Here is a 57671-nt window from a genome sequence, read left to right as displayed (position 1 = left end):
TGGAGACGCGATATTATCTAAATTTCCCATTTTGGAAAGCAAGCGTTATTCTCTCTCCGTAGCCGATGGTGTTGGTGGTGAGTTACGTTCAGTAGCCATGATAAAGGTCAAAAAAGATGATAAGGAATTTTACTTTGCCGCTACCCATTTAGATCATTTACAGATAGAAGACAACCGCATTTTGCAGGCCAATCAACTTAAACAAATTGTAACTGATTTAAACAAGCCCCTAATTTTGGCTGGCGATTTTAATGCCAAGCCTGAGAGCCAAACCCTAACCATTGTAAAAAGCTACATGACTTTGGGCTGCAGGCAGCAATGTGCATTTACCTATCCTTCTGGCGGCGGCTCGTATGGTGCACCCGACAAAACGATTGATTATATTATGTACAGCCCTACCGATAAATTTACGATTAACAATTATAATGCTATTCCTTATTTGCCCAACTCGGATCATGCACCTGTAGTGGCTACTATTGAAGTTAAATAAACCCCCGCAATAAATCTATGTTATTAGATGCTGACCTGTAAAGCTACGCAGTAAAATGAATTCAGCAGGGCGATTAATTTTTACACCAACAGAACGCCAATCTTTACCGTCACCCTGAATTTATTTCAGGGTCTTGCACTATTCAGTTAGATGCTTGACGTGGTTTTTATGTCGGTAGAGCGTGATTGTTTATGATTGTCTCATTGCTATAAATCCATCAATTCTTGAAATCTCTCTACAAAAAGCCCTACGTGGTAACCATCTGCCAGTCCGTGATGCACATGAACCGAGATAGGCATCGTTCTTATTTCTCCATTAATGGTCATCTTACCAAACGATATTTTAGGGCAACTATCGGGAAAAGAAAAACTGCGGGCATGAGAAAGCGATGTAAAATCTAACCAGGGCAAAGCCGAACAATGGATCACGTTCTCGCCCGAGGCCGAAGGCAGCAGACCGGTAGCCGCTTTTACCTGTTCGGTTTCTTCTAAAGCCTTATGGTAAAAAAGTTCTTCATCGGTACTGTAATCCATATAAGCAAAGCCAAAAGTGCCATTAGCACGGGCTATGGTAGGTGAAGCGTTAACCTGATCAAAAAGGTAAACTTCCTGATCTATGATCCGGTAACGAAAGTTTTCTATTTCGTTGGCGGCCTTTAAAGCTCTGTACAAATAATACAGGAAAAACGAACGTCCTGTGGCTTTAGCTTTTTGGTAAGCTATGGTGCAGTCTATGGTAACGGTAACGCCAAAAAAAGGTTCTTCAAATTGAGAGAAAAAACGAAAATGTTCTTTCCTGATCCATTGCTCTATGTTAACGAGTGTTTTCATGCTTAATCTAAATGTTGTAAAATGGCGTCTATGCTTTTAAGTTCTATAAACTGCCTGTGTTCTATATTGATGTCGTGCTGTTCGTGTATCCAGGTAATATGATATGGGATATGTGCCGCATAAGCGCCCAATTCCAGTACTGGCAGCACATCCGATTTGATGGAATTACCTAACATGAGAAAATTTTCTGCCTTACAGTCGAGATGTTTCAAAAGCTTACGGTAATCAGCAACCTGTTTATCGCTCATGATTTCTATATGATGAAAATAATGTTCCAGTCCCGATTTTTTAAGTTTGCGCTCCTGGTCAAGCAAATCGCCTTTAGTTGCCACTACCAGCCTGTATTTATCTTTTAATCTGCTTAAAGTTTCATGCACACCGGGCAGCAGCTCAAGTGGTTTTTGCAGCATTTCCTTTCCTAAAGCTATGGCTTTATTAACCAAGCTTATCGGAGCAGTATGATTCGAAGCACGATCAATGGTTTCGATCATGCTCAGCATAAATCCCTTTATGCCATAACCATACAATTGCAGATTATCCATTTCGGTTTTGAACAACTCTTTTAAAACACTGTGCTGCGGCAGGTAATCTTCAAGCAATGCGCAAAACTGGTTCTCGGCCTCCCTGAAATAAGGTTCGTTTATCCATAGAGTATCATCGGCATCAAAGGCAATGGTTTTTACCTGGTTTCTCATTTAAATTTGTAATTTTCTACCTGCAAAAATCGGCAGTTTCAATTTCTTAACAAAGGACATTTGTCCCGAAAACTTATGTTGCGCACCAATTCTAATTTTCTGGCTTATGCCGAACAGCTTTATAACCAACAGGCAAACAAAGCTGATATTGTATTAAAGTCTTTTGCCAAAGGCGAAAGGCTATTGACCCAGCATGAAAAACCCACTAAAATTATGCTGATCAAAGAAGGCGTTACCAAATGCTTTTTTACCGAAACAAACGATAAGGAATTTATTGTTGAATTTTTGGGTAAAGGCGAAATTATGGGAGAGATTGAACTAATCAGAGGTGGCGATTGTTTATGCAGCATAGATGCTTTAACCGATGTAAGTGTGTATGCTTTTGCACTGCCTTTTTTCAATGAATTGCTTAAAAAAGATCTTGCTCTAAATCATTTGCTGCTCAAGGCCTTTGCCGGCCGCATTATTGATACAGCGAGCCGGGCCTCTTACCAGCAACTGCATACTACCGAACATAGTCTGGCTAAGCTATTAGATTTACAGTCTAAGCAGGATATGGCGATTTCCAAAGAGGATATGGCGGCTTATCTGGGTATTTCCTTAAGAAACCTGAACAGGGCTTTGAAGAAGCTGTAAGTTTCTGGATCATGTGTTGGGGTTTGCTTGTTCGTTATGCCAATGATCAATCGTTATGTTGAACCATTCATCCTCGTCATGCTGAACTCGTTTCAGTATCTTTCTCCCGGCTATGTAGCCCCTGAAATGAATTCAGGGTGACGTACAAAGTTTGAAGCAACGGTAAAACAAACGTCATGCTGAACCTCCCGAAATATCGGGGCAAGCTGTTTCAGCATCTTTATAACAGAATTTGAATGGCTTGAAAAGCCGGAATGAAAACGAAATCAATACTTCTCAAAACGCTCCCAAAAACCATCTACAGGTAAAGGTGCAAATATGCTTACAGGCTCTTTCTTTACGGGATGCAAAAACTCTAGCTTACGGGCATGCAAACAAATACTACCTTTACGACTGGCCCTCGGGTAACCGTATTTATTATCGCCAACTATTGGGCAGCCCATGGTTGAAAGCTGTACCCGTATTTGATGCGATCTACCTGTAACCGGATTTACTTTTAACAGGTAATAGCCATCTAATTCTGTTAATTGCTGGTAACTGAGTTCGCAATACTGGCTTCCGGGCACTTCACTATCATAAGCTTTTACCACATTTTTTTGCGGGTTTTTAATCAGCCAGTTTATCAATTTGGCCGCAGCTTTAGCAGGCTTTTTACGCACTACCGCAAAATAGGTTTTGGTAACCTCACGGTTTTTAAATGCCGCGTTCATGCGGTCTAAAGCTTTACTGGTTTTAGCAAATAAAATTACACCACTAACAGGACGATCCAAACGGTGTACCACGCCCAAAAACGCCGCCCCTGGCTTATTGTATTTTTGGGCAAGATAATCTTTAACCATTTCATCTAACGGTTTATCACCGGTTTCATCTACCTGCACAATATCACCTGCTCTTTTATTTACTGCTATTAAATGGTTGTCTTCGTATAATATATCCTTATCGGTAACGGGCATGCTTATTTTGTAGTGTTTGTTGTTAAATAAACCTGATAGCAGCGTACACGAGCCCAGCTAGCGGCGAGTAAAGCGGATAGCAGGACTGTACTGAGCGATACAGGTTTTACGCTGTTTTCTTAAACCGAAAAGTATTAATATTGTTCTTTCTCGTTAGGAAAATCAACTGCTTTTACATCGCGGATGTAATTTTGGGCTGCGCCCTTGATCCCTTCGTACAAATCTAAGTACTGACGTAAAAAACGTGGTCTGAAGCCTTTGGTAAGCCCTATCATATCGTTCACTACAAGCACCTGTCCATCGCACTGCGGCCCTGCCCCAATACCTATGGTAGGTATTTGTATAGATCGGGTTACTTCTCCTGCTAATTTTGCCGGTATTTTTTCTAACACAACACCAAAACAACCTGCTTCTTGCAAAGCAAGTACATCTGTTTTTAGCTTTTCAGCTTCTGCCTCGTCTTTTGCTCTTACGGTGTAAGTGCCAAATTTATAGATAGATTGCGGTGTTAAGCCCAAATGCCCCAATACCGGTATGCCAGCCGCAACAATACGCTGTACCGATTCTACCACTTCTGTGCCACCCTCTAACTTAACGCCGTGCGCTCCCGATTCTTTCATGATCCGTATGGCCGATTTAAGCGCTTCTTTTGAATCGCTTTGGTATGAGCCGAAAGGCAGATCTACTACCACAAATGCTCTGTTGGCCCCTCTTACCACCGCTTGCGCATGATAGATCATCTGATCTAGGGTAATAGGTAAGGTAGTTTCATGGCCCGCCATTACGTTAGAAGCAGAATCGCCAACCAAAAGTACATCTAGGCCTGCATCATCTAAAATGGTAGCCATAGAATAGTCGTAAGCAGTTAACATGGCTATTTTTTCGCCACGCTGCTTCATTTCCTGCAGTATATGCGTAGTAACACGCTTTACTTCTTTATGTACCGACATGTGTTTTGTTTTATGTTTACAAAGGTAAACTTTTGCTTTTGTAAATGTACGTTTTATTAATTTGTTACAAACCAGAGGTCTTTGTTAAAAAAAATAAAAAACTGATTTTTTTTCTTCGAAAAAATGTACTTTTGTGCTCTGAAATGAATGAGTTCGATCAGAAAGTTCAGGCTACTTTAACACAAGAGGAAATTACGATAAGGCCTCATTCTTTATTTTCTTTTTTCACCCACAATTTTTATTGTTTTTTAAATGACTAACTACGCAAAATTACCTGCAATTTTGTTACTGGCCGATGGCACGGTTTTTTACGGAAAAGCAGCCGGAAAAATTGGTACCACAACGGGAGAAATTTGTTTTAACACCGGTATGACTGGCTATCAGGAGGTTTTTACCGACCCTTCTTACTTTGGACAGATCTTAGTAGCTACCAATGCGCATATTGGTAACTACGGCATACATAAAGATGAGGTTGAATCTGATTCGATAAAAATTGCTGGACTGGTATGTAAGAACTACAACATACAGTATTCCAGAAAAGAAGCGGCCGAGTCTATCCAGGATTATTTTCAAAATGAAAATATTGTGGGCATTTCTGATATAGACACCCGGGCTTTGGTTCGTCATATAAGAGATAAAGGTGCGATGAACGCTATTATTTCTTCTGAAATTACCGATTTGCAGGAGCTGAAGAACAAGCTTGATGAAGTGCCGCCAATGAGTGGATTGGAGCTTTCTTCTGTAGTATCTACCAAAGAACCTTATTATTATGGCAACCCTGAAGCTCCTATCAAAGTGGCTGCTTTAGATCTGGGTATTAAAAAGAATATTTTACGCAACTTTGATGACAGAGGTGTATATGTAAAAGTTTTCCCTGCCAAAACTTCTTTTGAAGAAATGGAAAAATGGGGTGCAGATGGCTATTTTATTTCTAACGGCCCTGGCGATCCAGCAGCCATGCCTTATGGTATTGAAACCGTTAAAGCTGTTTTGGCTGCCAACAAACCTATGTTTGGTATTTGCTTAGGTCACCAGTTATTGGCAGAAGCTAACGGTATTGGTACCATGAAAATGTTTAACGGACACCGTGGCTTAAACCATCCGGTAAAAAACATCATTAAAAACCATTGTGAGGTAACTTCACAAAACCATGGTTTTGGTGTAATTCCTGAGGAAGTTAAAAACTCTGATAAAGTAGAAATCACGCATATTAATCTTAACGACGATTCTATAGAAGGGATAAGAGTGAAAGGGAAAAAAGCATTTTCAGTACAATATCACCCTGAAAGTTCTCCGGGCCCACATGATTCGCGTTATCTTTTCGATGATTTTATCGCAATGATTAAAGGAGAGTTGGTTTGGTAATCCCAAACCAACTTTTTTTATGAGCAGGTTATTCTTGCTCTTTTAAATAAGCGGTTGGTGTTAAACCGGTTGTTTTTTTAAATGCCCGGTAAAACGCTGCCTTAGAACCAAAGCCGCAATTGTACCCCACAGCTTCTATAGTAATATTGACATGTTCTAAGCTCAACAACTCTGTTTTTGCTTTTTCTATACGTGCGGTATTGATCAATTCAAAAAAACTTTTCCTGAAATAGCGGTTAATGGCTTCTGATAAGATATAAGGGGGGATATTCAAAGCATCAGCCATTTGTTTGAGACTTAAATCTTCATCGTACAATAAAGGGTTCTGAGCCAGAAAATCTTCAATTTGCTGTCCTAAACGATCTATATTTTCACTGGTTTGAAAAGAATTTTGATATTTATGCCTTTCTGTGACCGCTTTTGGCTGAGGGTCTGGCACCAGACTATTGTTAAACAACACTGAAGTGTTTAACGATTTAAGGACAATAATAAAGTAGATTAACGTACTGAAGTAGCCCAATATCAAACTGCTTTGGCTTACGTTTGCATAATATAAAGTAAAAGGTACTAGTAAGAATGAGAATATCAGTAAAGCAATAACAATATCCCTGAACCATTTTAATCTGAGCTCTTCTGCCTTAGCATAAGTCTGGTTTATCTTTTTAAGGTAACGGTTGATCACATTTATACTGGCTAACAGATATACGGTAAAACATAGCAGCATGCCACACAATAAAAGCACATTTATAGTGGTATAACGTTTTGCTTCTGACGTTCCAGTATAATAATAATCAGCAAGGTTCTCTCCTCTTTTAGAAAACAGCAACATTAAAAGATGTACAACTGCCGGCAAAACAATAAGGAGATGAAATATATCTTTTTTAACCAGTGGTTGCGCAGTTAAAGCACGGGTATAAAAATAAAATAACGGGCCCAATGCGCTTAGAATAATACCACATAAAGGATCAAAAAATGGCATGTAACTTAACCAACCTACCTGTAACAACACGTGTTGCACATGTATAAATGAAAAGCAGAAAAGAAAAAGCGCCAAAAACCGATTGGCCGTATGGTTATTTCTTTTTACTGCCAAAACCACAGCAAAAAACCATAAATGCGCCCAGCAGAATAAGGATAGGTAGAATGAAAATGACGGAGATACGTTGTTATACATCTATTCTGGTTATTGAGTTTAAAAGTACAAAAGTTTATGTTCACTTTTTCATGTATCACTTTATAAAATGAGCCTTTTTTACATCTGCAGGCTTATACTTTTGATTTCATAAAACCGATTTAAAACAAAAAAACATGAAAAAATTATTAATCCTGAGTTGTACATGTGCGTTACTTTTTACCCTTTCATGCAAAAAGAAAAAAGATAACGTTGAGGAAAAATATGTATGTACCTCTTGCTCGCAAACTCCTGAAGGTGTAGCTGCCAATGACAATAGCAGCAAAGGCATTTACAAAGGCGTAATTATTGGTTCATCGGGAACCATTAAGTTTGACATAGCCAATACGAGTAGTAATTCTATTACAGCAAGCATGGTTATTGATGGCACAAAGGTTACTTTAACTTCTACAGTAGCTTGGACCGCCGGACAGCTTTATGTAGCGCCATTTAAAGGCACTTTAAACGGACAGGAAGTCTCTGTTACTTTTTCTGTTAGCGCTTCAGGAACCGGAGCTACTATTGTTGCAGCAAACATTCCCGGGCATGCCAATGCCATATTCAGCATAGCCAAAGAAACCTCTACCGCATTGGTAAAATGCTTTGAAGGTACTTACCAAACCTCTACCAATAAAAAAGGAACATTCAACATCATTGTTTCTACTTTATTAAAGGGTTGGACAGGTAAGGCAAGAGAAGATGGCACACAATCTACCGAAGATATATCGGGCACTTATGTAAATGATGTTTTAATCGATGCATCTGGAGCTACCATAGCCCCTATTAACGGCGATGAGTTTTCGGGTTCTTTTAAAGACAGGAGCAATACCACCATTACCGTAAAAGGGAAAAGGACTTTGTAAGAAGCCTTTATACAGATAGAACAGATTCATAAATCAATTAAAGTCATGAAAACAAAAACCCTTTTTAAAATCTTTCTGGTAGCCGTATTAATGGTTACATGCAAATTGGCTACCGCACAGATTTACCTTACAGGTAGTTCTGATAGCGCTTTTGAATTTCCAAATGGCCCATCAGAATGGTCTAAGCCGGTATTATTAAAATTAACTTCTGAAAAGTTTGAAAAGAAAGGTCTGGAAGGTGTTGCTCTTGAATTCAAGATCAAAGTAACCAAAAAAGCCTCATCTAAACTTGCTCCCTGCAAATATGAAGTCGAGGTAAAAAATCTATCAGATAAACAAGGAATATCTTTCGAAGCCAGAAATGACTATACCGATCCGTCTAACAAATACATTTACCACAAAGTAAAACTTAAAGCAGGCGAAACCGCAACTTTTGATATTGCCTATTGGCGTTTGGGCTGGGACGTGAAAACCATGGAAGGCTGTACCACCTGCAGCTGGAACTTTGTTTTTGTAGAAGTTAAACCGAATTGATAAAAATGAAACCCAACTATTTTATAGCTATATTATCCTGTCTTATCATTGCTACAAAGATACAAGCTCAGGTAATTACCGATAAACCGGCCTTTGTTAAAAACTTGACGCAGGTATTTCATCATCGCAATAGTGGTTTCGACTCGCTGGTGCTGCAAGGTGTAAAGGAGGTCGGCAGTCCCGCTTCAAAGTTAAAGCTGCCCAAGGTTGATGAAACCTATATCTATAATAAAACCTACCATGCGGGTTTTGCTTTTAAAAATAAGGCGCAAGCCGAAGCCTTTATAAAAGAAGTTCAAGGACTGATTAGCGAAGCGGCCATCGTTTATGATGCCAAGGCATATTTTGTGCCTAACCCTGACACGCCAGAGTACCTGCAATTTCATATCGGCAATAGCGAGGGCTTTTATACCCAGCCCGATGAGATTGAACTTTTTGACAGAAGTTACCAGAAAATAGAACGCCCGTTTGTAGTTTATTTACGTTTTAACGGCAAAGAGCCTACTTTTTCATACTACGTTACGGCGGGTAAACGCATTGTAAACGCCGAAATCAGCAACTTGGTAAAAGATGTGGTGCTGGGAAAAGACAGTTTAATGGTACAGCTAAAGGGCAAAAAAATACCTGGCAAAATAGTTAGTTATGAAAGCAAGCGCACTTTAAAAGGCTACAAAGCCACTGTTTACCAATATAACGATTATGGTGGCACACAAAATATACTGCAATTGATAAAAAACTGGACGGGCAAAAAAGATGAGGAAGTTTTTATGAAAGCCGATACACTTATGCAAAATCTTAAAGCCGCTCTGCCTGCCACTTACTGCTACTTAATGGATACCAAGGAGCAAAAAGTTATCTTTTATCCGCAGCCCTTTAGCAATATAACAGCCAATGCCAAGTTGGAAATTGGCTATGGCCGCAATGCCAATGGGAAAAATGCTTACTATGTGCTGCTCAATTTATACAGGTTTATAGAACCCAAAGACCTTGAAACAAACACTACCTCAACAACCACTACTGCCAAGCCTCCAAAATTATATCCTTTTAAAGGCGAAAATGGCAAATACGGTTATAAAAACGATAAAAATGAAATTGTGGTACAACCACAATATGACGAAGCTGCCTCTTTTAACGAAGAACGCGGACAGGTAATGTTAAACAGCCGTTACGGCTATGTAAATATCAATGGTAAAGAAGTTGTTCCTACAAAATATGATTATGCAGGTCTTTTCTTTTTCGGTGGCGTAAGCAAAGTGAAACTAAACGGCAAGTGGGGCATTATTAATAAAGACGGCAAAGAACTGGTACAACCCAAATACGATGATATAGACAATGGAGGGGGGCAAAACAACGATGTCAGCCGAAACAAGTTTATAAAGGTAAGATTGAACAATAAATATGGTTTTATAGATAGTGCGGGGCATGAAGTTTTACCTCTAAAATATGATAAAGCCAATATTATAGCCCCGTTTAGAGCAATAGTTACTGCAGATGGCAAAACAGCACTTATTGATCAGACCGGAAAATCGCTCACCCCACTAATTTACGACGATATTTATTATGATATATGGGAAAAAACCTTACGCCCCAAACTGGGCAACAAATTAGGATTGATGGATTTTAACGGCAAGTTGTTGATACCAGTAGCCTATCATAATGTAAAGGGCTTTTCTGAGAATTTAGCAATGGTAGTGAACGATGATAAACACGGCTTTGTAGATAAAACCGGTAAATTGGCAATACCCTTAATATACGAGGGTGCATCCAAATTTTCGGATGGCTTGGCTAGCGTGCGCAAAAATGGCAAATGGGGATATATAGACAAAACAGGAAAAATGGTTATTCCATGTCAGTATAATTACGTTACGGATTTTAAATACGGCAGAGCCGAAGTAAAAAAAGATGACAAAGAATTCTATATAGATAAAACAGGGAAAGAAATTAAATTATAAAGTATGAAACCGATCATCTTTTTCATTTTAATGAATCTAATAACATGCGTAGCCCAAGCACAAACAGCTTTTAAAGATACCAACGGCAAATACGGATTAAAAGACGATACCGGAAAAATAATTATTGCTGGAAAATATAATGATATAGAAGCCTTTGCCAATGATTTGGCCGCTGTAAGCTTAAATGGTAAATGGGGGTTCATAGACTCAACAGGAAAAGAAATCATTGCGATTAAGTATAACAAAGTTGATTTTTTCATGAATGGTTTGGCCATCGTAAGTTTAAATGGCCATCGTATTTATATAGATAAGACGGGTAAAGAAGTTGTAAAACCTGTCAAAGCCTATGATGAGATGTACACTTTTACAGAAGGCATGGCCGTGGTAGAATCTAATGGCAAATATGGTTTTATAAACAAAGCTGGTAAAGAGGTTATCTCGCTCAAATACCGTTTTGCACTACCTTTTACCAATGGCCTGGCTGCTGTAGCATTGAATGGTAAATGGGGCTTTATCAACAAAATGGGAAAAGTGATCATCCCGATCAAGTATGATGATGCATCTTCTTTTGATCCCGAAACCCATTGGGCTTATGTGACGCTAAATGGTAAAGAGTTTTATATCGACAAAACTGGTAAAGAAATACAATAATGGCAAACACGACCAAATTCTCTAAAGTTACCGGAAAAATAACCTTCGGCTTTTTCATAACCGCCGTAGTCGGCCTTTCTACCTACGAACTGCTCAGAAGCACTTCTTTAAGAGAAGGTCATTTTCGTAATTGGGTTTTTGTTTGCTCTTTGTATTGCGTAATGCTATGTATTCTTAGCTTGGCAATCTTCCTTATATCATTAATGATAAACAAGATACAACAGAAAGGTATAAAAACAGAATAAGTCAAGATCGATAAAATATATGTACATGAAAACAATTCTTCTCTTCTCTTTTTGCTGTAGTCTCTTTCTAAATGTACAGGCGCAAAACCTGCAATCTTTTAAAGGAGCTAACCGCAAATACGGCTATAAGAACAGTAAGGGTGATACAGTAATACAAGCACAGTACGATATTGCTTACAAATTTTCTGAAGGGTTGGCTGCTGTAGAACTGGACAATCAATGTGGTTACATAGATCCCACTGGCAAATTGGTCATTCCATACCGGTTTGGTAGTGCAGGCAATTTCTCGCAGGGTTTTGCATCAGTAGAGCTTAACGGTAAGTGGGGCTTTATCAATAAAGCCGGTAAAAATGTAATCCCCTATCAATATGAGATGGCCGGCGAATTTCATGAAGGCCTGGCCGCAGTGGTATTACAGAATAAGTATGGTTTTATCAACAAAGCAGGCAAGATTATTATCCCCTGCAAATATGATTATGTATTTGATTTTGTGGCGGGAAAAGCGGCCGTAGAATTAGGTAAACGTAAATTTTATATTGGTAAAACAGGTTCAAAAATCAAATAGTCCATGCAAAAAATACTCTTTAAACAAGCCATTGTATCGCTGGGCATTTCAATGTCAATCTTATCTTTATTTATATTCTTTCACAATCAGCCTTACACACCGGAATTCTTTTACTTGTTATCTGCATTGCCTTTTATCTTAAGTATCATTTACCTATTGGTTTACCCCTCAAGAATAAAAAAGATGTATCTGAACACTGTTCTCATTCCATTTTTTGTGCTTTATTTTACGTTCATGCTTTATTTTTTAAACCTGTTTGGCAATCTTGGTTTTTTAGCCATACTCATCTTTCCAACTGGTATGGTCATTATACTTCTTCTATTCGTAATCAGACTCTACAGATACAAAAACAATTTCAGATAATTAAATGGTCAAACCCGGTCAGTCAATTTAGAACGGTTGTATTTCTCCCTATATTCCAAAGGCGACATTCCTGTATTCTTTCTAAATACCTCTCTAAAAGCTTTCGCATCTGTATAACCCACATCGTACATTACTTCATGCACCGTTTTGCGATTGGTTTCAAAAGCCTTTTTAGCGGCTTCAATTTTTACCCTTTGCGCATATTCAAGAGGTGTATTACCTGTTGCTTTGATAAATCTCCTGTCAAAGTTACGCCTACTAACCGCAAAGGCTGATGATAATGCTTCAACAGAGATTCTTTCCTGCAAATGTGTTTCGATATGCAATTGCGCCCGTTCCACCATTTCATCGCCATGTAGTTTCTGTCCCGTAAAAATGGCAAATTCAGATTGGCAATTCCTGTCCATTTCAATTTGAAAAACCTTAGCACAGAAAACAGCAGTTGATCTATCGTAATATTTCTCTATTAAATAAATAATCAGGTTTAGAAAAGAATATGCTCCTCCGTTAGTGTAGATACCATTTTCATCGGTAATCAAATGATCTGTTTGTAAATTTACCAGAGGAAACATCTTCCTGAAATGATCTGCAGCAGCCCAATGCGTAGAGCAACTTTTATAATCCAGTAAGCCCGATGAAGCCAATAAAAATGCACCTGTGCATATACTGGCTATTTCTGCCCCATTTTTATACTGATCTTTAATCCAGCCTACAAGTACATTATTTTGCGCTAAAGCCTGATCATAATCATGGTTTAATGAAGGGATAATAATGAGGTTAGTTTTCTCAATTGCTGAGATATTTACATGTGGTTTTACGGCAAATAAACCTTCATAGTAATCTACCTGCTGCGAAATGCCTGCTACTTCAATTTTATACAGTTCTTCTTTGCCTGTACTTTTCCAATAGGTATTAGCTCGCATAAACAACTTATACGCACCTACAATGCTACTTAAATTATTTCCTTCGCCATTTGGCACTACTATGGTAATACGTTTCATTGTTCTTTTTTCACAAAAATAAAAAGATATGTAGTCCAAATCAACCCGTCATAAAGTCTTATTTACACATCTACAAATTTGTTTTTAGACAGCATCTTTGTTAAGTAAATATTTTAATCCATTGTTAAATAACTGAGATATGACAGCTATTCTCCACAAATTATCCATAAATGCCCCTGTAGAAAAGGTATATGAGGCTATTACTACGCAAAAAGGTTTGTCTGGTTGGTGGGCTAAACAAACCACAGCCAAACCTGAATTAAACTTTATCAATACCTTTACTTTCGGCAACAGCCTTACAGAAATGAAAATCATTCAGCTTGTTCCCAATAAAAAAGTTGAATGGTTATGTATCAACGCTAATGAGGAATGGATGAACACGCACATTTCATTTGATCTGGAAGAGAAAAATGAAAAAACCATTGTACGTTTTTCTCATACGGATTGGCAAGCGGCCACAGATTTTTTTGCCGATTGCAATTTCAATTGGGCAAAATTTTTGTACAGTTTAAGGCTATTATGTGAAACAGGTTCGGGAAATCCGGTTTAAATAAATAGGAATCATGGAAAACAAGAATTACACAGCAAGCTTTCTGGTAAATCAGGGTACAAGCACTGTTTTTAACGCCATCAAAAACTTTAGAGCTTGGTGGTCTGAAGACATAGAAGGAAACACAGATCAGCTCAATGAAACATTTTTCTACCATTACAAAGATGTTCATCTATGTAAACTGAAACTTGTTGAAATGATACCCGATCAAAAATTGGTTTACCTTGTATTGGATAACCAATTCAACTTTATTGATGATAAAACCGAATGGGTAAACACTAAACTTATTTTTAATATTGATAAAGAAGGCGAACGGACAAAAGTGGTTTTCACGCATGAAGGACTTACACCTGCTGAAGCCTGTTATGAAATCTGCAATGAAGCCTGGAGTAATTATATCAACAATAGTTTGTTTAAATTGATTACCACAGGTAAAGGCTTACCCAATCCAAAGGAAAAAGAAGGTTTTAATGCAGAAATTGTCAAAAAATGGCAATTGGGATAACCTATCCTTCATCCCAATAAATGGTTATTATTTCATCAATTTTATTTAACCGGTGTTATTCACCGGTTATTTTCTGCATTTGGCTGGATTTTTAAGGACATTAACTTAAAAATTCATTTTCTTTTCATGCAAAGCTTCTTACTTTTACAGGTATGAAAAATAACCGTGCTATAATTAGCGTAAAAAATCTGGTTAAAAACTATGATGCTTTTGAGGCTGTAAAAGGTATCAGTTTTGAAGTTTATGAGCATGAGATCTTTGGCTTATTAGGTCCCAATGGTGCAGGCAAAACCACCACGCTCGAAATCATTGAGACTTTACGGGAAAAAACTTCAGGAGAAATCTTAGTTGACAATATGGATGTTGACAAAGATGCCAGTGCCATAAAACGCGTTATAGGCGTACAGCTACAAGCCGCAGGCTATTATCCTAATCTTAATCTTACTGAACTTTTAGAACTTTTTGCTGGCCTGTATAACGTCAATATTGATCCGGCAGAAATGCTGGCCAAGGTAAACTTACAAGATAAGGCCAAAGCCAAATACAAAGAACTCTCAGGCGGACAGAAACAACGATTTTCTATTGCCACTACCTTAATCAATTCGCCAAAGGTTATTTTTTTAGATGAGCCTACTACAGGATTAGATCCGCAGGCCCGTCGTAATTTATGGGATCTTATTATTGAGATACGCAACAATGGCACTACCGTTGTAATTACTACGCACTACATGGATGAAGCAGAACAGCTCTGCGACAGGGTAGCTTTTGTAGAAGCGGGTGAGATCATTGCTTTAGATACACCTGATAATTTAATAGACAATCTGGTTGCCAGTGGGTTTGAACGCAAAAAAGAAGTGAAGAAAGCTAATCTGGAAGATGTTTTTATCAACTTAACCGGCCGTGCATGGCGTGATAATTAATCCTTAAAAATCAAAAGACTAAAAAGAATGCAACAAAAATACAACCATACCAAAGCAACCTTAGCATTGGCTAAAGCCAGTTTTCGTTCTATAACCCGCAGCCCTTCGGCCGTGGTATTTACCTTAGCTTTTCCTTTGATTTTTATTCTGGTTTTTGGCTTTTTAGGCAATGGTGGCACTAAAATAGATGTGGCCGTAGATCCTAAATCTGACATGCAAAACCCAATCATTGCAGCTTTACAAAAAATACCGATGATCAGGTTAGCCACTAATGATACCGAGCAGAACATCAACAGCAGCCTGCAAAAGGGCAATTACGATGCCGTAATTAATGTACAGAAAAATCCCTCGGGCTTACCTGCCTATTTTACCAATGTAACTTATACATCTGCCTCTTTAGATAAAGGAAATATTTTAAAATCGGTATTAAATGAGCTTACTTACCGTTTAAACATGATAAATCAAGTACCTGCCGTTACCGAAATCAGGGCCAGTACGGTTACAGGCAGAGCATACCGTACTATTGATTTTATTTTACCCGGACAATTAGGCTTTTCTTTATTGAGTACTGGGGTTTTTGGTACAGCCTTCGTATTTTTTAGTTTACGCCAGAACTTGGTAATCAAACGTTTTTTTGCCACTCCTGTAAGGCGTTCGAGTATTGTTTTTGGTGAAGGCATTGCCCGTATAGGTTTCGCCCTATTAGGTGCTTTGTTCATCATTTTGATAGGTCATTTCTTATTTAAGTTTACCTTAATAAACGGAGCGGTCACAGTTATCAATATGCTCATTATGGCCTTGCTAGGGCTCATTGTTTTTATGGGTTTTGGTTTTGTGGTATCAGGGCTTGCCAAAAATGAAAGTACTATACCTCCTATTTCAAATATTATTACACTACCTCAGTTTTTGTTATCAGGCACGTTTTTTTCAATCAGTGCTTTTCCTAACTGGCTGCAACCCATTAGTAAAGCCTTGCCATTAACCTATTTAAATGATGCCATGCGTAAAATTGCTTTTGAAGGTGCGGGATTGTGGGATGTAAAACACCAGATTTTAATTATGTTGGTATGGGGCGTGGCGATTTATGCCGTAGCGGTAAAAACATTTAAGTGGGAGTAAAACTTGTGTATTATTCCATATGTTATTGTAATTTAAAGGCGTTAAATTACAATAACATAAAATATGGAAAGCAAACACATCCTGATCATATCTGCCAGCGTACGTAAAGGTCGCCAGAGCCACAACGTTGCATTATTTTTTCAGAATTTTTTAAAAGAAAAGTACCAGGTACAAGCTTCTATAGCCGACTTGAAAGATTATCATTTTCCTGTTTTTGAAGAACGTTTAAGGTTTTTAGAAAATCCTCCTGAACAAGTAATCGAACTATCTGAACGGATAAAACAAGCAGATGGACTGATTATCGTTTCACCCGAATACAACGGCGGATTTCCCGCTAGCTTAAAAAACGTGATTGACCTGTATTATGATGAATGGCGACGTAAACCCATTGCTATTTCTACAGTATCAGCGGGCGGATTCGGTGGAGCGCAAGCACTTACATCTCTACAGTTCCAGTTATGGAAAATTGGAGCATTGACCATACCGGCCATGTTTCCTGTGCCTAATGTAAGCAGCAACTATAACGATCAGGGAGAGCCTGCCGATAAAGAAGGAACACATAAACGAGCCGCTAATTTTATCAACGAGCTTTTTTATTGGATAGAAGCTAAAAAATTGAAACAGGAGAACGGCTAACTATTTAATTGAATACTGTCCGTTTTGCTGGCTTATTTGTGGCAAACGTTTATGTTGATTAAAATAATCGTAACCTTTTTTAAGATTTTGCCAAAATATCAGATTTTGTGGAAAGCTTTTGGCATACTTCTGCATATTACCATCTTCCATTTTAAAGGGAAAAATATAAACCGGAATATTTTCCTGACCGGCATTTTTGGCTTCTACTGCCAACACATATACTTCTCTTATTTTATCATCTGTTAATGGTATGCAACCTACGGTTTCGCATGCGCCATGAATATAAATATCTCCTCCAGGGCTGCGGTCTTTTCCTGTACGGGCAAGGTCAACTTGGTTGGGATAATCAACTCCCAAGGAAAGATGAAAGCTACTTAAAGGATTAAATACATTAATCGTATAAAAACCTTCGGGTGTTTGCAGGTCGCCTTCCATTACCTTTGGACCTAAAGTGCCTGAAAATTTGCAAAAATCATAGGTTTTAAACAGTCTGTACTGGTTTTCATCTCTTGGTCTGAGCCACAATTCCAGTTTGTTCTCTTGTTTATAGGCAATCATTAATAGCTGGAAAGGGTTAGTTGCTTTGAACTGTTTCAACTCATTTTTCAATAGATCCCATTTCATCTCATAAGCAGTCTTTACACGGTCAAAACCTGTTTGATAGGTTTTAAAACTGTTCTGGGCATCAACTTTCATAGCCAATATTAAAATATAAAGGAAAACAATAACTTTTTTCATCTTTTTAGTGGGCTTACCGGTAGGCAATTTAGTTTAAAATTAGCATCTTTACGCTAAGGGCTATGAATATTTTTTTTACGGCAGGTACAGTTTTAGCAATTTTAGGATGCCTGATTTTAGGCATTTTGTATGCATGGTTAATGTATTATAATAACCGTGAACTTAACCGCCGTCTTAAAATAGCCCTGACCATAGCCAGAACTTTGGCTGTAAGCTTAACTGCTTTCCTGTTATTCTCACCTTTAATTAAAAAAGTATCTCATACGTTGGAAAAACCACTGATTGTGATTGCGCAAGATAATTCACTTTCGGTAGCTCAGGTTGAAGCCCCTTCTTTTAATGCAAGAAAATACCAGGATGATTTACGGCAGTTAAGTAAAAAATTAAGCGAAAAATTCGAAGTAAGAACTTACAGTTTCGGCGATAGTGTAAGGCAGGGTTTAGATTTTTCTGGAAAAGATAAAACCACCAATGCAAACGCCCTTATTACTCAGATTAATGACGAATTACTCAATCGCAATGTAGGTGCTATCATACTGGCTACTGATGGTATTTTTAACCGCGGTGGAAATCCTGCCTATGAGCTCAACAAAATCAAAAGCCCGGTTTATACCATAGCACTCGGCGATACACTTCCTAAAAAAGATGCGCTGGTAGCCAACATAAACTACAATAATCTGGTATATCTCGATAACGATTTTACCTTAGATATACAGGTACAGGCTACAGACAGTAAGGGCGAAGAAACCAGGCTTACCATTTTAGAAGATGGAAACAAAATAAAAGAAGTGCCGCTTAGCATCAATTCATCAGCTTTTGTAAAAGATATTACCTTGAAATTAAAAGCAAGTAAGATTGGTATGCATAAATATACCATTGGCATTGCTCCACTTAGAAATGAGATCACTACCCGTAATAATAGACAAACTATCTTTATAGAAGTTATAGATGGGCGACAGAAAATTCTTCTTGCCGCAGCTTCGCCGCATCCGGACCTTGCCGTGATCAAACAGGCTGCAACACAAAATAAACACTATGAAGTAGATGTGGTTTTAGCTGATGAACTGGATAACCTAGATCTCAGCAAATATAATGTTGTAATTTTGCATCAGCTTCCGGGCACAACATTAAGCAACACTGCTTTTCTCAATAAGCTACAGCAAAGTAAATTATCCTGTTGGTTTATTTTAGGGGCACAAAGTAACGTCAATGCATTAAATCAGGTGCAAAAAGGTGTACAATTTGTAAGGTCTTCCAATAATACGCAAGAAGTCTTTGGTTATCTCACAAACAATTTTACGTTATTTACTGTTGAACTGCCTGATGTTAAACAATTGCAGCAATATGATCCGCTGATTAGTCCTGCTGGTAATTTTCGTATTAACGGAGCAAATTATGCAGTTTTAAACCAGCGTACAGGTAGAGTTAATACAGAAAGTCCGCTATGGTTCTTTATGAGCGATAATAATCAAAAGCTAAGCTTTTTATTGGCCGAAGGGATCTGGAAATGGAAATTAGAAGAAGCTAAAAGTGAAAAAAACTATCCTTTTGTTAATGAGCTGATCAATAAAACCTTACAGTATTTATCCGTTAAAGATGATAAGCGGAAATTTAAGGTTTATCCAGCCAAAAATACTTTCGAAGAAAATGAGCATATTATTCTCAACGCTACTTTATATAACGATGCTTACGAGCCGATAAATATGCCTGAGGTAAACGTGGTCTTAAAAAATGTAGAAGGAAAAACATTTAATTATACTTTCTCGAAAACGAATAATGCCTACCGTTTGGATGCAGGTATGCTACCTCAAGGAACTTATAGTTACAACGCCTCTACGGCGTTAGGTGAGAAGAAATTTGAAGCGAAAGGATTAATTTACATTAACGAAACCATTATTGAATATCAGCAAACTACAGCAAACCACCAGTTATTGAATCTGATTTCTGCGCAGACTGGTGGAAAAATGTATCTGCCAGATAACCTACTTAAGATTACTGATGAAATAGAAAAAAGTGAAAAAGTAAAAACCATAAGTTACGAAGACAGAAAATTTGAAGAACTGATCAGTTTAAAGTGGCTTTTTATATTGATATTACTTTTACTAAGTGCCGAATGGTTTTTGCGTAAACGTAACGGGGAAATTTAATGGAAATTACAACTACTTATGCCATTGAAACTTTAGGTACCATAGCCTTCGCTATTTCGGGTACGTTTGCGGCTATGCAAAAGCGATTAGATCCTTTTGGTGTACTCATTATTGCTTTTGTAACTTCTATTGGCGGCGGTACCGTACGCGATATGCTTCTGGGAGATACCCCCGTAGCCTGGATGCGTAATGTAAATTACTGCCTGCTGATCTTATTCACTTCAATTGCCACCATATTTTTTAAAACGCATATTAAAAAATTTAAGGTAACGCTTTTCCTGTTCGACTCGTTGGGATTAGGTTTGTTCACGATGGTAGGTGTAGAAAAAGGAGTACTTTTTGGCCTGAGCCCGGGTATGTGTGTAGCTTTAGGCACCATTACAGGCTGTTTTGGAGGAGTTATACGCGATACTTTATTGAACACTATTCCACTTATTTTCAGGAAAGAAATTTATGCAACGGCCTGTATCATTGGTGGGGCGCTTTATTTTGCACTCCTTTATTTTAATGTAGAAAACAATTTGGCAAGGTTTATCGTAATTGCTTTTATTTTCAGTTTACGCGTAATTGTAGTGAGGTATAAATTAGCACTACCTAAATTTAGGTACTGATGTTATCGTTCTATCTGTTTCAGAAATTCAGCAGTTTTATTTTGCTGGTAAGCATCATTTAACTGCCAAAGCAGGTTAGGCCACCTTTTTTTATCACTTTCTTTATTCAGATAAGGCAATACAATATTGACTGCCCCAAGAGCCTGCTCATCTTTATGCTTTATCTGCGGGTGTTCAAGCATAAATTTAGTAAGCGCGGCCATATACATTAAAAGTACATCAGAATCGAAGCCAAAAAGGTTCATCTCCCTATCTTCAACATAAAAAGTGTAATCAGGAGTACCATTCATCCAGCGAATCAAAAAGTTACCGGCTTCAATGCGTTGCCGATTTCTCCTGTCTATAGAAGTGGCAAAAAGATAATTGCTTACTTTTAAAGCTATGGGTTCGGCAGTTTTATAATTTGCATTTTTATTTAGCTTTACGGCCTTGAGATTAGGCAATTCCTGTGCCTGGCAAATAGAGAATCCTAACAGAGATACAGTTACTAAAATAAAAAGCTGTTTCATGTTATTCTTAAACATATGCCTATTGTGATATTAAGCAGGCTTTTCCTATCGCTTATTTTTTTCCTTCAGCTTTTACAACCACAAAAACATCTTCATTGTCTTTTTTCATGAAATATTTTTCGCGGGCAAATTTTTCAGCTGTTGTTAGATTGCTGTCTAATTCTTTCAGATCTTTTTTTACCTGATCAGTTTCTTTAGTATAAAAGTCTTTTTCCTGCTTAAGTTTGTTTAGCTGTGTGCTGTATTCATATTGTGAAATCACATCGTTTTTATCAAAAAACAACATCCACACAGTAAAAGCTACCACAGCTATGAAATACTTATTTTTAAAAAGATCTAAAAGCTTTCTCATTAAAAACAAAGATATAAATAAAAAACGTTCGAAGATTTTATTTCTCCGAACGTTTTGCAAATCTGTTTTTCAACATATTAACTTTTATTTTTTGGCATATTTAAAGTTTTTACCAATAAACTTTGCCGCACTCCCCAATTCCTCTTCAATACGAAGTAATTGGTTGTATTTTGCAATCCTGTCGCTACGCGATGCAGAACCTGTTTTTATCTGTCCACAGTTTAACGCCACAGCTAAATCTGCAATAGTTGTGTCTTCTGTTTCTCCTGAACGGTGGCTCATTACTGAGGTATAGCCATTGGTTTGCGCCAAACTAACCGCATTAATGGTTTCTGTTAATGATCCTATCTGGTTTACTTTTACAAGAATAGAATTTGCAGTATGTGTATCAATTCCTTTTTGTAAACGCTTAACATTTGTTACAAATAAGTCATCTCCTACCAGTTGTACATGCTTTCCAATCTTCTCGGTCAACAATTTCCAGCCCTCCCAGTCGTTTTCATCCATTCCATCTTCAATGGAAATAATTGGATATTTTTCTGTTAGTTGCGCAAGATATGCCGCTTGCTCTGCACTACCACGAACCGCACCTTTATCGCCCTCAAACTTGGTATAATCGTATTTACCATCTTTGTAAAACTCAGATGATGCACAATCTAAAGCCAAACAAATATCTGATCCTGGTTTATATCCAGCTTTTTCTATAGCTTTTAACACCGTTTCAATCGCATCTTCGGTACCTTCAAAAGTTGGTGCAAAACCACCTTCATCGCCTACGGCAGTAGATAAACCTCTTTCATGCAAAATAGCTTTCAGGTTATGGAAAACTTCTGTGCCCCACCGTAAGGCCTCAGAAAAAGAAGCAGCCCCAACTGGCATGATCATAAACTCCTGAAAAGCGATAGGTGCATCTGAATGAGAACCTCCATTAATGATGTTCATCATCGGGATAGGTAAAGTGTTGGCATTTACTCCACCAATGTAACGGTACAGAGGTTGCCTACTTTCTTTTGCCGCTGCTTTTGCAACAGCTAAAGAAACACCCAGAATAGCATTTGCCCCTAAATTGCCTTTATTCTCCGTTCCATCTAAATCAATCATCAATTGATCAATCAGGTTTTGCTCAAAAACATCAACACCCTGCAAAGCTTGGGCAATTTTTGTATTTACATTTTCTACGGCTTTTAACACGCCTTTACCCAGGTAAGTGCTTTTATCGCCATCACGTAACTCTACAGCTTCGTACTGACCGGTACTTGCACCAGATGGTACGGCTGCACGCCCCATGAATCCATTTTCGGTCATTACTTCAACTTCGATTGTTGGATTGCCTCTCGAATCGAGAATTTGCCTTGCATGAACATCAATAATTAAACTCATATGAAAGATTTTTTTGAATAATCAACTTAGTGTAAAAAGTACAATTAGTAAGCTTTATCCAAAGTTAAACTATTTTTTAAATTTAGCTAAACAAACCTAAATATTTTTGCATTAACAATGCATAAAAAAAGCGGAAATCTTTATGATTTCCGCCTGTATATCTGGTCGGTTCCGGTTAAGGGTTTAAAGCATACCTCCGCAAACCGACAAAGTTTGTCCGGTAACGTAAGCGCTCATATCTGACGCCAAAAACACACAAACATTAGCTACATCATCAGTTTCGCCAGCACGTTTTAATGGAATGCCTGCTTCCCATCCTTCAACTACTTTAGGATCTAAAACATCTGTCATCTCGGTACGGATAAACCCTGGAGCTACTACGTTTGCACGAATGTTACGTGAACCTAATTCTTTAGCTACAGATTTGGTAAATCCAATGATACCAGCTTTTGAAGCTGCATAATTGGCTTGTCCGGCATTGCCTTGTACGCCTACCACAGAACTCATATTGATGAAAGTACCTTTGCGGTTTTTCATCATAATTTTTGAAGCTGCCTTAGTTACATTGAAAACCGATTTCAAGTTTACATTGATCACTTCATCCCAGTTTTCCTCCGTCATACGCATCAACAAACCATCTTTGGTAATGCCTGCATTGTTCACAACGATGTCTATTGTGCCAAAGTCCGCTACAATAGCATTGATCAATTGTTCTGCTTCTGCAAATTTAGATGCATCAGAACGGTAGCCTTTTACTTTTGTGCCAAAGCTTTGCAATTCCTGTTCTAATGCCTGTCCTTTTTCTACTGATGATAAGTAAGTAAAAGCTACGTTTGCACCTTGCTCGGCAAATTTTTCAGCAATTCTTCTTCCTATTCCTTTAGATGCACCTGTAATCAAGGCGGTTTTTCCTTCTAATAATTTCATTTATAAAATGTTTTTATTTGGTTTTGTCAACATGAGCATAGCCTTTGACAAGCTCGGACTAACAATATTAATTCATTTAATTTATTCTTCAATAACTTCAGGATGACATATATCACTTTTTGGTGTCAGTCTGAGCCTGTCGAAGACTAATTGCACAAAGTTATTATTTCTTTTTAAGGTTGGATAATCTTTTTATTTCATCCCAATTTTCATTAAAAAGCGCCTCTTTCTTTTTTCTACTCCAGCCTTTTAATTGTTTTTCAAATTCAATTGCTTATTCTATTAATGTAAATCGCTGATAATATCTCAGAACCACCGGGCGTCTATTAAAAGTATATGCTTTAGGGTAATAACCACTATTATGTTGCTCAACTCTAACTTCTAAATCATTTGTTACGCCTACATAATAACTTCCATCGGTACATTCTAAAATATAGACGAAGTAATTGTGATTTATAGTCATAGTTTAATTTTATTAAGCTTGTCCTAGGTCTATCCTTCGACAAGCTCAGGATGACAACGGTAGTAGTTTATCAAGCGAAAGAAGCAATTTGCCAAACCCAAATTGTCAACTTCAAACTAAACCGCCGGCTCTTGCTGACTTAAACAATGGAAACTTCCTAAGCCCCAAATGATATCAGTTGAATCGATACCGATTACGGCCCTATCTGGAAATGCTTTTTGTATGATATCCAAAGCAATTTGATCATTCACATCTCTAAACGTAGGTACAATTACCGCAGCATTGGCAATATAGAAGTTAGCATAAGATGCCGGCAATCTGGTATCTTCGTAAATAACAGGCGATGGCATTGGCAACTCAATAATGTTCAGTTTTCTGCCATCTAACAAAGTCATTTCTTTTAAACGTTCAAGATTTTCCTGCAATAGCAAATAATTTTCATCCAAAGGATTACTTTCTACTACGGTAAGCACGGTATCTTCATTTACAAAACGGGTAATATCATCTATATGTCCGTCTGTATCATCTCCAACAATGCCATCTCCTACCCATAAAACCTGTTCAGCCCCGTAAAACTCCTTAAGATAAGTTTCTATCTGTTCTTTATTGAGATGAGGATTACGGTTCTCGTTCAATAAACAGGCTTCGCTAGTTAAGATTGTACCTGCACCGTTAAACTCTACAGAACCGCCTTCCATTACAATATCAGGTGTAAATAGAGGCAAATTAAAATGCTTAGCGATTTTAGTCGGAACAACATCATCCAGATCATAAGGAGGATATTTATCTCCCCAGGCATTGTAGCCCCAATCTACCACTGCTTTTTCATTTCCCTTTACTATAAAAGCGGGGCCGTGATCACGGCACCAGGCATCATTGGTTTCATTAAAATAAAATTCGATTTGGCTCAAATCTGCTTCTACCTTTTTTAACTGAGAAATGGCAAAAGCTTTCATAGTTTCATCTTTTACGTTGATGCGTACTTTCTCGCCCTTGGCTACCGCTTTAATGAACAGACAATAAGGCTCATAAATAGTTTCTATTTTGCCTGGCCATGAAGCTTCTTTATGCGGCCAGCTTAACCAGGTTGCCTCATGTTTAACCCACTCTGCCGGGAAAGCATAACCTTGTGCTTTTGGGGTGTTATAAGAGTCGGATGTCTGATGTCCGATGTCCGATGTTAAATCGTTCATATTTATTTAAGTGTTTTTATTAATGCAGATAGCAGCGCTAAGATTTCTTCGCAGCTAGCATAATATTTATCAAAAATTTCTTGTGAAATATAGCCTCTCCTTAAAGCCAGATGAAGACAGTTGACTACTTCTATATCACTTCTTAAAGCGTAACTCAAAAATCTTTTAAATTCGGGATTACTCTGTCCGGTACTCCCTTCAGCAATATTGAGTGAAATGGAATCAACAGCCCTTTTCATTTGAGAAGTTAAAACATAAATCTCATCCTTTGGAAAAGTCTTGGTCAACTTATCTACCTCATCAGCCAAATCAATTGCTTTTTGCCAAACTTTTAGTTTTTCAAACTTAAATGCCATCGCTGCGCTTTAGTCCAATGTCCGATGATATAATTTCAATTATGATAGGGTATTTTGGCTTTCAATCTCTTCCGACGTCTGTCATCAGTCTTCGGACATCCGACTTACTAATCTTCGGACATCGGTCTTCCAACTTTAATCCTCATCAATATACCTCTTAGTAATCGGCTGATAAGAATCAATTCTCCTATCTCTTAAGAAAGGCCAGTGCTTGCGGATGTAGTCACTTTGTGTAAGATCTATATTCACTACTTCTGTTTCTTCATTTTCATGTGATGCCAAATACAGCAATTTGCCTTGTGCATTGGTAGCAAAACTACCTCCCCAGAATTTCATTCGTCCTTCCTGTTCAAAACCAACACGATTTACACTGATTACCGGTAAACCGTTAGCAACAGAGTGCGAACGCTGTATGGTTTGCCACGCATTGTATTGATCTTTGTTGGTTTCTTCATCCTGATCGGTAGCCCAGCCAATAGCGGTTGGATAAAACAAAATTTCTGCTCCCATTAATGCTGTAATTCTCGATGCTTCAGGATACCATTGATCCCAGCAAATTAAAATACCGATTGTAGCGAATTTAGTTTTAAAAACTTTATAACCCAGATCGCCTGGTGTGAAATAAAATTTTTCGTAATAAGCCGGATCATCAGGGATATGCATTTTACGGTATTTACCTAAATAACTGCCATCTGCGTCTAACACAGCAGTAGTATTATGGTATAAGCCTTCTGCTCTTTTTTCAAAAAGAGAAGCCACAATAACTACTCCCAGCTCTTTAGCTACAACTTGCAAAGCATCAGTAGAAGGTCCCGGAATACTTTCTGCAAGTTCAAAATTATCGTAATCTTCTACATCACAAAAATATAAAGAAGTGAACAGCTCTTGTAAACATATAATTTGTGCACCTTTTGCAGCAGCTTCTCTAACTTTTACAATTGCTTTCTCTAAATTTTCCTGTTTATCTTTAGTACAGCTCATCTGTACCAAGCCAACTTTTACCTGTTTCATTTACAAAAAATTTAAATGCAAAGGTAGGCAAAAAGGGGGATAGTTTAATATAAAGATCGCCAAACAGGTAATTGTCTGCAGGTAATCTTTTAATCTACTTTATTCTTTCTTTAATTTTCTCTTTATAGGGTGATCCGCCGATGGGTACGGGTATTTGATTTACATATAATCTGCTTTTTTCTACAGATGTAAGGTGATTTATATTAATGAGGTAGGATCTATGAACTCTCAAAAACCGATCGGCAGGAAGCAATTCTTCAAGGTATTTCATAGTCATGTAAGTAATAACGCTGCCTTTAAGTGTATGCAGCAAAATGTAATCTTTTACTGATTGAGCATAATATAACTCATGATGTTCTATTTTAAGTAATTTACCCGATGCCTTAAAATAAGTATAATTTTTACCTGCCTGTTCATTTGGCTGTTGCTTTAAAAGTTTGTCCATGCTCCGTTTAAATCTTTCGAACGTAATGGGCTTTAACAGATAATCTATTGCATCTAACTCATAACTCTGTACCGCATATTCTGAATAGGCCGTAGTAAAAATAACGGCTGGCGGATCTTTTAAAGTTTTGATAAAATCTATTCCGCTGATAGACGGTAATTTAATATCCAGAAAAATCAGTTGAATATCATGGAGATGCAAAATTTCAAAGGCTTCTAAAACGGTACTACATTTCTTAATCAGATTTAACTGCTCATACGCGTTAATGTAGCGTTCTAATACATCCTGAGCTAAAGGCTCATCATCTATAACCAAACAGTTGATCATAATTGTATGCTTAAATTAACATAAAAGATTGCTCCTTTCGGCTGTACGATTAAAGTATATTTATCCGGATAAAGCAGAGCAAGACGTTTTTTCACATTTACAAGCCCCACTCCTTCTCCTGTATATCTTTTTGGGGCTACGCTATTCTCAACTTCAAGAATCAGTTCATCGGCAATTTTGCAAATTTTTATGGTAATGTATCCCGTGGTCTCTTCCTCTTCTACACCATGCTTAAAAGCATTTTCTATGAAAGGCAAAAGCAATAAAGGTGCTATATCCGTATGCTCATCAATTCCCTGTACATCTAAGCTGATGTTGATATTTGAACGGTACCTGATCTGCTCTACTTCTACATAATTTTTAATAAAAGTGATCTCATCTTTTAATAACACCAATGGCAGGTCTGTTTTATAAAGGATGTAACGCATCATGTCTGCCAGTTTAGCTACCAAAGGCGCAGTATCTTCAGACTGTTTTAAAGCCAGCGAATAAATATTATTTAAGGTATTGAAAAAGAAATGCGGCTGTAACTGACTTTTCAGATAAGTCAATTCTGACATGAGCTGCTGCTCTTTAAGCTGTCTTACTTTTTCTTCCTGCTTCATTGAATGGATCACAAAAACCAGGCAACCTACTGCCAAAAATTCTTTGAACATATAGGCAAAACTGTACCCTATAGACTTAGCCTGATAAGCATTGGTGGCTAAGTGTCTGAATTCACCTGAAAGAAAAGGTAATTGACTGTAGATATAGTTTACAACTTTCTGATACAAAGCATAACCTGCGAGAAATAAAACAAGATAAACGAGCAGTCTGAAAAGCTTCCCATTAACTAAATAAGACCTGATAATCTGATAAAAAACAACAAAGGCCAAAAGGCCTGATGTACCATATAAAAAAGAAAATTCTATATCTACTCCTGAAAAGCCTTTCAATTTTCTTTCCCAGAAATTATACTCCAGATTGCTCAGCAATTTAAAAACATAAAAATAGACGATAAAAAAAGTTATCTCTATTTTTGTGTATTTATTTAATTTCATGATTTGCATCTAAGGTAAATAATTGCAGGATTTTATCTCTGTTATTCATCTGGTTTTAGACAAAAACAAGCTTTTTTTCGACAAAAATACATTTACCGCTATTCTTCTAATTTTAAATATGATCCATCTAAATCTCTTTGCAAATAAATGGTAATCTATCTATGTTTGGTTAAAAATACAGATATGAGAAAATTCATTCTTTTAGTTTTAATGGTAGTGATCAACTATAGTTTATCATTTGCACAAAGTTTTAAAATTAACGGTACCTGCGAAGGTCTTACAGATGGCACCTGGCTTTACCTAAAAGAAGCAAATACCAACCAAATATTAGATTCTGTACAAATTAAAAACGGCAGTTTTGCTTTAAAAGGTAAAATGGGCGAAGAACCTACCAAAGTATTGTTACATACTGATAAATTTAGCAATTATGTTTTCTTCTGGCTCGAAAGCGGTCCCCTAAGTATGAATCTAAAAGCAGGTGAATTTAAAAAAGGAAACATTAAAGGTTCAAAGACACAGGATGAAGATCATAAGCTGATGTCGATTATCCAACCTATTAGGGATGAACAGGAATTATTGAGAGGGGCATTAAAAAAATCTACAGATCCTAATGAGCAAAAAAACATCAAAAATAGACTTAAATTAAGTGAGGAAAGTGAAAAACAGGCTTATATAAATTATGTAAAAAATAATCCGAGCTCTCTTATCGCTGCAAATATTTTAAATGTTTATGCTTCTACGTGGGGTAAAAAAGTAACTGAAGATCTTTATGCGGCATTAACTCCTCAAATAAAACAAAGCAGATTTGGTAAAGACATTAAAACATTTATTAATCTTAATCGAGAAATCAAAATTGGAAGCAAGTTTGTTGACTTTGAACAAACCAACGCTTCTGGTAAAAACATCAAACTATCTGATATTAGAGGAAAATATATTTTATTAGAATTTTGGGCTTCATGGTGTGGTCCATGTCGCGAAGAAAACCCTGAACTGGTTAATACTTTTAAGGAATTTAAAGATAAAGGCTTTAACATATTAGGTGTTTCGGCAGATAATGATAAAAACAACTGGCTCAATGCCATCAAACAAGATGGTTTGTTGTGGGAAAATGTAAGCGACCTTCAAGGTGATAAAAATCATGTGGCTTTGATGTATGGCATTAGCGCTTATCCTACTAACTTTCTGATTAATGATAAAGGTATTATCATTGAGAAAAATTTAAGAGGAGATCAATTGAGAAAAAAACTGTTAGAGCTGTTACCTTAATAAAAATCTGTATTAAGCAGAATGTTCTCTCATAATTCTGTTTAACTTTAAATGCATAATATTTTCATGTATTTTTGATATAGTTATAAAAGTCTCTAAACTTCATTAACTATGGTCAATTTTAAAGATAACTTTTCAAAACAAGCCGATATTTATCGCCAGTACAGGCCTTCTTACCCAGAAGAGCTATTCAGTTACCTACAATCACTTACGCCTGAGCATGATCTGGCCTGGGATTGCGGAACAGGAAACGGACAATCCGCAATAGGCCTGGCCAAATATTTTGAACAGGTTTATGCCAGCGATCCTAGCGAAAACCAGATTAACAACGCTACACTGCACGATCGTATCATCTACAAAGTTGAAAGAGCAGAGCATAATAAATTAAATAACCATTCTGTTGATTTGATTACCGTTGCCCAGGCTATACACTGGTTCGATTTCGATAAATTTTATAAGGAAGCTAAAAGAGTACTTAAGCCTAAAGGCATTATTGCTGTCTGGACCTACGGGTTAACTTCTATTACCGATGAAATAGATAAGATTACACAACATTTTCATGACCATGTAGTTGGCGATTTTTGGATGCCTGAAAATAAACTGGTAGAACAGGAATATAAAACCATTCCATTCCCTTTTAAAGAACGCTCTACACCGCCGTTCACAATTAAATCAACTTTAAATCTCGATGATTTATTAGGTTATTTCAGGAGCTGGTCTGCAACTCAAAAATATATGGAAAAATGCCACAAGAACCCGCTTGAACAATTAAAAAAAGAACTATTACCCTTGTGGGGCGATGAAAATTCCAAGAGAGAAGTTACCAGAAAGCTAATTTTAAGGGTAGGGCAAACTGATTAGAGTATCATATGGCATATTACGACCTATCTAAAGAACAAAGAGCAGACTTATCTGTTGCCATTAAAGCAAAATTATCGGAAGAACTTGAAAAAGGCCGATATGAGCACACAATAGCTTATTTTGCAGATGAAGATACTTACATCAGAAAAGCCGCTTATTTAGCAACAGGCCGTATCTATTTAGAAAAACATTCACTTAGAACCAACATTATTAACCTACTGGCTTCTTTATTAAACCACGATGATTTTAAAGTAAGACAGACCGTAATCAATGCTGCAGGAGAAATAGGGAAAAAACATTTCGAAGAAGTTTTTACTTTCTTTGATAAAGGTTTATTTGATCCGCATCATTCGCCCCGAAATGCGGTCATCGGTTCAATCAAAAAAATGGGCGAAGTAAATCCCGTACCTGTTTTGAACTGGGTCAGACAATATTTACATCACTCTGATAAAGAGATCAGAAGGGAAATTTGTCATGGCATAGAGCTGAGAGGAAGAAAACACCCCCAAGATATATTACCTCTGCTCAAAGAGCTTGAGCATGATAAAACAGCCCGGGTACGTAATACGCTTGTTCATGTAATAGGCCAGATTGCCTATAAAAAAGGCTGCCTTGAAACTGTAGTAGAGCATCTTAAAACATGGGAAAACAAGCCTTTAGTTGCGCAAGCCATAGAAGAAATTATTGATATTCACCATCGTTACCGTAATTTTTCGGCATTAACGCAAGAACAGGCCCGTCAGTACATTATAGATCATTATCAGGAAACATATAGCTGATGAATTATAAAAAACAATCTCCTAAAGATATTGTTAGTTAATGCACATATCTTTTTCAGTATCATAATTTATCAATCATGAAAAAATTACTCTTGTGCGCCGGTCTGCTCACAGCTTTACTTACCGCATGCAATAATTCAAATACCAAGAAAGAAACTTCTACTCAAGATACAACAACTACACTAACAGACACTGTGCATACCTCGCGAAATTCTTTAGACTGGAATGGCACTTACAAAGGTATTTTACCTTGTGCAGATTGTCCGGGTATTGAAACTACGGTAGTTTTAAATGCCAACAATACCTTTAGCTATATGGCTAAATACCAGGATAGAGATTTTAAAACAGAAGATAAGGGCAAGATCATGTGGCACGACAATGACAGTGTAGTACATTTAAAAGGTCAGGAAACCGACTTAAAATATAAAGTTGGAGAAAACCAGCTTATCCAGTTAGATACAGAAGGCAAAGAAATAACAGGAGCCCTCAGCAAATATTATATCTTAGAGAAACAATAGCCCTATACAACAACGGCCCAGACAAATTGTCCGGGCCGTTGTTTTGGTTTTCATCTGTATTAATTATTTCATTATTGACCCATTCCGCCCATCTGGCCACCGCCCTGCTGCTGTTGGTCTTGTTTAATATCATCGTTTTTGATCTTTTTCTTCTCTGTAAATTTCAACTTACCAAAACTGTAGCTAAAGTTAATTCCGAATGATCTTAGAGGGTAGTAGATATTCTGCGTTTGGTAACTATCTGCAGAGGTAGTTTCCATTTTTATGTGCAGGTTTTCTGTAAATGGATTCAATACATTTAAGCCAATAGAACCTTTTTTGTTCAGAATTTCTTTTTTCACTGCAGCGCCGTAGAATATCATTCCATCTGTTTTACCTTGCGAGGTTCTGCGAGGTGAAGTAGCTACGCCAAAGAATTCCAGATTCCATCCTTGCTTAAAGGAAGTAGCAGATCTAAGGAAAAAGTTGTAGTTATAAAACACATCTGATTTTACATGTGTAAGCTTGTTATCAATCTGGTATGTATTTAAACCTACGTTACCCATTAAAGTCCATTTTGGTAGTGGATTGTATGAACCAAAAAGGTTAAATCCATAACTATCAGAAATACCCACGTTTTCATAAGTAGTTAAGATTTTAGTCGGGTCTTTATCATAAACCAGGTTATAATTTTCAATAATTCCGTTTGTACGACGGTAAAATACCGAAGCATTGATCATAGAACCTCCTTTTAAGAAAGTTGAATAACCCAACTCAACGTTGTCACTTAGCTCAGGATCTAACGTTGGATTACCTTTCATTACACTGAACTGATTTGACTCGTTTAAAAACGGGTTCAGATAAGCTAAGCTGGGACGTTGCACCCTACGGTTATAACTCAATTTAACCGAACTCATTGCACTGATTTCTTGTGATAAGATTACACTTGGGAACAAGTTAAAATAATCGTTCTTATCAGTGTCGAAATTTATTGCAGTGTACTCTGCTCTTAATCCACCTTTAAGTTTTAATTTTTTGGTTAGGTTAAATGCAATAGTACCATAGGCCGCACCTACATTTTGATGGTAATTAAAATCTTTGGTCGAGTTTACACTATATTTACTTAAAATATTTCTGAAAATACCCTTTGCTCCCGTTTCAAAGATTACGGTTTTGCTGAAAGGATAAACGTAATCTGTTTGTGCAGTGTACTCATAGTTTTTACCTACGTTTGAACTGGCCGAAGAAATAATACCCGGAAAACCTACCATTTGGTAGTCATTAGAAAAATCATTTGTATTTCTTCCGCTGGTTAACTGGCCCGAAACCGAAAACTCTTCTCCCTGACGTTTAGATGTTTTTCTATAATCTAAATTCCAGTCTAAATTACCCATACTTACATCTGTTTTAGAAGTAATGGTAGCTGCTGCACCATTATTATCTACCTGTGAGTGGCCTGGGCCTCCATTATAAAACCGGTTATATTTAGCATTTGTACTAATGTTGTTATAAGCATTAAAATCGTAATCTAAACCTAAACTACCGTTGATCATTTCACGTGTCCAGTCTGAAGTACCATCCTGTAATACACTGTTGGTAGTACCATTAGCTTGTGTACGGTTGTAAAATACCACTCTTGTTCCCTGAGGATAAGCATACATGGCACCTACAGCTGTATTCATACTTAAACGTCCTGTTTTTGCAGTAAGGTTAAAGTTACCGGTATTCTGACGCGTACCTGCAGAAGCATTTGCCGAACCACTTACACCCTGAGCATTAGATTTTTTGGTAATAATATTAATGATACCTCCAGAACCTTCCGCATCATATTTAGCAGATGGGCTGGTAATCACTTCCACACTTTTAATCTGGTCTGCCGGAATCATCTTCAAAGCATCGGCAACACTGTTAGCCATAGTACCCGAAGGTTTACCATTGATCAAAACCTTTACAGAACTACCTCTTAACTGAACGTTTCCGTTAATATCTACCGATAACATCGGCACTTTACGCATTACATCAGTTGCATCACCACCCGCATTGGTTGCATCAGCCTCGGCATTGTACACCATACGGTCGATTTTATTCTCAATCATGCTCTTTTTACCTTCAATGGTAACCTCGCTAAGTGTATTGGCACTTCCTTTCAATTCAACGGTTCCTACATTACCATCAGGTTTTTCAGGTGTAGTTTTAATTTCTACGCTTTTTGCGGTATATCCAATAAAACCTATTACGAGTTTATACTCATCAGGAGTGATATTTTGTAAGGATACCTTACCTTTTGCATCAGTTACAGACCCATTTACGGTTTTATTGTCTTTTTTCTTTACTAAAGAAACAGTAGCATATTCAATAGGTTGCTTAGTAGCTGAGTCAATCACGGTCGCACTTATTCTTCCTGTAATCTTCGGAGCACCTGCACCTCCCGCCATCGGGAACTGAGCTTTTGCCCCTAAAATCATAAATACTGCAACAAACAGAAGTATTAGTTTTTTCATATAAAATGGTTGTCTTTTTGTGTTATTATGAATTAGTCTGCCAAAATTAAATTTTGTTACACATCTTTAAATCATTTTCTAAGAATTCATCTAAAATTATCGGCGAATACCTGTTTTTATACGGTAAAAACAATTCTGCTTTGTTTACGATTAATAAATAGTAATTTCTGCCACAAAAGAAATTTAAATCGGTTAATTTTGAGCGTATCATAAAAATCGATACCCTACCTATGAAATATGCATTTTTATGGATTATTCTTTTATCCTCTTTTAGCTGTCATAAAGAAAAAGAGGCTCCTGCTGATCAAGCGGATAATAGCAATTCTGTAAACACCGTTATTCCTTTTAAAAATTATCTGGGCGTTAACCTCTTTGAATGGGATTATGTAGAGCCTCAGCAAGAAAACCTGATCAGTGAACGGAAGATGCAAATTGTTAAAGCATTTGGAAGCATACGTCATTATTTAGACTGGGAAAGAATAGAACCCGATCAGGGAAAATTTACCTTTAACCCCTCTCACTTTGGCAACTGGCGTTATGATCTGATGTACAATCGCACCCACAAAGAAAATATAGATATTCTAACCTGTTTAAAAACTATTCCATCATGGCTCATGAACACTTATCCTGAAAATGAGCGCGATTATGAAAATGCTCCGTTGCCCTTCGGTGCAGATAAAAGCGACCCCGCATCTTATATCTTACAGGCAAAAGCAGCATTTCAATTTGCGGCAAGATATGGTGCAAATGCTAATGTAGATAAAAATCTTATACAGTTAAACACCGGTTTACGCTGGCCGGGCGATGAGCCCAATATCATTCAAACAGGTTTGAATTTGGTTAAATATTTAGAATGCGATAATGAGCGGGATAAATGGTGGAAAGGCTCACAGGCAGAACAAAGCCCAGAAGAGTATGCTGCTAATCTCTCTGCTTTTTATGATGGCCATAAAGGTAAGTTAGGTAAAAATGTGGGTGTAAAAAATGCCGATCCCGCCATGAAAGTGGTTATGGCTGGTTTGGCTGTACCTAATATCGATTATGTGATAAAAATGATTGAATGGTGCAGAAAAAACCGGGGATTAAAGCCTGATGGAACTGTAGATTTATGCTTTGATGTAATCAACTACCATATTTACCCTAATGACTCAGATTATAGTAAAAATAGTATTGCTACAGTAGGCGTAGCGCCTGAGCTTTCGCCGATTGGTAAAATAGCTGACGACTTTTTAAATATGTCTAAGAAATATGCAAATGGCTTAGAGGTTTGGATGACTGAAACAGGTTACGATATTGGCGAAAAAAGCAGGCAAAGGGCCGTACCTGTAGGCAATAAATCTGCTTTGATTACCCAGGCCGACTGGAACCTGCGTACAGCCTTGTTATATGCCAGACATCAAATAAATAGGGTAATGTTTTATATGCTGGATGATGTGGATGACAATAATGCTATACAGCACCATTCATCGGGTTTTGTTAACCCTGATTTTACCCCAAGACCTTCATGGTATTATATGCAACAGGTCAAAACCATTTTGGGCAATTACCATTATACAAAAACATTGAACAACGACCCTATTGTTGACCTGTATAAGTTCAGCAATAAAGAAATTTATGTGCTTACCATTCCTGATCAGAAGGACAGAAAAACCAGTTATATCTTAGATTTAGGCAATGCCAAGCAGGCCGTAATTTACAATCTTCAAACCAACAATGACAAAGCAAATGCTATCACAGTTAACACCAATAATGGTAAATTAACAGTAACGGTTAGTGAAACGCCTGTTTTCGTAGAGAAACTATAAAAAGCTGTCTAAAGAATTTTACGCCGTTCCGTACTCGATATGGAATCTTTAAAAGCATTTGCTTTGTTTTAAGATCCAGAAATAAATTTCAGGATGATGAAAAATACTCTTCAGACAGCCTACTTAAATGTGTTTTATATGGCTTAAACTACAATATTTACAATTTTACCTTTTACAAAAATGATTTTCTTAGGCTCTTTACCCTCTAAATAACCTTGTACTTGCGTATTGCCCAACACAGCTTCTCTTACCTGTGTCTCATCTAAAGTTAAAGCAAGGTTAAGGTTCATTTTCATTTTACCGTTAATCGAGATCGGATAAGCAAATTCATCTTCTACAAGATAATCGGCGTTAAATACCGGATAAGCAGCATAAGATAAAGTTCCTGCTCCGTTACCTAACAAGCTCCACAATTCTTCACAGATATGAGGCGCATAAGGCGATAAAACGATAACCAGATCCTGTAATATGCTACGGTTTTTACATTTTAGGTCTGTAAGCTCATTTACAGCAATCATAAAGCTCGATACCGAGGTATTGAAAGAAAAGCGTTCAACATCGTCCTGTACTTTTTTAATGATCTTGTGTAAAGCTTTTAGCTCTGCTTTAGAAGGCTCGGCATCCACTACACTAAATTCCCAGGCATCGTTATGGAACAAGCGCCAGAATTTACGCAAGAATTTGAACACCCCTTCTATACCATTGGTATTCCAAGGTTTACTCTGTTCTAATGGTCCTAAGAACATTTCATACATTCTAAAGGTATCTGCACCATATTGCGCAATCAAAACATCGGGATTAACCACATTATATTTTGATTTAGACATCTTTTCTACTTCAACACCGCAAATATATCTGCCATTTTCAAGGATGAACTCGGCATTGGCATATTCTTCTCTCCATTGCTTAAACTTATCTACATTCAGCACATCGTTCTCTACAATGTTTACATCTACGTGAAGCGTTATCGTCTTATATTGATTACGTAAACCAGCACTTACAAAAGTATGGGTAGCTCTACCCTCTTCATCAACCAATCTGTAAACAAAGTTACTTCTACCTTGTATCATCCCTTGGTTGATCAGCTTTTTAAAAGGCTCCTCTTCCTGTACCAGACCAAGGTCTTTTAAGAATTTGTTCCAGAAACGGCTGTACAACAAGTGGCCTGTAGCATGCTCTGAACCACCTATATATAAATCAACATCTTTCCAATAGTTTACGGCTTCCTGCGATGCAAATTCTTTAAGGTTTTGTGCATCCATATAACGGTACCAGTACCAGCTGCTACCTGCCCATCCCGGCATGGTGCTCAGTTCATACTCATATTTTCCATGGTATTTCCAGTCTTCGGCACGCCCTAAAGGTGGCTCTCCGGTTTCTGTTGGCAGGTATTTATCAATTTCGGGTAATACCAAAGGCAATTCTTCTTCCTGAATTAGATAAGGTAATCCATCTTTGAAATATACCGGAATAGGTTCGCCCCAATAACGCTGACGACCAAAGATGGCATCGCGCATACGGTAATTCACTTTCGCTTTGCCTATGCCTTCTTCTTCTAACCAATTATTTAATTTAGCTACAGCTTCTTTATAATTTAAACCATTGATAAATCCTGAGTTAATGTATCTCCCCTCTTTGGTTGGATCTGCCTGCTGGTCTAAATCTTTTTGCGCATCCGAAACCTGTATAACCGGTAAATTAAAATGTGTTGCAAAAGCAAAATCGCGCTGGTCTCCGCTCGGCACACCCATAACCGCACCCGTTCCATAACCTGCCAAAACATAATCGGCAATCCATAAAGGTAAACGCTCGTTATTGGCCGGATTAATTACATAACTACCTGTAAAAGCTCCCGATACGGTTTTGGTATCGGCCATACGGTCTAATTCAGATTTCTTTTTGGTTTGTGCAATGTAATTCTCAATCGCTGTACGTTGCTCATCTGTGGTTAACTCTGCCACCCACTCATGCTCAGGTGCCAATACCAGATAAGATACACCAAAAATAGTATCTACACGGGTAGTAAATACTTCTATTTCTTTATTGCTGTTTTCTACTTTAAATTTAACTGATGCGCCTACACTTTTACCAATCCAGTTACGCTGCATCTCTTTAACAGGCTCGGGCCAGTCAATGGTATCTAAACCTCGCAGCAAACGATCGGCATAAGCAGTGATGCGCATGCTCCATTGCATCATTTTCTTTTGCTCAACCGGATATCCGCCACGCTCAGAAAAACCGCCTATTACTTCATCGTTCGCTAAAACGGTACCTAAAGCGGGACACCAGTTAACCGTACTTTCTTTTAAGTAGGTTAAACGGTATTTCAATAATTCGGCCTGCTTTTCTTCTGCTGTAAAATTAGCCCAGTCACTCGGCAAAAATGATTGGATATCGTCATCGCATACGGCTTTAATATCTGCGCTGCCTGAGGTGTTAAATTTTTCAATTAAGGTAGAAATATCTTCTGCTTTATCTGTTTCAAGATTATACCATGAATTAAAAAGACGCATAAAAATCCATTGGGTCCATTTATAATACTCGGCATCAGAGGTTCTCACCTCTTTACTCCAGTCGAAAGAAAACCCAATCTGATCAAGCTGGCGACGATAGGTATCGATATTGGCTTTGGTTGTTACCGCCGGATGCTGTCCGGTTTGGATCGCATACTGTTCAGCAGGTAAACCAAACGAATCATATCCCATCGGGTGTAAAACATTAAAGCCTTTCAGGCGCTTGTATCTCGAAAACACATCCGAAGCGATATAGCCCAGCGGATGCCCCACATGTAAGCCTGCTCCTGATGGATAAGGAAACATATCTAAGACATAATACTTAGGTTTATTACTTTTGGTATCGGCTTTAAAAGTTTGATTCTCTGCCCAATGTTTTTGCCACTTCTGCTCGATCTCTTTAAATTGGTAATCCATTAATATACGTTTTTAAATCGTTTGCAAAAGTACAGAATTAAAGCATTTTAACGAATAAAATTGTTGCTTTAAGCACCAATTTCAATACTTATGGAAAACCTGCCACACAGGCTTCTCACCAACAAATACTTGCATTATTGTTAAATAACGTTAAATAGGTTTACCCTGCATTGCTTTAAATACAGGCTTTGTTAACTTTGAACTACGTTAGTAATTTATCCCAGATTTATAGTCCGTTTTTACTTATCTTTCTTTATTTTCGCAAAAACAAAAGTATATACATGGAAGAATTTGAAGTAAGTACAGCCTCTAAAAAAACCAAAACCGTATATGTATCAACCATATTCAGCATTGCTTTGGTTTTGTTAATGTTAGGTATGCTGGGATTAATTCTGGTACATGCCAAAAACTTATCTAACTACGTTAAAGAAAACATCGTTTTAAACATCATTGTAGATGAAGGTGCAAAAGAAACCGAAATCCTGGCTTTTCAAAAGGAGCTTAACAACAATGCTGCCGTAAAACAAACCCAATACATCAACAAGGAGCTGGCTCAACATAATTTAACCAAAGATTTAGGCGAAGATTTTGTTAATTTCTTAGGCTACAACCCTTTGCTTTCTTCTATAGATGTGTATTTAAAGGCCGATTATGCCAACAACACCAATATAGAAACTTTAAAGAAAGAAATTTCTAAAAACCCTATTGTTAAAGAGGTGGTTTACCAAAGTTCATTAATAGATATGGTAAATAAAAACATCAATACCATTACTTTAATTGTTTTAGGTTTTGCACTTATTTTATTGGTAATAGCCATTGCATTGATTAACAACACCATTCGCTTGGCTATCTTTTCACAACGTTTTTTAATTAAAAGTATGCAGTTGGTAGGTGCTACCAAAAACTTTATCAGAAAACCGTTTATTCTGGTAGCTGCTCTTCACGGATTAATCGCCGCTTTTATAGCTATTCTTATTTTATTAGGCCTGTTAACCTATGCACAAAAAGAATTGGGCGAAATAAAAATATTAGAGAACTATACTGAATTTGGCTATGTATTTATCAGTTTGGTTGTGGTAGGCATTTTTATTGCCGCAATCAGTACCTGGTTTGCAGTAAGCAAGTACCTACGTCTAAAAATTTACGACTTATACAGATAATGACACAAAAACATACAACTCCAAACAAAGAAAACCAAAACACCGAAATGGTTTTTACCAGGAAGAATTATCAGTTATTGCTGATTAGTATAGCTATTGTAGTGGTTGGCTTTTTATTAATGATGGGTTCTGAGGGTGATATTTATGACACACGCCGTACTCTAATTGCACCTATAGTAGTGTTATTTGGCTTTACCTTCGGCATTTATGCTGTATTAAAAAAATAGGTATAAATGAACTACTTACAGGCGCTTATCCTTGCAATTATTGAAGGGTTAACTGAGTTTTTGCCCGTTTCATCAACCGGGCATATGGTACTTACAAGTTCTATAATGGGCATTGCCCACGATGACTTTGTTAAACTATTTACCGTTGCCATACAGTTAGGAGCTATTCTTGCTGTTGTAGTGGTATACTGGAAAAAATTCATTAACCTCAATAGCATCGATTTTTATATAAAACTGGCTATTGCTGTTGTTCCGGCCTTAATCTTCGGTTACCTCTTAAATAACTTTATAGATGATAAATTGGGCAATCCCATATTTATAGCCGTTGTGTTATTTGTGGGCGGTATCATTCTGTTGTTTATAGACAAATTCTTTAAAAACCCTACTATTAGCAGCGAAAGTGAAATATCTTATCCTAAAGCTTTTAAAATAGGTTTATATCAGGTATTAGCGGTTTGTTTTCCGGGTTTAAGCCGCAGTGCGGCTACCATTATTGGTGGTATGCAACAAAAACTAACCAAAAGCGCCGCTGCAGAATTTTCCTTTTTTCTGGCTGTTCCAACCATGATTGCTGCTACCGGCTATAAGCTGTTAAAAGGTCATGAGTTACTAAATGCACAAAACATTAAAATACTTCTTTTTGGAAATGCAATTGCATTTATAGTGGCTATTATTGCCATAAAATCATTTATAAACTTTTTAACCAAACATGGTTTCCGTATTTTTGGATGGTATAGAATTGTTGTAGGGTTGCTGATTATAGGCTTATACCTTGCCGGCGTAGAGATTAATGTATTTTAATGGTTAAAGAAACAGAAATCCAGAATTTTCCTGATTTTAACTTTGCCGAGGGTGAGTTGCTTTTAATTGATAAACCTTATCAATGGACTTCCTTTGATGTTGTGGGCAAGATCAGAAATTCATTAAAACCTCAAAAACTCAAAGTTGGTCATGCAGGCACTTTAGATCCTTTGGCTACAGGTCTGCTCATCATTTGTACAGGCAAATTAACCAAACAGATAGATACGTACCAGGCCGAAGAAAAAGAATACACCGGCACTATGGTTTTAGGTGCCACTACACCTTCTTTTGATTTGGAAACTGAAATAGATCAGACTTTTGAAACTGCTCATATTACAAGTGAACAGATCTATGCAACTTGTAACCAGTTTATGGGTAATATAGAGCAGTATCCTCCTGCCCACTCTGCCGTAAAAGTAAATGGCGAACGTCTTTATGTTAAGGCTCGTTTAGGAGAAGAAGTTGAGCTTAAAAAACGGGCTGTAACCGTTAGCACTTTTGAGATTACCCGCATTGCCCTGCCCGAAATAGATTTCAGAATTATTTGCAGCAAAGGCACTTATATAAGATCTTTAATATCTGATTTTGGAAAAGCATTAAACAATGGAGCATATTTAAGCAAGCTTACACGTACTCGCAGCGGTAACTTTAAACTTGAAAATGCTTATCAGCTCCCAGATTTAATTGCACATTTACGTAAATTAAGAGAAGAACAAAAAGCAGGTTCATAAGCAATGAAAGAAAAACTGAGCTTGAAAAATACCTTAAAAAGTTTCTTTTTAATGACATTGGGGGTATTGTCTGCTACCTTCGGCTTAAAAAGCTTTTTAATGCCTGAGCATTTTATTGATGGCGGCGTAACAGGTATTTCTTTATTGGTAAGCACATTAACGGGATGGAATTTATCCTATCTGATTATTGTCATCAACATCCCTTTTATTATTCTGGGCTATCACCAGATTGGAAAATTATTTGCTTTTAAAACTACCTTGGCTATTGCAGCACTTTCTATCGGCTTGTTCATTTTACCTTTTGAACCTATTACACATGAAAAAGTGCTGATCGCGTTTTTTGGTGGTTTTTTCCTTGGAGGTGGCATTGGCCTGGCCATGCGTGGCGGGGGGGTAATTGATGGCACAGAAGTTCTGGCTCTTTACATCAGCCGAAACAGTCGCTTGACCGTAGGTAATATCATTTTTATTTTAAATGTAGTAATTTTCCTTTTTGCTGCTTATTTTATCAATATAGATACTGCCCTATACGCTATATTAACTTATCTTTCAGCTACAAATACGGTAGATTTTATTGTAAACCGTTTAGAAGCTTATACAGGTGTAACTATTATTTCTGAAGAAAATGAAGCCATCAAAGACTTCATCATTACAGAAATGAAACGTGGGGTTACGATATACAAAGGTAAAGGTGGTTACCAAGAACAGAATGATATTGACATCATCTATACCGTAGTAACTAAACTTGAATTGGGTAAACTGCAAGATAAAATAAACGAAATAGATCCCGGCGCTTTCATTGTACAGCAACAGATTTCTGATATAAGAGGCGGCGTAGTAAAAAGACAAGCTCTCCATTAATTTTTTAAGACCTTGAAAATTTATCATCAACTAAGCGAGTTTAAAAAATTGGATAATGCCATTGTTACTATTGGCACTTTTGACGGTGTACATTACGGGCACCAGAAAATTATCAAAAGGCTTTGCGATTTAGCCAAAGCATCGGGTGGAGAAAGTGTGCTTTTAACTTTCTTTCCTCATCCCCGCATGATCATCAATCCTGAGAACCAGGAATTGAAAATGATCAACACCATTAATGAAAAGGCCGAAATACTGGCAAATCTGGGTGTAGATCATCTGATTATTACGCCATTTACCCGCGATTTTTCTAATCTCAGTCCTAAAGATTATATTAAAAATATCCTTGTTGATGCCATAGGTACCAAAAAAATAATTATTGGTTACGATCACCGCTTTGGTAAAGACAGAGAAGGCAATATTAAACTGCTCGAAAGTTTTGGCAACGAATACGGTTATGAAGTAGAAGAAATTCCGGAGCAAGATATTAATGATGTCGCGGTAAGTTCTACCAAGATCAGAAATGCTTTGTTACAAGGCAATGTAGATTTGGCAAATGATTATTTAGGCTATAATTTTTCGCTTTATGGCCCTGTAATTAAAGGTGATAAAATAGGTCGAACCATTGGTTTTCCAACAGCGAATATCTTTATTGAAGAAACTTACAAGCTTATTCCCGGAGATGGTATTTATGCCGTTACTGTTGAAATGGACGAAAAGGTAGAAGGAGAAACACAAAAGGTAGAGAGTAAGCCTATGCCTTATTCCTCAAACCTTCAACCTTCAACCTTCAACCTTGTCCCCCAAACCTACAAGGGCATGGCCTACATTGGCCACAGACCGACCATTAATGGAATGACCCGCAACATAGAAGTGAATATTTTTGATTTCAACAAGGAAATTTACGGGCAGAACATTAAAATGAATTTCTTACATTTTTTAAGACCTGATGTTAAGTTTACAGGACTCGATACTTTAACCCAACAGTTACAGGCAGATAAAGAAGCAACACTTTCATTTTTTAAGGATAAATAAGCCCCAAAATGTTTACGCGTTAAGTTCATTAAAACGGCACCTATGCTTAATTAAGACAGATTTCATTGCCAAAAACGAGTATTTTTTCATATATTGGGGCAATGAGGGGTTTATTTGTTGTAATCTGTTTTTTTCTTTTACAAGGTTTTACAATAAGCAAAACCGGCTCCCTTTTATTGGATAATACTTATCTGGCTAAGGTTGATACGCAAAAATTTATATCTGCCAAAAACCTCCCGGGTAACAACAGGAAAAAATTTTCACCTGCAAATCAACATAAAATAACCAGTAAGACTCAGTTCCATACACAGCTGATCAGTGATGCTGTTAAGCTAAATACAGCAGGCAAAAGAACCTGGTTTATCTACACCGAACAAAAAATTCGTACAGTCTTTAAATTTAATTTCAGGTTTCAATATATTTTCAATCATTTATATCCTAAGCATGTTTTTTGGTGATTTTTTCTCTCGTACTTACCTGTGATTAAAAATCTCATACGCTAAAAATCATTATAAATGACACACTTACCTGTACTTATTACCGATTTAGGACTTATACTTGCCGCTGGTGGGATTACCACCATTATTTTCAAAAAAATTAAACAACCTTTAGTGCTGGGTTATATTTTAGCCGGTTTGCTGGTTGGCCCCCACTTTAAATTTGTACCTACTGTTTCAGATAATGCGAACATTACCATCTGGGCTGAAATTGGCGTTATTTTCTTGCTCTTCAGTCTGGGCCTTGAATTCAGTTTTAAAAAATTGGTAAAAGTTGGCGGTTCATCTTCTATTACAGCTCTTGTAGAAATTATAGGCATGAGCATTATTGGCTATTTTGCCGGTAAATTAATGGGCTGGCAAACAATGGACAGCATATTTTTGGGCGCTGTACTTTCTGTTTCTTCTACTACCATTATCATAAGAGCTTTTGAAGAATTAGGGGTTAAACATAAAAAATTTGCCAACCTAGTATTCGGAGCACTTATTGTTGAAGATCTGGCGGCTATTCTCATTATGGTTTTATTAACCACTTTGGCAGTTAGTCAGCAATTTGCCGGAGCCGAAATGTTCAGTTCTATCTTAAAACTGGGTTTCTTTTTAGTGCTATGGTTTTTGGGGGGTATTTTTATTATTCCTACTTTTTTAAAGTATACCAAGAAATTAATGAATGATGAAACACTGCTGGTTGTTTCGCTTGCTTTATGTTTAAGCATGGTTCTATTGGCTGTTAAAGTAGGTTTCTCTGCGGCTTTGGGTGCTTTTATTATGGGTTCAATCTTGGCAGAAACTACCTTTGCCGAAAAAATAGAACATCTTACCAAATCAGTAAAAGATCTTTTCGGGGCCATATTCTTCGTATCTGTGGGCATGCTAATAGATCCAAATATCTTATTGCAGTACTGGCAACCGGTGCTTATCATTACAGGCGTAACCATTGTGGGTAAACTCATTACTACCGGTGGTGGTGCTTTAATATCAGGGCAACCGCTCAAAACATCCGTACAAACAGGTATGAGCTTAACGCAAATTGGTGAGTTCTCCTTTATTATCGCCACTTTGGGACTTACTTTAAAGGTTACCAGCGATTTCCTTTATCCAATTACAGTAGCCGTATCTGCCATTACCACCTTTACCACGCCATACCTAATCAAATACTCAGAAAATTTTTATAATGCATTAACCAAAATACTACCTGCAAAATGGTTGCGAGGCATAGATAAATACTCATCAAGTACAGAGGGTATTACCACTACCAGCGATTGGAAAATTCTGTTAAAATCTTATCTGATCAATTTGGTTGCTCATAGTGTTATCTTGATGGGCATTATCTTGCTTTCTACTAAATACCTTTATCCTTTCATCAGCAACAATATTGCCGATGGAAACAGAGGAATCATCATCAGCCTCATACTGATCTTGTTCTTAATGAGCCCGTTCTTGTGGGCGCTTGCCATAAGGCGCATTGCCCGAAAAGCTTATTCTCATTTATGGCTGAACAAAAAATATACACGCGGGCCTTTAGTTGCCTTTGAACTATTCAGAATTGCGCTGGCCATTTTATTTGTATCTATAGTGATCGTGCAATTTTATGATACATGGATTGCCGTAGCTACAGCCATAATCTTAATTGTAGGTGGCATGGTTATTTTCAATCAACGTTTACAGCGTTTTTATGAACGTATGGAAAGTCGCTTTCTGGGCAACCTTAATGCCCGAGAAGAAGCCAGCAAACAACCCGAGATTTTACCTTGGGATACACATTTGTTAGAACTTACTGTGGCTCCTGAATCTGAAATGGTAGGACAAACATTAATAGACCTTTCCATAAGAGAAAAATACGGGATCAATATTGCATTGATTGAGCGTGGCAAAATTATGATCCCTACACCAAAACCAACCGAAAGGCTTTATCCTAATGACAAGGTATTGGTAATCGGAACAGATGATCAGTTAAGTTCGGTTAAACCTTTATTTGAAGGCAGTGGCATAACGGTAGATGAGAATATTTTCCCTAAACATGATATGGCACTCCAAAAAATTGTAGTGAACAGTAAATCTCCTGTTTATGGACAAAGCATCCGTAATTCGGGTATAAGAGAAAAAACCCAAGGATTGGTAGTAGGTATTGAACGCAAAAATCAACGCATTTTAAATCCTCCTTCTGACTTTGTTTTTGATAACGAAGATATTGTGTGGATAGTAGGAAACAACAAAAAGATAGCAGAATTGTTAAAATAAAATCCAGACAGGGTTGTTTTTATTAAAAACGATCCTGTTTTTATGTCTAGCAAAATATGAAAAAGATTAATGCAGATAAAGCTCAGTTCTTAGACGAAATGATAGATTACTGGAAAACAGAAGATCTTATTGATGAGCAAATCGCAGATAATCTTCAAAAAAGCTTTATCCCCAAAAGTTTTGATTGGAAAAGACTTGCCAAATATTCTTTCTGGATTGCATTAGCTTGTTGTTTTATTTCATTAAGCGCTCTGCTGCTTGATGAGAAATTGTTAAAGTACCTAAAAAAACTTTATGACACACCAGATATCGTAATTAGTTTACTTTCTGCAATTGTGGCCGCTATAGCTTATTATTTTGGGTTTAAATTTAAGCAAGCTAAACCTCAGAATATATTCAGTAACGAAGCGCTGATCCTCACAGGTGTTATACTTACGGCAAATGCCGTTGCTTATCTGGGGAAATCATTAGATAAACAATCCGGTCATTTTTCATTGCTCATTTTATTTGCCTTTTTACTTTATTTACTACTGGCTTATCAATTCAAATCTGTTTTAATCTGGCTGTTTTCCATGTTGGTTGCAGGAATTTGGTTCGGAACAGAAACTGCTTATTTATCAAATTATGGTGGTCATTTTATGGGCTTGGGCTATCCTTTACGTTATGTAATATTCGGAGCCATAATTATCTTCATTTCAAGATGGATCAAAAACAGTAAGATCAGCTTGTTCTATGAAGTAACCTATTTTAGCGGATTGCTGTACTTTTTTATGGCTTTGCTCTTTCTGTCTATCTTTGGAAATTATGACAGCTTTGAAGAGTGGCACAGGATAAGACAGTACAGTTTATTTTATTGGGCTATTTTATCGGCAGGGCTTTGTTTATCTGCTATTCTCTACGGCTTAAAATATAACGACAAGATGGCCCGTGAATTTGGGCTTATTTTTCTCTTCATTAATCTTTACATCCGCTATTTTGAGTATTTCTGGGACAATATGCACAAAGCCATTTTCTTTTTGATTTTAGGTCTATCTTTTGTTTTCATAGGTCGAAAAGCAGAGAAGATCTGGAATTTGGAGTTTATCAAAAAGAAATAAGTTCTTGTTTTTAGATTAACGCAGGTAAATAACAACCTGTTTAATAATCAGGTAAGCAGCTAATACGTAAAGAAAGATTGCAATACTTTTATTGATCAACCTACTGCTCAAAGCAAATTTTTCCTGTATGTAACGGGCAAAATGCGCATAGCCATAGAGTGCTAAACCCGAGCCTAAACCTGAACCTATACTAAATATGACCAAAGAGAGGTAATCTACGGCAATCCATTCATGAAGGATTACATAATTACCGAAGAACAACCAAAATGGAATTTGCACAGGATTGAGTACGCCTAAAAGCAAACCATATAAGGCACTCCCTCTTTTATTTCCATCTTCTTCTTTGGTTACAGGAACTTTATTGCGGTGTTTCCAGGTTACGGTAGCCATCACCAAGAACAAACTGATCATGAAAGCATCTACAAATGTACTGATCCGCACATCGCTCACTTTACTATCTATATTTACATCGCTAGATACCCAACGGGCAAAACGCATCATACCAAAGGTAAAAGCCACCTCTACACATGAAAATGCAATGATAAAAGACCATGCCTGACGCATGCCCTTATTGATGGCTATTTTGGCTACGGTAAGGTTAATATTACCCGGAGGTATATACCCCATAGCGTTTATAATTATGCCTAAAAATAATGTCAAAATGAGCATAGCCCGCGAAGTTAAGGTTTCAAATGCGCTTTTAAAAATTGACCTGTATAAGATTTTTCAACGTTCAGCAGATCTTCTGGTTTTCCTTCAAAAACAATATCGCCGCCTTTGTCTCCTCCTTCAGGGCCAATATCAATTATCCAGTCGGCACATTTGATCATATCCATGTTATGTTCAATAACAATTACGGTATTTCCCTGCTCTATTAAAGTGTTTAAAGCTTTCAATAATTTATTGATATCATGAAAATGCAATCCTGTAGTAGGTTCATCAAAAATGAAAACTGTTTTTTCAGCCTGATGTCCCTTGATTAGAAAAGAAGCTAATTTTATACGTTGCGCCTCTCCGCCCGACAAAGTATTTGATGATTGGCCTAAATGCACATAACCTAAACCAACATCAACCAAAGGTTTTAGTTTGTTTAATATTTTGGTCTCTTTTGCAAAGAAATCAACAGCTTCATCAATGGTCATATCTAAAATATCAGACACATTTTTATCCTGATATGTTACATCCAGAACTTGCTGTTTAAATCTTTTTCCTCCGCAAGCTTCGCAAGGCAAATAAATATCTGCCATAAACTGCATTTCTATTTTTACCTCTCCCTCACCCTGACAAACATCGCAACGTCCGCCTTCTACATTGAAAGAAAAAGCGGCAGGTTTTAATCCATTGGCTTTAGCCGCAGGCAAATTGGCAAATAAAGTACGGATATCATCCCAGGCTTTTACATAAGTTACCGGATTAGATCGCGATGAACGCCCTATTGGATTCTGATCTACCAACTCTACCTGCCCAACCAATTCAATGCCCCCAAAAATTCCATCGTAAGCCCCGGTTTGTTCTCCGGCATAGTTACCAATTGCTTTTTGCAAAGCAGGGTATAAAATACGTTTAACCAGACTGGTTTTACCAGAACCCGAAACCCCAGTTACACAAGTGAAAATGCCTAAAGGAAATTTAACACTGATGTTTTTAAGGTTATTTTCTCTCGCTCCCTTAACCAGAATATGATCTCTCCACGCTCTACGCTTTGCCGGAACAGGAATTTCGGCCTTACCTGATAAATATTTACCGGTTAAAGAATTGGTATCTTTTAGAATTTCTTTAAAAGTACCGCTAAAAACAAGATTACCTCCATGTGTACCCGCTTCAGGCCCTATGTCTATGATATGGTCTGCTGCCCGCATCATCTCTTCTTCATGCTCTACTACCAAAACCGTATTACCTACATTACGTAAAGACTGCAGAACGCCAATTAATCGGTGCGTATCGCGTGGATGCAAGCCTATACTCGGTTCATCTAACACATAAACAGATCCTACCAAACTACTGCCCAATGAGGTTGCCAAATTAATACGCTGGCTCTCGCCACCAGATAAAGTATTAGATAAACGATTTAATGTAAGGTAACCCAAGCCCACATCATTTAAATATTGTATCCTATTTTGAATTTCGGCGAGTAACCTCTTCGCTATTTTTTGTTCAGATTCATTCAGTTTTATTTCATCAAAGAATTTGAGCAGATCAGCAAGTGGCATCAGTACCAAATCTAGGATAGATTGATCGTTCACTTTTACGTACGAAGCATCTTTACGTAAGCGTGTACCTTTACAATCAGGGCATTTGGTTTTACCACGATAACGCGACAACATTACACGGTATTGGATTTTGTAAGTCTGTTCTTCCAACTCCTGAAAAAACTGGTCTAAACCAGCAAAATATTCATTTCCTGTCCACAGCAGCTGTTGTTGTTCTGTGGTCAGTTCGCTATAAGGTCTGTGAATAGGGAAATCGAACTTAGCGGCGTTTTTGACTAACCGTTTTAACCACTCGCCCATTTTTTCGCCACGCCATGGCGCTATGGCATTATCGTAAACGCTTTTGCTCTTATCAGGAATAACCAGATCTTCGTCAATCCCGATTACGCTACCAAAACCCTCACACCGTTTACATGCACCGTAAGGGTTGTTAAAACTAAAGAAATTGGGTGTAGGTTCTTCAAACTTAAGCCCATCTAACTCAAAACGGTCAGAAAAATGATAGGTTTGATCAGCATGTTCTATATAACAATCGCCTTTACCTTCAAAAAAGGCAGTCTGAACCGAATCTGCAATACGGCTTAAAGTTTCATCATCATTGCCTATTGTAATCCTATCGATAATAATCTTAACGGTATCTGTATCATTTAAGGTAAAATCTTTAATATCACTGTCTTCTAAGATGTCTTCTATTTTCCTGATCTTTTGGTCAAAATAGACCCGTAAAAATCCTTTTTGTAATAAAACAGCAAGTTCTTCTTTTAACGTCCTGTTATTATGCGGATGCAAAGGTGAAAAAACAGTAATTGTTTCATCATTACCTATTTTAATCACAAAATCTACCACACTGCTTACCGTATCTCTTTTTACCTCATTACCTGATATAGGCGAAAATGTTCTGCCTATTCTCGCATATAGCAATTTAAGATAGTCGTAAATTTCTGTGGAAGTACCTACTGTAGAGCGTGGATTTGAAGTGATTACCTTCTGCTCAATAGCTATTGCGGGCGCTATTCCTTTGATATAATCTACATCAGGCTTGTTCATGCGCCCCATAAACTGCCTCGCATACGATGAAAGGCTTTCTACATAACGCCTCTGGCCTTCTGCATATAAAGTATCAAAAGCTAAACTCGATTTACCTGAACCTGATAAACCGGTAATGATAACTAATTTATTTTTTGGAATGGCAACGTCTATATTTTTTAAATTATGTACTCTTGCCCCTTTTATGATGATATTTTGGTGTGGATCTTTTTCTGTTTCCTTACTCATAGGTAACCCTTTACGGTAATTTACAAAGATAACATCTTTTGCAATTCAGCCCTTATTGTTCGATATTTTAGAAGAGGTTAAATTACGGATTTTTAGCTTGAAAAAAACTTAGAAAACCGTTTTTGTAAGACTATATCTTCAATTAATTAACACTCTTTTCTGGAATTTAAAGAAAGGTCAAAAACATGTAAAATTCTATTTTACAAACAGTTACAAAACAAGCAAAAACTTACATTTTTACAGGGTCTTTATAACTATTCGCATTTTTTAACATAAAATTTGTTGTTTTTTCCCAAAAAAACCTTTCTTTTGAAAATATAACACAAATTTAACATTCTAAAAACAATTAATAGGAGAGCATTTATAGGTTAAACATCTACGCGTTTATTCATTTAACATTTTGAGTTTTAATATGCGCACGCCTATAAGAATTGGTGAAGCAAGCGATCACGATTTAGTAACGTTCTATATAAAGGGCAACGAGTCTGCTATTGAAGAATTGCTTCGAAGACATAAGACAAAAGTTTATACTTCTATTTATTTATTGGTTAAAGACCAGTATCTGGCTGAAGATATTTTTCAGGATGCTTTTATTAAGGTAATTAATACCCTACGCAGTGGCAGGTATAACGAAGAGGGTAAATTTTTACCTTGGGTTATGCGTATTGCACACAATCTGGTAATAGATTATTTCAGGAAAGAAAAACGTTCACCTACTGTTACAAGTGCTGATGGCGAAACGGATGTGCTTAACTTTATACAAATACATGAAGAAAGTGCCGAAGAACGCATGTTACGCGAACAGACTCATGCCGATTTACGTATGATGATACACCGTTTACCCGATGAGCAAAAAGAAGTGTTAATTATGCGCCATTATGCGGATCTGAGTTTTAAAGAAATTGCAGAATTAACCGATGTAAGCATCAATACCGCATTGGGACGTATGCGCTATGCTTTAAGCAATTTGCGTAAAATGATGAATGTGAAAGAACTGAGTAACAGCAGGACAAACCTTTAATTTACAAGGAAATAAGCCCATACATAAAGCTGCATATTTTTATGCGGCTTTTTTATTATATTTAAATTAGCTAAGCAGTCTGTTAATTATTTTTTATAATTAACATAAAATAAAGCCCTAACATGGGCGTTTAATTAATAGTTTAACTTTAAAAAATTATTGCGTATGACAAAAACCTCTACCCAAACAAACTTTACTGAACAGACAATAACTCAAAGCACAATTATTGTTGATCATCTAATGAATGAAGAACAATTTTACGAAAACATTAAGTCTAGGTTGAACGAGCTGAAAAAGGATCCTTCGGATGAAAGCATAGCTAAGATATTAAAGCATGCTCAGCTCAAGTAAAGAAAAAACCGGTTCAAAAACCGGTTTTTTTATAAATATTTAGCTTGTTGTATCCTCTATTTTTCATCTGGAACAAAACGCATCGAAATAGAATTTACACAATGACGGGTATTTTTCTTGGTGAACATTTCTCCTTCAAATACATGCCCTAAATGCCCTCCGCATTTAGCACAAACTATTTCGGTACGCTGGCCATCTGCATCAGGAATACGCTTAACGGCACCTTTAATTTCATCATCAAAAGCCGGCCATCCACAATGTCCGTCAAATTTGGTTTCTGAACGGTACAAAGGTGCATTACATCTTTTGCAAAGATAGGTCCCTTTCTCAAAAAATTTATCGTACTTACCTGTCCCAGGATATTCTGTTCCTTTGTTTACAATTACGTATTCTTCTTCTGGGGTTAATTTATTCCATTCCATCTTTTTAGTCATTTTATGAGGTGTAGTTTCGTTGTTTTGTTTTTGCGCACAAGCTATAAAGCTAGTACCCAAAAATAACAAGCCCATGATTACCATGTTATTTAAAATCGATTTCATTGCAAATAAATTTTAAGCATGAACGCACTTTTTAGCCAAAAATTTTAAGTTACGTTCAATTACGTGTTAAACAAATGTAATTATTAAACGTTTGATATTTTTCATGCAGAAGTAAGAATACAAAACCAAATTCCTTATTTATAAAACTACAACCTTTGATATTCTTGTCTATATTTCCATGTACGACCATCTAAAAATAGAATAATCATAAAAGCGCCAGACCTATGGTTAACAACATCAAATATCAGATTACCATTAAGCGCTTTGGTCATCCTTGTTTTTTTAACATCAATAGCTCCTGCTAAATAGGGTATAATTACGAACCCAACATTTTTATTTTTAAGATATAAATAACCGTCTTTTTTCAATTTAGTCCGGAGATTTCGCACTCTGATAATTCTCTCATTTTCTATGTAACTAATTTTAGCTTCTCTATCACTTATAATATCTAAGTCGAATCGATAAGTGCTATTGCTATTTAGCTTTAAGGTATCTTTAAGCAGCTTTCTATCTATTTCAGATAGAAAATTATTGTATAGTCTAGTATTTTGAGGGTACTTTTTAAAGATGCTATCAGCATTAACCTGCGAAATTTGGTAGCTACCGCTTAATTCTTTTAAATTATCTTTATTGAGGAGATAAGGATTTTGATCTTTACGTTCAAATGTAACACAGCTTTGCATACCGATGATCAACAATACACCCCAAAATATCTGTTTCATTTTCAGCATCCTCATTTCACTTTAATTTTTAAGTATTTTAAAAATAGGAAATAAAGGCTTTTAAACAAAAAAGCGCTCCGTAGTGGAACGCTTTCTATATTTTTCATTGCTAAGCTTATTTTTTCAACAAAGCAGCCATAGCAGCACCAATTTCTGCAGGGCTTTCTACTACCGTGATACCACACTCACGCATAATTTTCATTTTTGCAGCAGCAGTATCATCAGCACCACCAACAATAGCACCAGCGTGCCCCATTCTACGCCCCGGAGGCGCAGTCTGGCCAGCAATAAAACCTACTACCGGTTTAGTACCATGTTCTTTGATCCAACGGGCAGCTTCGGCTTCCATACCCCCGCCAATCTCACCAATCATGATGATGCCTTCAGTTTCCGGATCGTTCATTAATAATTCAACCGCTTCTTTAGTAGGTGTACCAATGATTGGGTCGCCACCGATACCAATAGCAGTAGTAATACCCAAACCAGCTTTCACTACTTGGTCTACCGCTTCGTAAGTTAAAGTACCTGATTTAGAAACTACACCTACATTACCTTTTTTAAAGATAAATCCAGGCATGATACCGATCTTAGCCTCATCAGCAGTGATGATACCCGGACAGTTAGGACCAATTAAACGGCTATCTTTGTCTGAAAGGTAAGATTTTACCGCAATCATATCTTTGGTAGGAATACCTTCAGTAATACAAACAATCACTTTAATTCCAGCCTCAGCAGCTTCCATAATGGCATCAGCAGCAAATGGAGGTGGTACGAAAATAATAGATACATCAGCGCCAGCTTTATCAACCGCATCTTTAACGGTGTTAAAAACAGGTCTGCCTAAATGTTCCTGACCGCCTTTGCCGGGAGTTACACCACCAACTACGTTTGTACCGTAAGCTATCATTTGCTCAGCATGGTAAGTACCTTCGTTACCGGTAAATCCCTGAACAATTACTTTAGAATTTTTATTTACTAAAACACTCATTGTATCTATTTTTTGTGCAAACTTAAGGTAATTGCGATATAATGTCAAATGCAAAATCCAGTTTTTTATATTAACTGCTTCATTGAAAACTTATTTATGCTAAAAAAACATCTGTACATAGCTAAAAGCTTACAAAGTACTTTATTAACAGCGCATATTTACCAAACAAGCATTTGATTTTAAGAGGCGTACAAGTTAATTTTGATTTCTACTAATCTTCATAATTTGCCTTATATTTTACATTATTGAAGCGTTAGATTTACTTTATTTATATTTGCTTATATAATCGGTCCTATTCAGAATGTATAAATTGAGATATATTTTACTTTGCATTGCTCTTTTAGGCTTTAGCTGTAAAAGAGAAAAATTAGACGATCAGCAATTTGTGCAAAAATACCTGATAGGGAAATGGAATACTCCTTTTTATGTGAAAATTGACTTAAAAAACGGAGATACCTTAAAAAAAGATACCGTAAAATTTAAACCTGCCGATACCATTTTTTTTACACCTTCGCAAAAGTTTGTAAAGCATAACGACAGTATCGGTTTTCAAATAGATGCTGCCGGCGAAAACATTACATTTATGACCAATCCCGACAGCACCTGGTATATTCCTTATGTAAGAACCACTTATTTTAAACTAATCCACAGCCGTAAAGTAGTTTCGGGCAACGATACTTTCTACTACAGCATAGAGCAGCAGTTTTATAGATAAACTAAGGTTTGATCTCAAATACATCGCCATTTGTAAACAGGCCAAATTGTACCTGGCTGAACTTAATCAATTTACGATCTATTTTAAGGTTAACAGGCTTCGCTATCCTGATAACCTGACTATCCCCACTTACTCTCGCCTGATTTCCTTTAACTACAATAGCCGTTCCTTCATCTATGCCCACACAGGTAAATGTTGGTTTATCGGCAAGCGCAGAAATTAACCTGTTATAACGGTTTCTTTTGATGAAATGCTGGTCTATGATGGTATTTTGCAATAGTCCCAATCCTTCTGAAAACTCAATATTCTTATCTAAAAGCTGGTTAAACGTTTCTTTGTAATCACTTTCTAACAATTGCTTTCCCGTAATCATGAATTTACTCATAACAGCGGCTCCTGCACTTGTTCCAGCAATGGTAGAACCATTTTTATAGGCTTCATGAATTGCCGTGTAAACAGGTGTATTCAATACCGATTTCATGAAGCGGCTCTGATCGCCGCCCAATATGTAAATTAATCTGGCCTTTTTTAAAGAATCTATCCATTTGCTATCATTCACATCATGTTTAGCAAAATTGAAATTCCTCACTTTTAAATCTGTATGCTTTTTTAACTGTTGATTAATGTACTTAAAACCTGTATCGGGCTCTTCGCTTGCCATTGGCAAAACAATAATATAATCGTTGGCACGAAGCTCAGCGGTATTTACTAAATCCTGAATCAATGCATCAGAACGTGTACCTCCACCAATAATAAACAACTTACCTTTTTGTGTTTGCTGAGAAAAAGCTGAAAAGCTTATCATACTAAAGGCAGCTATTAAGAAATAAATCTTTTTCATACTATCTGTTTATTTGTTTAGGGCTAATATTTATTGTGCCTTTTTATTTAATACGCCGTTACTGATCCACCACCAAAAACGTGTACCGCCTTTAGCCTGATCAATGGCAAAGTTTTTTACATCAAATTCTCCACCTCCGTTTTCTGAAGCTGCAATTTCATATACATCCAAAGCTTTTTCCTGTTGGTTCCAGTTTACTTTATTATTCGGTATAAAATTTTCAGGTTGTTTATTTTTATCTGACCGGATAAAATAAGCGTAACTATAAGGTCTACTGGTAGAATAATCGCCATATACTTTGGCCATACCATTCTGATCAATGCACACTGCTACCCTTTCATCTGCGGCAATGGCATTTGCAGCGATGTTCCAATCTTTTAATATCCTGCCTAAAAATACAGCCGACCTACCCTCTCTGCTTCTGGTAAGGTAATGCTGATCTGTAATTACATTTTCAAGATAAGGAGCTTTAAGAAAGTCTTGCTTGTACAAGGTTACATTAGCATTGTAAGGGTTTTCTAAAGCTTCAGCAGAAGTAAGCCCACCTGTTTCCCCGCTAAAATAAAAAGCTCCCAAAATGGCGCATCCAGCACTTGTACCTCCTACAGGGGCTTTCTTTTCTGTCAAAAGATAATTTAATGCTTTATCTACTTTTGTACCTTTCCAGTATCTCATATAATCAGACTGATCTCCACCGGCAATAAATATCATTTCTGCATTGCGTATAATATAGGCTACGGTGTCATTATTGGCCAATTCTCTGCTATTAATCAACAAAGTTTCTACTGAATTTACATTGCCTAATCCGTTGATATAGCTGTTATAAGCATCTGTACCAGATGCCCTCAAAATAACTACATCACCGCCCCCGCTTTTTTCAATCATCCATTTAAAAGCAGCCGATACATCTGTTCCGCCTCCCATTAAGACCATGCCTCCTGTTACGGTCTTGTTTACATTAGCTGTATCGCCTACGATACCTATAGATGCTGGCCGTTTTTTTATATTTCCAATTCCGTTATTACCATTTTCTGGTTTTGTGCCCGGTTTGTTTTCATCCGATTTACCGCAACCATAAGACACACCACATAAAAGCAGTAAAAAAGCCACTAATATTCTTCTCATATTGATTTTTTAAATAGGTACTGTAAATGTTCATCCCGCTAAGCGGGATGAACAACAGATTAGTAGTCAGGGTTTTGTTTTGTATTTTTGTTGATCAGCATTTCT

The 57671-nt window shown here is 37.0% G+C and carries 58 protein-coding genes (2 of these 58 cut by a window edge); 31 read left to right on the top strand and 27 right to left on the bottom strand.

Features of this window, described 5'->3' with window-relative positions; translation table 11 throughout:
• Nucleotides 1–490, top strand: the 3' portion of a protein-coding gene (locus tag ACLHG9_RS15890; RefSeq protein ID WP_410222487.1) for an endonuclease/exonuclease/phosphatase family protein. Its footprint begins 344 nt before the window's first position; the window shows 490 of its 834 coding nt (coding positions 345–834); the start codon falls outside the window, past its left edge; the stop codon is at nt 488–490.
• Between the two features lie 206 nt (nt 491–696).
• Here ACLHG9_RS15890 and ACLHG9_RS15885 read toward each other — a convergent pair whose 3' ends face one another.
• Entirely contained in the window at nt 697–1320 is a 624-nt protein-coding gene (locus ACLHG9_RS15885) for a CatA-like O-acetyltransferase (RefSeq protein WP_410222486.1), read from the bottom strand.
• 2 nt (nt 1321–1322) lie between these two features.
• The gene (locus ACLHG9_RS15880) at nt 1323–2015 is read right to left on the bottom strand and encodes an HAD family hydrolase (RefSeq protein WP_410222485.1); all 693 of its coding nucleotides are present in this window, start codon (nt 2013–2015) and stop codon (nt 1323–1325) included.
• Nucleotides 2016–2075: 60 nt separating this feature from the next.
• Here ACLHG9_RS15880 and ACLHG9_RS15875 point away from each other — a divergent pair, with 60 nt between their 5' ends.
• A complete protein-coding gene (locus ACLHG9_RS15875; protein ID WP_410222484.1) occupies nt 2076–2651 on the top strand; it encodes a Crp/Fnr family transcriptional regulator in 576 nt (191 codons plus the stop codon).
• A 266-nt stretch (nt 2652–2917) separates the two neighbouring features.
• On the opposite strand, the gene ACLHG9_RS15870 is transcribed toward ACLHG9_RS15875, so the two are convergent.
• Nucleotides 2918–3604 carry an RluA family pseudouridine synthase gene (locus tag ACLHG9_RS15870; RefSeq protein ID WP_410222483.1) on the bottom strand — a complete coding sequence of 229 codons (687 nt, stop codon included), beginning with the start codon at nt 3602–3604 and terminating at the stop codon, nt 2918–2920.
• A 134-nt stretch (nt 3605–3738) separates the two neighbouring features.
• Nucleotides 3739–4554 carry a 3-methyl-2-oxobutanoate hydroxymethyltransferase gene (panB, locus tag ACLHG9_RS15865; protein ID WP_410222482.1) on the bottom strand — a complete coding sequence of 272 codons (816 nt, stop codon included), beginning with the start codon at nt 4552–4554 and terminating at the stop codon, nt 3739–3741.
• A gap of 252 nt (nt 4555–4806) precedes the next feature.
• On the opposite strand from panB, the gene carA reads away from it, so the two are divergent.
• A complete protein-coding gene (carA, locus tag ACLHG9_RS15860) occupies nt 4807–5919 on the top strand; it encodes a glutamine-hydrolyzing carbamoyl-phosphate synthase small subunit (RefSeq protein WP_410222481.1) in 1113 nt (370 codons plus the stop codon).
• Nucleotides 5920–5947: 28 nt separating this feature from the next.
• Here carA and ACLHG9_RS15855 read toward each other — a convergent pair whose 3' ends face one another.
• On the bottom strand, nt 5948–7093 hold the full coding sequence (locus ACLHG9_RS15855) for a helix-turn-helix domain-containing protein (protein ID WP_410222480.1): 1146 nt from the start codon (nt 7091–7093) through the stop codon (nt 5948–5950).
• A 134-nt stretch (nt 7094–7227) separates the two neighbouring features.
• Here ACLHG9_RS15855 and ACLHG9_RS15850 point away from each other — a divergent pair, with 134 nt between their 5' ends.
• The 5 genes from ACLHG9_RS15850 to ACLHG9_RS15830 all read left to right on the top strand — a co-directional run bounded on the left by ACLHG9_RS15850 (nt 7228) and on the right by ACLHG9_RS15830 (nt 11900).
• Complete coding sequence (locus tag ACLHG9_RS15850) at nt 7228–7953, top strand: hypothetical protein (protein WP_410222479.1); 726 nt, start codon at nt 7228–7230, stop codon at nt 7951–7953.
• A gap of 45 nt (nt 7954–7998) precedes the next feature.
• Nucleotides 7999–8487 carry a hypothetical protein gene (locus tag ACLHG9_RS15845; protein WP_410222478.1) on the top strand — a complete coding sequence of 163 codons (489 nt, stop codon included), beginning with the start codon at nt 7999–8001 and terminating at the stop codon, nt 8485–8487.
• A 5-nt stretch (nt 8488–8492) separates the two neighbouring features.
• Nucleotides 8493–10439, top strand: a complete 1947-nt coding sequence (locus tag ACLHG9_RS15840; protein ID WP_410222477.1) for a WG repeat-containing protein — start codon at nt 8493–8495, stop codon at nt 10437–10439.
• A gap of 30 nt (nt 10440–10469) precedes the next feature.
• Nucleotides 10470–11090, top strand: coding sequence for a WG repeat-containing protein (locus ACLHG9_RS15835; protein WP_410222476.1), 621 nt, complete (start codon nt 10470–10472; stop codon nt 11088–11090).
• A gap of 270 nt (nt 11091–11360) precedes the next feature.
• On the top strand, nt 11361–11900 hold the full coding sequence (locus tag ACLHG9_RS15830; protein ID WP_410222475.1) for a WG repeat-containing protein: 540 nt from the start codon (nt 11361–11363) through the stop codon (nt 11898–11900).
• A 371-nt stretch (nt 11901–12271) separates the two neighbouring features.
• Here the strand turns inward: ACLHG9_RS15830 and ACLHG9_RS15825 are convergent, their stop codons facing one another.
• Entirely contained in the window at nt 12272–13264 is a 993-nt protein-coding gene (locus tag ACLHG9_RS15825) for a GlxA family transcriptional regulator (RefSeq protein WP_410222474.1), read from the bottom strand.
• 139 nt (nt 13265–13403) lie between these two features.
• Here ACLHG9_RS15825 and ACLHG9_RS15820 point away from each other — a divergent pair, with 139 nt between their 5' ends.
• The 5 genes from ACLHG9_RS15820 to ACLHG9_RS15800 all read left to right on the top strand — a co-directional run bounded on the left by ACLHG9_RS15820 (nt 13404) and on the right by ACLHG9_RS15800 (nt 16994).
• Nucleotides 13404–13814, top strand: coding sequence for an SRPBCC family protein (locus ACLHG9_RS15820; RefSeq protein WP_410222473.1), 411 nt, complete (start codon nt 13404–13406; stop codon nt 13812–13814).
• Nucleotides 13815–13827: 13 nt separating this feature from the next.
• Nucleotides 13828–14319, top strand: coding sequence for an SRPBCC domain-containing protein (locus tag ACLHG9_RS15815; protein WP_410222472.1), 492 nt, complete (start codon nt 13828–13830; stop codon nt 14317–14319).
• A 152-nt stretch (nt 14320–14471) separates the two neighbouring features.
• Complete coding sequence (locus tag ACLHG9_RS15810; protein ID WP_410222471.1) at nt 14472–15239, top strand: ABC transporter ATP-binding protein; 768 nt, start codon at nt 14472–14474, stop codon at nt 15237–15239.
• A 27-nt stretch (nt 15240–15266) separates the two neighbouring features.
• Nucleotides 15267–16358: an ABC transporter permease gene (locus ACLHG9_RS15805; RefSeq protein ID WP_410222470.1), complete on the top strand. Its 1092-nt coding sequence runs from the start codon at nt 15267–15269 to the stop codon at nt 16356–16358.
• A gap of 63 nt (nt 16359–16421) precedes the next feature.
• Nucleotides 16422–16994, top strand: coding sequence for an NADPH-dependent FMN reductase (locus tag ACLHG9_RS15800; RefSeq protein WP_410222469.1), 573 nt, complete (start codon nt 16422–16424; stop codon nt 16992–16994).
• On the opposite strand, the gene ACLHG9_RS15795 is transcribed toward ACLHG9_RS15800, so the two are convergent.
• Nucleotides 16995–17732 carry a murein L,D-transpeptidase family protein gene (locus tag ACLHG9_RS15795; RefSeq protein WP_410222468.1) on the bottom strand — a complete coding sequence of 246 codons (738 nt, stop codon included), beginning with the start codon at nt 17730–17732 and terminating at the stop codon, nt 16995–16997.
• 62 nt (nt 17733–17794) lie between these two features.
• On the opposite strand from ACLHG9_RS15795, the gene ACLHG9_RS15790 reads away from it, so the two are divergent.
• Together ACLHG9_RS15790 and ACLHG9_RS15785 are read left to right on the top strand one after the other, a co-directional pair.
• On the top strand, nt 17795–19879 hold the full coding sequence (locus tag ACLHG9_RS15790; protein ID WP_410222467.1) for a hypothetical protein: 2085 nt from the start codon (nt 17795–17797) through the stop codon (nt 19877–19879).
• The gene (locus ACLHG9_RS15785; protein WP_410222466.1) at nt 19879–20490 is read left to right on the top strand and encodes a trimeric intracellular cation channel family protein; all 612 of its coding nucleotides are present in this window, start codon (nt 19879–19881) and stop codon (nt 20488–20490) included. Before ACLHG9_RS15790 ends, ACLHG9_RS15785 begins: the two co-directional genes overlap by 1 nt.
• Before the next feature lie 2 nt (nt 20491–20492).
• Here ACLHG9_RS15785 and ACLHG9_RS15780 read toward each other — a convergent pair whose 3' ends face one another.
• The 10 genes from ACLHG9_RS15780 to ACLHG9_RS15735 all read right to left on the bottom strand — a co-directional run bounded on the left by ACLHG9_RS15780 (nt 20493) and on the right by ACLHG9_RS15735 (nt 28493).
• Nucleotides 20493–21014 (bottom strand): hypothetical protein, encoded by a 522-nt coding sequence (locus ACLHG9_RS15780; RefSeq protein ID WP_410222465.1) that lies wholly within the window; start codon nt 21012–21014, stop codon nt 20493–20495.
• 37 nt (nt 21015–21051) lie between these two features.
• Nucleotides 21052–21351: an FtsB family cell division protein gene (locus ACLHG9_RS15775; RefSeq protein WP_410222464.1), complete on the bottom strand. Its 300-nt coding sequence runs from the start codon at nt 21349–21351 to the stop codon at nt 21052–21054.
• 84 nt (nt 21352–21435) lie between these two features.
• Nucleotides 21436–22731 carry a phosphopyruvate hydratase gene (gene eno / locus ACLHG9_RS15770; RefSeq protein WP_410222463.1) on the bottom strand — a complete coding sequence of 432 codons (1296 nt, stop codon included), beginning with the start codon at nt 22729–22731 and terminating at the stop codon, nt 21436–21438.
• A gap of 183 nt (nt 22732–22914) precedes the next feature.
• On the bottom strand, nt 22915–23658 hold the full coding sequence (gene fabG, locus ACLHG9_RS15765) for a 3-oxoacyl-[acyl-carrier-protein] reductase (RefSeq protein ID WP_410222462.1): 744 nt from the start codon (nt 23656–23658) through the stop codon (nt 22915–22917).
• Between the two features lie 274 nt (nt 23659–23932).
• On the bottom strand, nt 23933–24121 hold the full coding sequence (locus ACLHG9_RS15760) for a GIY-YIG nuclease family protein (protein ID WP_410222461.1): 189 nt from the start codon (nt 24119–24121) through the stop codon (nt 23933–23935).
• Between the two features lie 116 nt (nt 24122–24237).
• Nucleotides 24238–25314 (bottom strand): agmatine/peptidylarginine deiminase, encoded by a 1077-nt coding sequence (locus ACLHG9_RS15755; protein WP_410222460.1) that lies wholly within the window; start codon nt 25312–25314, stop codon nt 24238–24240.
• Nucleotides 25315–25316: 2 nt separating this feature from the next.
• Complete coding sequence (locus ACLHG9_RS15750; protein ID WP_410222459.1) at nt 25317–25670, bottom strand: four helix bundle protein; 354 nt, start codon at nt 25668–25670, stop codon at nt 25317–25319.
• Between the two features lie 135 nt (nt 25671–25805).
• Nucleotides 25806–26681, bottom strand: coding sequence for a carbon-nitrogen hydrolase (locus tag ACLHG9_RS15745; protein WP_410222458.1), 876 nt, complete (start codon nt 26679–26681; stop codon nt 25806–25808).
• Between the two features lie 94 nt (nt 26682–26775).
• Complete coding sequence (locus ACLHG9_RS15740) at nt 26776–27453, bottom strand: LytR/AlgR family response regulator transcription factor (RefSeq protein WP_410222457.1); 678 nt, start codon at nt 27451–27453, stop codon at nt 26776–26778.
• A complete protein-coding gene (locus tag ACLHG9_RS15735) occupies nt 27450–28493 on the bottom strand; it encodes a sensor histidine kinase (RefSeq protein ID WP_410222456.1) in 1044 nt (347 codons plus the stop codon). Before ACLHG9_RS15735 ends, ACLHG9_RS15740 begins: the two co-directional genes overlap by 4 nt.
• 183 nt (nt 28494–28676) lie before the next feature.
• Between ACLHG9_RS15735 and ACLHG9_RS15730 the strand changes: the two genes are divergently transcribed.
• The 4 genes from ACLHG9_RS15730 to ACLHG9_RS15715 all read left to right on the top strand — a co-directional run bounded on the left by ACLHG9_RS15730 (nt 28677) and on the right by ACLHG9_RS15715 (nt 31917).
• Nucleotides 28677–29759, top strand: a complete 1083-nt coding sequence (locus ACLHG9_RS15730) for a redoxin domain-containing protein (protein ID WP_410222455.1) — start codon at nt 28677–28679, stop codon at nt 29757–29759.
• Nucleotides 29760–29870: 111 nt separating this feature from the next.
• A complete protein-coding gene (locus ACLHG9_RS15725; RefSeq protein WP_410222454.1) occupies nt 29871–30620 on the top strand; it encodes a class I SAM-dependent methyltransferase in 750 nt (249 codons plus the stop codon).
• Nucleotides 30621–30628: 8 nt separating this feature from the next.
• Nucleotides 30629–31399, top strand: a complete 771-nt coding sequence (locus tag ACLHG9_RS15720; RefSeq protein WP_410222453.1) for a HEAT repeat domain-containing protein — start codon at nt 30629–30631, stop codon at nt 31397–31399.
• Between the two features lie 77 nt (nt 31400–31476).
• Nucleotides 31477–31917 carry a copper resistance protein NlpE gene (locus ACLHG9_RS15715; RefSeq protein ID WP_410222452.1) on the top strand — a complete coding sequence of 147 codons (441 nt, stop codon included), beginning with the start codon at nt 31477–31479 and terminating at the stop codon, nt 31915–31917.
• 71 nt (nt 31918–31988) lie between these two features.
• Here ACLHG9_RS15715 and ACLHG9_RS15710 read toward each other — a convergent pair whose 3' ends face one another.
• Nucleotides 31989–34397: a TonB-dependent receptor domain-containing protein gene (locus tag ACLHG9_RS15710; RefSeq protein WP_410222451.1), complete on the bottom strand. Its 2409-nt coding sequence runs from the start codon at nt 34395–34397 to the stop codon at nt 31989–31991.
• 230 nt (nt 34398–34627) lie between these two features.
• Between ACLHG9_RS15710 and ACLHG9_RS15705 the strand changes: the two genes are divergently transcribed.
• Entirely contained in the window at nt 34628–36202 is a 1575-nt protein-coding gene (locus ACLHG9_RS15705) for a beta-galactosidase (protein WP_410222450.1), read from the top strand.
• Nucleotides 36203–36345: 143 nt separating this feature from the next.
• Here the strand turns inward: ACLHG9_RS15705 and leuS are convergent, their stop codons facing one another.
• Nucleotides 36346–39132, bottom strand: a complete 2787-nt coding sequence (gene leuS / locus ACLHG9_RS15700) for a leucine--tRNA ligase (protein WP_410222449.1) — start codon at nt 39130–39132, stop codon at nt 36346–36348.
• A gap of 281 nt (nt 39133–39413) precedes the next feature.
• Between leuS and ACLHG9_RS15695 the strand changes: the two genes are divergently transcribed.
• The 9 genes from ACLHG9_RS15695 (at nt 39414) to ACLHG9_RS15655 (ending at nt 47779) form a co-directional block, all read left to right on the top strand.
• Entirely contained in the window at nt 39414–40292 is an 879-nt protein-coding gene (locus tag ACLHG9_RS15695) for a cell division protein FtsX (protein WP_410222448.1), read from the top strand.
• Nucleotides 40292–40519, top strand: a complete 228-nt coding sequence (locus tag ACLHG9_RS15690; RefSeq protein WP_410222447.1) for a DUF3098 domain-containing protein — start codon at nt 40292–40294, stop codon at nt 40517–40519. The genes ACLHG9_RS15695 and ACLHG9_RS15690 overlap by 1 nt, the downstream gene beginning before the upstream one ends.
• 6 nt (nt 40520–40525) lie before the next feature.
• Complete coding sequence (locus tag ACLHG9_RS15685; RefSeq protein WP_410222446.1) at nt 40526–41320, top strand: undecaprenyl-diphosphate phosphatase; 795 nt, start codon at nt 40526–40528, stop codon at nt 41318–41320.
• Nucleotides 41320–42051, top strand: coding sequence for a tRNA pseudouridine(55) synthase TruB (gene truB / locus ACLHG9_RS15680; RefSeq protein ID WP_410222445.1), 732 nt, complete (start codon nt 41320–41322; stop codon nt 42049–42051). The genes ACLHG9_RS15685 and truB overlap by 1 nt, the downstream gene beginning before the upstream one ends.
• A 3-nt stretch (nt 42052–42054) precedes the next feature.
• Nucleotides 42055–42912: a YitT family protein gene (locus tag ACLHG9_RS15675; protein WP_410222444.1), complete on the top strand. Its 858-nt coding sequence runs from the start codon at nt 42055–42057 to the stop codon at nt 42910–42912.
• A gap of 12 nt (nt 42913–42924) precedes the next feature.
• Nucleotides 42925–43944 (top strand): bifunctional riboflavin kinase/FAD synthetase, encoded by a 1020-nt coding sequence (locus ACLHG9_RS15670; RefSeq protein ID WP_410222443.1) that lies wholly within the window; start codon nt 42925–42927, stop codon nt 43942–43944.
• A 176-nt stretch (nt 43945–44120) separates the two neighbouring features.
• Nucleotides 44121–44402, top strand: a complete 282-nt coding sequence (locus ACLHG9_RS15665; RefSeq protein ID WP_410222442.1) for a hypothetical protein — start codon at nt 44121–44123, stop codon at nt 44400–44402.
• Nucleotides 44403–44459: 57 nt separating this feature from the next.
• Complete coding sequence (locus tag ACLHG9_RS15660; RefSeq protein WP_410222441.1) at nt 44460–46682, top strand: cation:proton antiporter; 2223 nt, start codon at nt 44460–44462, stop codon at nt 46680–46682.
• Nucleotides 46683–46738: 56 nt separating this feature from the next.
• Nucleotides 46739–47779: a DUF2157 domain-containing protein gene (locus ACLHG9_RS15655; protein WP_410222440.1), complete on the top strand. Its 1041-nt coding sequence runs from the start codon at nt 46739–46741 to the stop codon at nt 47777–47779.
• Between the two features lie 15 nt (nt 47780–47794).
• Here the strand turns inward: ACLHG9_RS15655 and ACLHG9_RS15650 are convergent, their stop codons facing one another.
• The gene (locus tag ACLHG9_RS15650; RefSeq protein ID WP_410222439.1) at nt 47795–48406 is read right to left on the bottom strand and encodes a LysE family transporter; all 612 of its coding nucleotides are present in this window, start codon (nt 48404–48406) and stop codon (nt 47795–47797) included.
• A 53-nt stretch (nt 48407–48459) separates the two neighbouring features.
• Nucleotides 48460–51264 carry an excinuclease ABC subunit UvrA gene (gene uvrA, locus ACLHG9_RS15645; RefSeq protein WP_410222438.1) on the bottom strand — a complete coding sequence of 935 codons (2805 nt, stop codon included), beginning with the start codon at nt 51262–51264 and terminating at the stop codon, nt 48460–48462.
• Nucleotides 51265–51676: 412 nt separating this feature from the next.
• On the opposite strand from uvrA, the gene ACLHG9_RS15640 reads away from it, so the two are divergent.
• Nucleotides 51677–52285 (top strand): RNA polymerase sigma factor, encoded by a 609-nt coding sequence (locus tag ACLHG9_RS15640; protein WP_410222437.1) that lies wholly within the window; start codon nt 51677–51679, stop codon nt 52283–52285.
• Nucleotides 52286–52692: 407 nt separating this feature from the next.
• Here the strand turns inward: ACLHG9_RS15640 and ACLHG9_RS15635 are convergent, their stop codons facing one another.
• The 3 genes from ACLHG9_RS15635 to sucD all read right to left on the bottom strand — a co-directional run bounded on the left by ACLHG9_RS15635 (nt 52693) and on the right by sucD (nt 54885).
• Nucleotides 52693–53175 (bottom strand): methionine-R-sulfoxide reductase, encoded by a 483-nt coding sequence (locus ACLHG9_RS15635; protein WP_410222436.1) that lies wholly within the window; start codon nt 53173–53175, stop codon nt 52693–52695.
• Nucleotides 53176–53321: 146 nt separating this feature from the next.
• Nucleotides 53322–53897: a hypothetical protein gene (locus ACLHG9_RS15630; RefSeq protein ID WP_410222435.1), complete on the bottom strand. Its 576-nt coding sequence runs from the start codon at nt 53895–53897 to the stop codon at nt 53322–53324.
• Nucleotides 53898–54012: 115 nt separating this feature from the next.
• Nucleotides 54013–54885, bottom strand: coding sequence for a succinate--CoA ligase subunit alpha (sucD, locus tag ACLHG9_RS15625; RefSeq protein ID WP_243361308.1), 873 nt, complete (start codon nt 54883–54885; stop codon nt 54013–54015).
• 301 nt (nt 54886–55186) lie between these two features.
• Here sucD and ACLHG9_RS15620 point away from each other — a divergent pair, with 301 nt between their 5' ends.
• Nucleotides 55187–55600: a hypothetical protein gene (locus ACLHG9_RS15620; protein WP_410222434.1), complete on the top strand. Its 414-nt coding sequence runs from the start codon at nt 55187–55189 to the stop codon at nt 55598–55600.
• A 1-nt stretch (nt 55601) separates the two neighbouring features.
• On the opposite strand, the gene ACLHG9_RS15615 is transcribed toward ACLHG9_RS15620, so the two are convergent.
• The 3 genes in view from ACLHG9_RS15615 to ACLHG9_RS15605 are tightly spaced (at most 59 nt apart) and all read right to left on the bottom strand, a layout consistent with a single transcriptional unit that may run on beyond the window.
• Entirely contained in the window at nt 55602–56441 is an 840-nt protein-coding gene (locus ACLHG9_RS15615; protein WP_410222433.1) for a cyanophycinase, read from the bottom strand.
• A 30-nt stretch (nt 56442–56471) separates the two neighbouring features.
• Nucleotides 56472–57566, bottom strand: a complete 1095-nt coding sequence (locus ACLHG9_RS15610; RefSeq protein WP_410222432.1) for a cyanophycinase — start codon at nt 57564–57566, stop codon at nt 56472–56474.
• A gap of 59 nt (nt 57567–57625) precedes the next feature.
• Nucleotides 57626–57671: the 3' end of a RagB/SusD family nutrient uptake outer membrane protein gene (locus ACLHG9_RS15605; RefSeq protein ID WP_410222431.1), read on the bottom strand. 1337 nt of this gene lie beyond the right edge of the window; only the last 46 of its 1383 coding nucleotides appear in the window; the start codon falls outside the window, past its right edge; the stop codon is at nt 57626–57628.

This window comes from Pedobacter sp. (assembly GCF_046462515.1).
Taxonomy (GTDB): Bacteria; Bacteroidota; Bacteroidia; order Sphingobacteriales; family Sphingobacteriaceae; genus Pedobacter.
This window is presented reverse-complemented; position numbering and strand designations above follow the sequence as displayed.

Coding starts and splice junctions, on each gene's coding strand:
- ACLHG9_RS15790 (WP_410222467.1), top strand. CDS start 17,795: ATGAATATTTTTTTTACGGCAGGTACAGTTTTAGCAATTTTAGGATGC.
- sucD (WP_243361308.1), bottom strand. CDS start 54,885: ATGAGTGTTTTAGTAAATAAAAATTCTAAAGTAATTGTTCAGGGATTT.
- truB (WP_410222445.1), top strand. CDS start 41,320: ATGGTTAAAGAAACAGAAATCCAGAATTTTCCTGATTTTAACTTTGCC.
- ACLHG9_RS15740 (WP_410222457.1), bottom strand. CDS start 27,453: ATGATCAACTGTTTGGTTATAGATGATGAGCCTTTAGCTCAGGATGTA.
- ACLHG9_RS15715 (WP_410222452.1), top strand. CDS start 31,477: ATGAAAAAATTACTCTTGTGCGCCGGTCTGCTCACAGCTTTACTTACC.
- ACLHG9_RS15660 (WP_410222441.1), top strand. CDS start 44,460: ATGACACACTTACCTGTACTTATTACCGATTTAGGACTTATACTTGCC.
- ACLHG9_RS15805 (WP_410222470.1), top strand. CDS start 15,267: ATGCAACAAAAATACAACCATACCAAAGCAACCTTAGCATTGGCTAAA.
- uvrA (WP_410222438.1), bottom strand. CDS start 51,264: ATGAGTAAGGAAACAGAAAAAGATCCACACCAAAATATCATCATAAAA.
- ACLHG9_RS15775 (WP_410222464.1), bottom strand. CDS start 21,351: ATGAGAAAGCTTTTAGATCTTTTTAAAAATAAGTATTTCATAGCTGTG.
- ACLHG9_RS15755 (WP_410222460.1), bottom strand. CDS start 25,314: ATGAACGATTTAACATCGGACATCGGACATCAGACATCCGACTCTTAT.
- ACLHG9_RS15760 (WP_410222461.1), bottom strand. CDS start 24,121: ATGACTATAAATCACAATTACTTCGTCTATATTTTAGAATGTACCGAT.
- ACLHG9_RS15780 (WP_410222465.1), bottom strand. CDS start 21,014: ATGTTTAAGAATAACATGAAACAGCTTTTTATTTTAGTAACTGTATCT.
- ACLHG9_RS15655 (WP_410222440.1), top strand. CDS start 46,739: ATGAAAAAGATTAATGCAGATAAAGCTCAGTTCTTAGACGAAATGATA.
- ACLHG9_RS15825 (WP_410222474.1), bottom strand. CDS start 13,264: ATGAAACGTATTACCATAGTAGTGCCAAATGGCGAAGGAAATAATTTA.
- ACLHG9_RS15730 (WP_410222455.1), top strand. CDS start 28,677: ATGAGAAAATTCATTCTTTTAGTTTTAATGGTAGTGATCAACTATAGT.
- ACLHG9_RS15800 (WP_410222469.1), top strand. CDS start 16,422: ATGGAAAGCAAACACATCCTGATCATATCTGCCAGCGTACGTAAAGGT.
- ACLHG9_RS15695 (WP_410222448.1), top strand. CDS start 39,414: ATGGAAGAATTTGAAGTAAGTACAGCCTCTAAAAAAACCAAAACCGTA.
- ACLHG9_RS15880 (WP_410222485.1), bottom strand. CDS start 2,015: ATGAGAAACCAGGTAAAAACCATTGCCTTTGATGCCGATGATACTCTA.
- ACLHG9_RS15705 (WP_410222450.1), top strand. CDS start 34,628: ATGAAATATGCATTTTTATGGATTATTCTTTTATCCTCTTTTAGCTGT.
- ACLHG9_RS15685 (WP_410222446.1), top strand. CDS start 40,526: ATGAACTACTTACAGGCGCTTATCCTTGCAATTATTGAAGGGTTAACT.
- ACLHG9_RS15610 (WP_410222432.1), bottom strand. CDS start 57,566: ATGAGAAGAATATTAGTGGCTTTTTTACTGCTTTTATGTGGTGTGTCT.
- ACLHG9_RS15720 (WP_410222453.1), top strand. CDS start 30,629: ATGGCATATTACGACCTATCTAAAGAACAAAGAGCAGACTTATCTGTT.
- ACLHG9_RS15815 (WP_410222472.1), top strand. CDS start 13,828: ATGGAAAACAAGAATTACACAGCAAGCTTTCTGGTAAATCAGGGTACA.
- ACLHG9_RS15675 (WP_410222444.1), top strand. CDS start 42,055: ATGAAAGAAAAACTGAGCTTGAAAAATACCTTAAAAAGTTTCTTTTTA.
- leuS (WP_410222449.1), bottom strand. CDS start 39,132: ATGGATTACCAATTTAAAGAGATCGAGCAGAAGTGGCAAAAACATTGG.
- eno (WP_410222463.1), bottom strand. CDS start 22,731: ATGAGTTTAATTATTGATGTTCATGCAAGGCAAATTCTCGATTCGAGA.
- ACLHG9_RS15840 (WP_410222477.1), top strand. CDS start 8,493: ATGAAACCCAACTATTTTATAGCTATATTATCCTGTCTTATCATTGCT.
- ACLHG9_RS15635 (WP_410222436.1), bottom strand. CDS start 53,175: ATGAAATCGATTTTAAATAACATGGTAATCATGGGCTTGTTATTTTTG.
- ACLHG9_RS15735 (WP_410222456.1), bottom strand. CDS start 28,493: ATGAAATTAAATAAATACACAAAAATAGAGATAACTTTTTTTATCGTC.
- ACLHG9_RS15785 (WP_410222466.1), top strand. CDS start 19,879: ATGGAAATTACAACTACTTATGCCATTGAAACTTTAGGTACCATAGCC.
- ACLHG9_RS15885 (WP_410222486.1), bottom strand. CDS start 1,320: ATGAAAACACTCGTTAACATAGAGCAATGGATCAGGAAAGAACATTTT.
- ACLHG9_RS15750 (WP_410222459.1), bottom strand. CDS start 25,670: ATGGCATTTAAGTTTGAAAAACTAAAAGTTTGGCAAAAAGCAATTGAT.
- ACLHG9_RS15710 (WP_410222451.1), bottom strand. CDS start 34,397: ATGAAAAAACTAATACTTCTGTTTGTTGCAGTATTTATGATTTTAGGG.
- ACLHG9_RS15830 (WP_410222475.1), top strand. CDS start 11,361: ATGAAAACAATTCTTCTCTTCTCTTTTTGCTGTAGTCTCTTTCTAAAT.
- carA (WP_410222481.1), top strand. CDS start 4,807: ATGACTAACTACGCAAAATTACCTGCAATTTTGTTACTGGCCGATGGC.
- ACLHG9_RS15650 (WP_410222439.1), bottom strand. CDS start 48,406: ATGGGGTATATACCTCCGGGTAATATTAACCTTACCGTAGCCAAAATA.
- ACLHG9_RS15690 (WP_410222447.1), top strand. CDS start 40,292: ATGACACAAAAACATACAACTCCAAACAAAGAAAACCAAAACACCGAA.
- panB (WP_410222482.1), bottom strand. CDS start 4,554: ATGTCGGTACATAAAGAAGTAAAGCGTGTTACTACGCATATACTGCAG.
- ACLHG9_RS15745 (WP_410222458.1), bottom strand. CDS start 26,681: ATGAAACAGGTAAAAGTTGGCTTGGTACAGATGAGCTGTACTAAAGAT.
- ACLHG9_RS15620 (WP_410222434.1), top strand. CDS start 55,187: ATGTATAAATTGAGATATATTTTACTTTGCATTGCTCTTTTAGGCTTT.
- ACLHG9_RS15725 (WP_410222454.1), top strand. CDS start 29,871: ATGGTCAATTTTAAAGATAACTTTTCAAAACAAGCCGATATTTATCGC.
- ACLHG9_RS15850 (WP_410222479.1), top strand. CDS start 7,228: ATGAAAAAATTATTAATCCTGAGTTGTACATGTGCGTTACTTTTTACC.
- ACLHG9_RS15870 (WP_410222483.1), bottom strand. CDS start 3,604: ATGCCCGTTACCGATAAGGATATATTATACGAAGACAACCATTTAATA.
- ACLHG9_RS15795 (WP_410222468.1), bottom strand. CDS start 17,732: ATGAAAAAAGTTATTGTTTTCCTTTATATTTTAATATTGGCTATGAAA.
- ACLHG9_RS15640 (WP_410222437.1), top strand. CDS start 51,677: ATGCGCACGCCTATAAGAATTGGTGAAGCAAGCGATCACGATTTAGTA.
- ACLHG9_RS15810 (WP_410222471.1), top strand. CDS start 14,472: ATGAAAAATAACCGTGCTATAATTAGCGTAAAAAATCTGGTTAAAAAC.
- ACLHG9_RS15615 (WP_410222433.1), bottom strand. CDS start 56,441: ATGAAAAAGATTTATTTCTTAATAGCTGCCTTTAGTATGATAAGCTTT.
- ACLHG9_RS15855 (WP_410222480.1), bottom strand. CDS start 7,093: ATGTATAACAACGTATCTCCGTCATTTTCATTCTACCTATCCTTATTC.
- ACLHG9_RS15835 (WP_410222476.1), top strand. CDS start 10,470: ATGAATCTAATAACATGCGTAGCCCAAGCACAAACAGCTTTTAAAGAT.
- fabG (WP_410222462.1), bottom strand. CDS start 23,658: ATGAAATTATTAGAAGGAAAAACCGCCTTGATTACAGGTGCATCTAAA.
- ACLHG9_RS15845 (WP_410222478.1), top strand. CDS start 7,999: ATGAAAACAAAAACCCTTTTTAAAATCTTTCTGGTAGCCGTATTAATG.
- ACLHG9_RS15820 (WP_410222473.1), top strand. CDS start 13,404: ATGACAGCTATTCTCCACAAATTATCCATAAATGCCCCTGTAGAAAAG.
- ACLHG9_RS15630 (WP_410222435.1), bottom strand. CDS start 53,897: ATGAAACAGATATTTTGGGGTGTATTGTTGATCATCGGTATGCAAAGC.